At 47.8% G+C, this 57,671-nt stretch carries 45 protein-coding genes, 1 tRNA gene and 1 pseudogene (1 of these 47 running past the window's edge); 21 read left to right on the top strand and 26 right to left on the bottom strand.

The genetic code is table 11. The features are described 5' to 3' along the window. Positions 1-476: the 5' portion of a LysR family transcriptional regulator gene (locus tag P3C17_RS18680; RefSeq protein WP_300930834.1), read on the bottom strand. It extends 412 nt beyond the left edge of the window; the window shows 476 of its 888 coding nt (coding positions 1-476); the start codon lies at positions 474-476; its stop codon lies beyond the left edge, outside the window. Between the two features lie 313 nt (positions 477-789). On the opposite strand from P3C17_RS18680, the gene P3C17_RS18675 reads away from it, so the two are divergent. Together P3C17_RS18675 and P3C17_RS18670 are read left to right on the top strand one after the other, a co-directional pair. After that, positions 790-1,167, top strand: a complete 378-nt coding sequence (locus tag P3C17_RS18675; protein ID WP_300930833.1) for a cyclophilin-like fold protein — start codon at positions 790-792, stop codon at positions 1,165-1,167. 18 nt (positions 1,168-1,185) lie between these two features. Further along, complete coding sequence (locus P3C17_RS18670; protein WP_300930832.1) at positions 1,186-2,304, top strand: alpha/beta hydrolase; 1,119 nt, start codon at positions 1,186-1,188, stop codon at positions 2,302-2,304. A gap of 46 nt (positions 2,305-2,350) precedes the next feature. Here P3C17_RS18670 and P3C17_RS18665 read toward each other — a convergent pair whose 3' ends face one another. From P3C17_RS18665 to uxaC, 3 genes are read right to left on the bottom strand one after another with little or no spacing between them, the layout of a single operon-like run. After that, positions 2,351-3,151 (bottom strand): ThuA domain-containing protein, encoded by an 801-nt coding sequence (locus tag P3C17_RS18665; RefSeq protein WP_300930831.1) that lies wholly within the window; start codon positions 3,149-3,151, stop codon positions 2,351-2,353. After that, the gene (locus tag P3C17_RS18660) at positions 3,148-4,710 is read right to left on the bottom strand and encodes a mannitol dehydrogenase family protein (RefSeq protein ID WP_300930830.1); all 1,563 of its coding nucleotides are present in this window, start codon (positions 4,708-4,710) and stop codon (positions 3,148-3,150) included. The genes P3C17_RS18665 and P3C17_RS18660 overlap by 4 nt, the downstream gene beginning before the upstream one ends. 11 nt (positions 4,711-4,721) lie before the next feature. Then, positions 4,722-6,152 carry a glucuronate isomerase gene (gene uxaC, locus P3C17_RS18655; protein WP_300930829.1) on the bottom strand — a complete coding sequence of 477 codons (1,431 nt, stop codon included), beginning with the start codon at positions 6,150-6,152 and terminating at the stop codon, positions 4,722-4,724. Between the two features lie 262 nt (positions 6,153-6,414). Here uxaC and P3C17_RS18650 point away from each other — a divergent pair, with 262 nt between their 5' ends. Beyond that, the gene (locus tag P3C17_RS18650; protein ID WP_300930828.1) at positions 6,415-7,455 is read left to right on the top strand and encodes a LacI family DNA-binding transcriptional regulator; all 1,041 of its coding nucleotides are present in this window, start codon (positions 6,415-6,417) and stop codon (positions 7,453-7,455) included. A gap of 58 nt (positions 7,456-7,513) precedes the next feature. Here P3C17_RS18650 and iolB read toward each other — a convergent pair whose 3' ends face one another. Together iolB and P3C17_RS18640 are read right to left on the bottom strand one after the other, a co-directional pair. Further along, a complete protein-coding gene (iolB, locus tag P3C17_RS18645) occupies positions 7,514-8,317 on the bottom strand; it encodes a 5-deoxy-glucuronate isomerase (RefSeq protein WP_300930827.1) in 804 nt (267 codons plus the stop codon). A gap of 10 nt (positions 8,318-8,327) precedes the next feature. Beyond that, positions 8,328-9,161 (bottom strand): MurR/RpiR family transcriptional regulator, encoded by an 834-nt coding sequence (locus P3C17_RS18640; RefSeq protein WP_300930826.1) that lies wholly within the window; start codon positions 9,159-9,161, stop codon positions 8,328-8,330. A 132-nt stretch (positions 9,162-9,293) separates the two neighbouring features. Here P3C17_RS18640 and iolC point away from each other — a divergent pair, with 132 nt between their 5' ends. Genes iolC through P3C17_RS18625 form a run of 3 tightly spaced genes read left to right on the top strand, consistent with a single transcriptional unit; the run spans position 9,294 to position 14,621 of the window. Further along, positions 9,294-11,243: a 5-dehydro-2-deoxygluconokinase gene (gene iolC / locus P3C17_RS18635; RefSeq protein WP_300930825.1), complete on the top strand. Its 1,950-nt coding sequence runs from the start codon at positions 9,294-9,296 to the stop codon at positions 11,241-11,243. Next, the gene (gene iolD, locus P3C17_RS18630) at positions 11,240-13,075 is read left to right on the top strand and encodes a 3D-(3,5/4)-trihydroxycyclohexane-1,2-dione acylhydrolase (decyclizing) (protein ID WP_300930824.1); all 1,836 of its coding nucleotides are present in this window, start codon (positions 11,240-11,242) and stop codon (positions 13,073-13,075) included. The genes iolC and iolD overlap by 4 nt, the downstream gene beginning before the upstream one ends. 28 nt (positions 13,076-13,103) lie before the next feature. Continuing rightward, positions 13,104-14,621: a CoA-acylating methylmalonate-semialdehyde dehydrogenase gene (locus P3C17_RS18625; protein ID WP_300930823.1), complete on the top strand. Its 1,518-nt coding sequence runs from the start codon at positions 13,104-13,106 to the stop codon at positions 14,619-14,621. A gap of 92 nt (positions 14,622-14,713) precedes the next feature. Here the strand turns inward: P3C17_RS18625 and P3C17_RS18620 are convergent, their stop codons facing one another. The 6 genes from P3C17_RS18620 to P3C17_RS18595 form a co-directional block, all read right to left on the bottom strand. Further along, positions 14,714-16,021 (bottom strand): jacalin-like lectin, encoded by a 1,308-nt coding sequence (locus P3C17_RS18620; protein ID WP_300930822.1) that lies wholly within the window; start codon positions 16,019-16,021, stop codon positions 14,714-14,716. 248 nt (positions 16,022-16,269) lie between these two features. Further along, positions 16,270-18,273, bottom strand: coding sequence for a glycosyl hydrolase 115 family protein (locus P3C17_RS18615; protein ID WP_300930821.1), 2,004 nt, complete (start codon positions 18,271-18,273; stop codon positions 16,270-16,272). Further along, positions 18,270-19,751: a phosphoesterase gene (locus tag P3C17_RS18610; protein WP_300930820.1), complete on the bottom strand. Its 1,482-nt coding sequence runs from the start codon at positions 19,749-19,751 to the stop codon at positions 18,270-18,272. The genes P3C17_RS18615 and P3C17_RS18610 overlap by 4 nt, the downstream gene beginning before the upstream one ends. Positions 19,752-19,965: 214 nt before the next feature. After that, complete coding sequence (locus P3C17_RS18605) at positions 19,966-21,357, bottom strand: ATP-binding protein (RefSeq protein ID WP_300930819.1); 1,392 nt, start codon at positions 21,355-21,357, stop codon at positions 19,966-19,968. 145 nt (positions 21,358-21,502) lie between these two features. After that, positions 21,503-22,177 carry a response regulator transcription factor gene (locus P3C17_RS18600; RefSeq protein WP_300930818.1) on the bottom strand — a complete coding sequence of 225 codons (675 nt, stop codon included), beginning with the start codon at positions 22,175-22,177 and terminating at the stop codon, positions 21,503-21,505. After that, positions 22,177-22,977 (bottom strand): MipA/OmpV family protein, encoded by an 801-nt coding sequence (locus P3C17_RS18595; RefSeq protein WP_300930817.1) that lies wholly within the window; start codon positions 22,975-22,977, stop codon positions 22,177-22,179. Before P3C17_RS18595 ends, P3C17_RS18600 begins: the two co-directional genes overlap by 1 nt. Positions 22,978-23,268: 291 nt before the next feature. Here P3C17_RS18595 and P3C17_RS18590 point away from each other — a divergent pair, with 291 nt between their 5' ends. The 3 genes from P3C17_RS18590 to P3C17_RS18580 are packed head-to-tail and all read left to right on the top strand — an operon-like array spanning position 23,269 to position 28,596. Next, entirely contained in the window at positions 23,269-24,441 is a 1,173-nt protein-coding gene (locus P3C17_RS18590) for an efflux RND transporter periplasmic adaptor subunit (RefSeq protein WP_300930816.1), read from the top strand. A gap of 9 nt (positions 24,442-24,450) precedes the next feature. Then, positions 24,451-27,552, top strand: a complete 3,102-nt coding sequence (locus P3C17_RS18585; RefSeq protein WP_300930815.1) for an efflux RND transporter permease subunit — start codon at positions 24,451-24,453, stop codon at positions 27,550-27,552. A gap of 54 nt (positions 27,553-27,606) precedes the next feature. After that, entirely contained in the window at positions 27,607-28,596 is a 990-nt protein-coding gene (locus tag P3C17_RS18580) for an aspartyl/asparaginyl beta-hydroxylase domain-containing protein (RefSeq protein ID WP_300930814.1), read from the top strand. Positions 28,597-28,691: 95 nt separating this feature from the next. On the opposite strand, the gene P3C17_RS18575 is transcribed toward P3C17_RS18580, so the two are convergent. Then, positions 28,692-29,420: a nitroreductase family protein gene (locus tag P3C17_RS18575; protein ID WP_300930813.1), complete on the bottom strand. Its 729-nt coding sequence runs from the start codon at positions 29,418-29,420 to the stop codon at positions 28,692-28,694. Between the two features lie 122 nt (positions 29,421-29,542). Here P3C17_RS18575 and P3C17_RS18570 point away from each other — a divergent pair, with 122 nt between their 5' ends. Further along, positions 29,543-30,190, top strand: a complete 648-nt coding sequence (locus tag P3C17_RS18570; RefSeq protein WP_300930812.1) for a TetR/AcrR family transcriptional regulator — start codon at positions 29,543-29,545, stop codon at positions 30,188-30,190. 128 nt (positions 30,191-30,318) lie between these two features. On the opposite strand, the gene P3C17_RS18565 is transcribed toward P3C17_RS18570, so the two are convergent. The 5 genes from P3C17_RS18565 to P3C17_RS18545 form a co-directional block, all read right to left on the bottom strand. Continuing rightward, a complete protein-coding gene (locus P3C17_RS18565; RefSeq protein WP_008899526.1) occupies positions 30,319-30,504 on the bottom strand; it encodes a hypothetical protein in 186 nt (61 codons plus the stop codon). A 290-nt stretch (positions 30,505-30,794) separates the two neighbouring features. Then, positions 30,795-30,871: transfer RNA gene (locus P3C17_RS18560), tRNA-Val, on the bottom strand. A 111-nt stretch (positions 30,872-30,982) separates the two neighbouring features. Next, positions 30,983-31,822: a DUF4434 domain-containing protein gene (locus tag P3C17_RS18555; protein WP_300930811.1), complete on the bottom strand. Its 840-nt coding sequence runs from the start codon at positions 31,820-31,822 to the stop codon at positions 30,983-30,985. A gap of 17 nt (positions 31,823-31,839) precedes the next feature. Next, on the bottom strand, positions 31,840-34,878 hold the full coding sequence (locus tag P3C17_RS18550) for a hypothetical protein (RefSeq protein WP_300930810.1): 3,039 nt from the start codon (positions 34,876-34,878) through the stop codon (positions 31,840-31,842). After that, positions 34,875-37,100: a glycosyl transferase family protein gene (locus tag P3C17_RS18545; protein WP_300930809.1), complete on the bottom strand. Its 2,226-nt coding sequence runs from the start codon at positions 37,098-37,100 to the stop codon at positions 34,875-34,877. Before P3C17_RS18545 ends, P3C17_RS18550 begins: the two co-directional genes overlap by 4 nt. A 260-nt stretch (positions 37,101-37,360) precedes the next feature. Here P3C17_RS18545 and P3C17_RS18540 point away from each other — a divergent pair, with 260 nt between their 5' ends. Further along, the gene (locus P3C17_RS18540; RefSeq protein ID WP_300930808.1) at positions 37,361-37,768 is read left to right on the top strand and encodes a GNAT family N-acetyltransferase; all 408 of its coding nucleotides are present in this window, start codon (positions 37,361-37,363) and stop codon (positions 37,766-37,768) included. Here the strand turns inward: P3C17_RS18540 and P3C17_RS18535 are convergent. Together P3C17_RS18535 and P3C17_RS18530 are read right to left on the bottom strand one after the other, a co-directional pair. Continuing rightward, on the bottom strand, positions 37,765-39,027 hold the full coding sequence (locus tag P3C17_RS18535; RefSeq protein WP_300930807.1) for an ectonucleotide pyrophosphatase/phosphodiesterase: 1,263 nt from the start codon (positions 39,025-39,027) through the stop codon (positions 37,765-37,767). The two genes, P3C17_RS18540 and P3C17_RS18535, sit on opposite strands and share 4 nt — an antisense overlap. Before the next feature lie 131 nt (positions 39,028-39,158). Then, positions 39,159-40,223, bottom strand: a complete 1,065-nt coding sequence (locus tag P3C17_RS18530) for a Fic family protein (protein ID WP_300930806.1) — start codon at positions 40,221-40,223, stop codon at positions 39,159-39,161. 245 nt (positions 40,224-40,468) lie between these two features. Between P3C17_RS18530 and P3C17_RS18525 the strand changes: the two genes are divergently transcribed. Continuing rightward, positions 40,469-43,519, top strand: a complete 3,051-nt coding sequence (locus P3C17_RS18525) for an EAL domain-containing protein (protein ID WP_300930805.1) — start codon at positions 40,469-40,471, stop codon at positions 43,517-43,519. Here the strand turns inward: P3C17_RS18525 and P3C17_RS18520 are convergent. Next, on the bottom strand, positions 43,469-44,788 hold the full coding sequence (locus P3C17_RS18520; protein WP_300930804.1) for a 3-oxoacyl-ACP reductase: 1,320 nt from the start codon (positions 44,786-44,788) through the stop codon (positions 43,469-43,471). The two genes, P3C17_RS18525 and P3C17_RS18520, sit on opposite strands and share 51 nt — an antisense overlap. 146 nt (positions 44,789-44,934) lie before the next feature. Here P3C17_RS18520 and P3C17_RS18515 point away from each other — a divergent pair, with 146 nt between their 5' ends. The 8 genes and pseudogenes from P3C17_RS18515 to P3C17_RS18480 all read left to right on the top strand — a co-directional run. Next, positions 44,935-45,474: a sigma-70 family RNA polymerase sigma factor gene (locus P3C17_RS18515; RefSeq protein ID WP_300930803.1), complete on the top strand. Its 540-nt coding sequence runs from the start codon at positions 44,935-44,937 to the stop codon at positions 45,472-45,474. Continuing rightward, positions 45,471-46,151, top strand: coding sequence for an anti-sigma factor (locus P3C17_RS18510; RefSeq protein ID WP_300930802.1), 681 nt, complete (start codon positions 45,471-45,473; stop codon positions 46,149-46,151). Before P3C17_RS18515 ends, P3C17_RS18510 begins: the two co-directional genes overlap by 4 nt. A 187-nt stretch (positions 46,152-46,338) precedes the next feature. Continuing rightward, positions 46,339-47,934, top strand: a complete 1,596-nt coding sequence (locus tag P3C17_RS18505; RefSeq protein ID WP_300930801.1) for a DUF4331 domain-containing protein — start codon at positions 46,339-46,341, stop codon at positions 47,932-47,934. A gap of 14 nt (positions 47,935-47,948) precedes the next feature. Then, positions 47,949-48,416, top strand: a complete 468-nt coding sequence (locus tag P3C17_RS18500) for an Ig-like domain-containing protein (protein WP_300930800.1) — start codon at positions 47,949-47,951, stop codon at positions 48,414-48,416. A 52-nt stretch (positions 48,417-48,468) separates the two neighbouring features. Next, the gene (locus P3C17_RS18495) at positions 48,469-49,596 is read left to right on the top strand and encodes a hypothetical protein (protein ID WP_300930799.1); all 1,128 of its coding nucleotides are present in this window, start codon (positions 48,469-48,471) and stop codon (positions 49,594-49,596) included. Continuing rightward, on the top strand, positions 49,593-50,075 hold the full coding sequence (locus tag P3C17_RS18490; RefSeq protein ID WP_300930798.1) for a hypothetical protein: 483 nt from the start codon (positions 49,593-49,595) through the stop codon (positions 50,073-50,075). Before P3C17_RS18495 ends, P3C17_RS18490 begins: the two co-directional genes overlap by 4 nt. 50 nt (positions 50,076-50,125) lie before the next feature. Next, positions 50,126-52,123 (top strand): TonB-dependent receptor, encoded by a 1,998-nt coding sequence (locus tag P3C17_RS18485; RefSeq protein ID WP_300930797.1) that lies wholly within the window; start codon positions 50,126-50,128, stop codon positions 52,121-52,123. 142 nt (positions 52,124-52,265) lie between these two features. Next, positions 52,266-52,767, top strand: a pseudogene (locus tag P3C17_RS18480) (transposase); the annotation flags it as partial. Between the two features lie 42 nt (positions 52,768-52,809). Here the strand turns inward: P3C17_RS18480 and P3C17_RS18475 are convergent. The 4 genes from P3C17_RS18475 to P3C17_RS18460 all read right to left on the bottom strand — a co-directional run bounded on the left by P3C17_RS18475 (position 52,810) and on the right by P3C17_RS18460 (position 55,562). Further along, the gene (locus P3C17_RS18475; protein ID WP_300930796.1) at positions 52,810-53,040 is read right to left on the bottom strand and encodes a hypothetical protein; all 231 of its coding nucleotides are present in this window, start codon (positions 53,038-53,040) and stop codon (positions 52,810-52,812) included. Positions 53,041-53,551: 511 nt separating this feature from the next. After that, on the bottom strand, positions 53,552-54,133 hold the full coding sequence (locus P3C17_RS18470; protein ID WP_300930795.1) for a cytochrome b: 582 nt from the start codon (positions 54,131-54,133) through the stop codon (positions 53,552-53,554). Positions 54,134-54,340: 207 nt separating this feature from the next. Continuing rightward, positions 54,341-54,631, bottom strand: coding sequence for a high-potential iron-sulfur protein (locus P3C17_RS18465; RefSeq protein ID WP_300930794.1), 291 nt, complete (start codon positions 54,629-54,631; stop codon positions 54,341-54,343). A gap of 166 nt (positions 54,632-54,797) precedes the next feature. Next, positions 54,798-55,562: a transporter substrate-binding domain-containing protein gene (locus P3C17_RS18460; protein WP_300930793.1), complete on the bottom strand. Its 765-nt coding sequence runs from the start codon at positions 55,560-55,562 to the stop codon at positions 54,798-54,800. A gap of 181 nt (positions 55,563-55,743) precedes the next feature. Between P3C17_RS18460 and mltA the strand changes: the two genes are divergently transcribed. Further along, entirely contained in the window at positions 55,744-56,880 is a 1,137-nt protein-coding gene (gene mltA, locus P3C17_RS18455; RefSeq protein ID WP_300930792.1) for a murein transglycosylase A, read from the top strand. A 46-nt stretch (positions 56,881-56,926) separates the two neighbouring features. Here mltA and P3C17_RS18450 read toward each other — a convergent pair. Further along, positions 56,927-57,671: alpha/beta hydrolase (locus P3C17_RS18450; protein WP_300930791.1), on the bottom strand; the 745-nt coding region annotated here is incomplete at its 5' end.

Raw genomic sequence — 57,671 nt, 5'->3', positions numbered from 1 at the left:
CAGTCTGGCCCTATCCGCACAGCAATCATATCTTTACTGATGGATTCTCCAAGCCGGATCCCGGCGTCAAAGCGCTCTTCAACCAGATTAGTAAAACCGTAATCAACATAAAGCTCCAGTTGGATCTCAGGGTAGTCACGCAAAAAATCAGCCAGCATAGGGCGCAAATGTAGTTGGATTTGATCATCGGTGCAGGTCAGCCGAATCGTGCCTTTGGGTTTATCTCTGAGTTCACTCAAGGCCTCCAGTTCGGCATTGATCTGCTCAAACAAGGGGCTGATAGACGCGGACAAACGCACACCAGCTTCGGTCATCGAGACATTACGTGTTGTTCTGGTCAGCAAACGTACGCCTAAACGTTCTTCCAGGCTGCGAATGGTGTGACTCAAGGCTGAAGGACTTACCCGCAGAATAGCCGCTGCTTTGGTAAAGCTTTGCTGCTGCGCCACGACCAGAAAGGCCTGTAAATCATTCATCTTGTTTTGTGCCATTACTGAATTTTTCTCACAACTACATAAAGATTATGTCTACTAATCAAAATATAAAAGCTCTGTCAATATAAATCTATGTTTTTGCCTGCTGACAACGTGACTGAATGAATACCTGTGTGAGCCATACGCCAGAAGGCATGGCGTACTGCAGCCATAAAAAAACTGGAGGGGCTTTCAGATGACTAAAGCATACCGTGATTACTTTAAAACCCGGTCTTTCGCAGCAGTCTTTATTCTGATTGCCTGCGCTTTTATGCCAGTTGCCGCCCATGCCGATATCAGATCGAAGGAGGCCCCAGTGTCCAAGATACAAAAGGTGTACAAAATTCAAATTGAACTGGATGGCGCAGTGCTCTTTGCCAGTCTGGATGATAACCCTACAGTGCGGGATTTTATCGCCCGCCTGCCGCTGACATTAGAACTTAAAGATTACGCATCGACCGAAAAAGTCGTTTTTTTGCCTGACAAACTGACCACGCAAAACGCCCCACCCGGCAGCACTCCCGTTGTTGGCGATATCAGCTATTACGCACCTTGGGGCAATCTGGCGATTTACTATCAGGATTTTGCTTATTCCCCTGGACTTGTAAGGCTTGGACGGATCAGCAGCGGTATAGAACAGCTGAACTTTAGCGGCGAAAAACACGCCACTATCAGCCTTATTCACCTTAATTAAGCCATAAGGATAGCAACCATGAACAACGATCAATCCCAGATGAAACAAGCCGGACAACCGGACACTGGCCGGCGCAATTTATTAAAAATGACAGGCGTAGGTATCGCTGCCGCTTGTGTTGCGCCACTTTTTACAGCTTCAGCAGCAACTGTATCTTCCGCATCTCAAACAGAACTGAAACTTGGTACAGAGTGGGATAAAACCTTCGCCAGAAGTGACAAAGTGGAGCATAAAAAAGTCAGCTTTAAAAACCGTTATGGTATTACGCTAGCCGCAGATCTTTATGTGCCGAAAAATACCAGCGGCAAGCTGGCAGCTATTGTTGTGGGTGGTCCTTTTGGTGCTATTAAAGAGCAGTCGTCCGGTTTGTATGCGCAAATCATGGCTGAGCGTGGTTTTATCACACTGGCCTTTGATCCATCCTTTACCGGCGAAAGTGGCGGTGAACCTCGCCATGTAGCTTCACCCGATATCAACACCGAAGACTTTAGTGCAGCAGTGGATTTTATAGGCTTATTACCCAATGTCGATCGTGAGCGTATTGGCATTTTAGGCATTTGTGGTTGGGGTGGCATGGCATTAAATGCAGCCGCAGTCGACAAACGCATCAAAGCTGTAGTGGCCAGCACTATGTACGATATGACAAGGGTGATGTCCAAAGGTTATAACGACAGTGTGACCAAAGAACAGCGGACAAAAACCTTAGAGCAATTGAGCCAGCAACGCTGGAAAGATGCTGAACAAGGTAAGCCAGAATTAGGGCCGCTTTTTAATGAACTCAAAGGTGGTGAACCACAATTTATGGTGGACTATGCCGGCTATTATAAATCCCGCGACCGCGGCTTCCACCCACGAGCTATTAATTCGAATAGCTCGTTTACTATCACTAATCCATTGTCCTTTATGAATATGCCATTGCTGTCGTACGTCGATGAAATTTCGCCACGCCCAATACTGTTGATTCATGGTGAAAAAGCGCATTCACGTTACTTTGCCGAGACGGCTTATGCCGCAGCAACTGAGCCAAAAGAGCTGATGATTATCAAAGGTGCTACCCATATTGACCTGTACGATCGGCTTGATGTGATCCCTTTTGACAAAATGACCAGTTTTTTCCACCAACATCTAAACGCCTGACATCAGGCTCTGGAACTGGGGCTGGCATTACGCCCGCCCCTGATGCTTATTTATCCTTCTTCGCAGCTTTCTCCGCCAACATCAGTTTGCGTGGTTTTTTAAAGTAGGTTTGTTTTGGTGCGCCCTCTTCCAGCGGTACTGGTCGTCCCCAGTTGCCCATCATCCAGCCGCTGGTGTGCGGCTGATGTGCCCATTGAATGGCATTGGCCAGAATTTGCGTGATGTGTTCGTTGCGATAAATAGGAAAGGTTTCGTGGCCTGGTGCAAAAAAGAAAATCCGGCCACGTCCACGGCTAAAAGTACAGCCGCTGCGCAGTACTTCACCGCCCTGATACCAGGAGTTAAAAATCAGCTCGTCCGGGTCCGGGATATCAAAAGGTTCGCCGTACATTTCTGACTGCGGCAGCTCAATTTGCGGCGGAATATTGTAGGCAATAGGATGAGCAGGTTTTAAACACCAGACCCTTTCCCGCTCACCACCTTCGGCTTCACGCCAGCTTAAATTACAGCTGGTACCCATCAGGCGTTTAAAGAGTTTGGCGTGATGGCCGCTGTGCAAAACGATCAGGCCCATACCAGCCAGTACCCTCGCCTGCAATTGGTCGATTAGCGCATCATCCAGCTCGTCGTGGTATCGGTGGCCCCACCAAATAGCCACTTCGGTTTCGGCAATACGTTCAGCTGGCCAGCCCTGTTCAGGGTCGTCTAAGGTCGCCAGCGTCAGATCAAAACCAAAAGGTTTCAGCTGGTTGACGATGCAGCCACCTATGGTTTCCGGATACACTTCCTGCACGTCCGCATCTTCTTTTTCGTGGCGGCATTCATTCCAGACTGTCACTTTAATCATTTTGCTCTCCCGACGCGCGCTGATACCAGATCTGAAGCCAACTCTGAGGCAAGGCGCGGCGCCGCTGAATAATCCTGAACTTCCAATAATAAACTTTGCAAGGCGGTAGGCACGCCGTTGGCGAGAATATAACTCAGCCAATAGGTCAGCCTGCTGCGAAACACGTGCGATGCGCTTAACGCAGCCGGAAACACCTGACTCACCGCCAGGTATTGCCCCACCAGCTCGTCTATATGATCCCAGTGCTCCAACCGGATTTGCATCAACAGCTCAGCCAGCGGGTCAGACACTTCCAGCGTATCGCCTTTAGCATCAAAGCCCATGCTAAAACGCAACCAGCCTGCCACAGCAAAGCAGATCGCATCCACGCTCTGGCCCTTATCCAACCTGATTTGCGCTGCAGCTAATAAACGCGGTGGAATTTTTTGTGAGCCATCCATCGCAATTTGCATAGTGCGGTGCATTAAAGCTGGATTGGCAAACCGCTTTAACAAGGCTTCAACATAAGCCGCTAAATCCAGCCCTTCCGGCGCCTGTAATGTAGGCATCAGCTCGTTGCGCATTAAATGGCGCAGATAACGCAAAAACACCGGATCGGCGACCACCTGATGTACATAACTGTAACCTGCTACAGYGCCCAGATAAGTCAAAGCCGAATGGGCGCCATTGAGTAAGCGCAGTTTTGCCTGCTCAAAAGGTGCAACCTCTTTCACCAGCATCACTCCGGCTTTTTCCCATGCCGGTCGTTCTGACGAAAAATGATCTTCAAGTACCCACTGGCTGTAGCTTTCGGTTTTCACCATGGCCTTGTCCAGATAACCAGTGTCAGCAGCCAGAGCCAGAATATCCTGCTCTGTAGTAGCTGGCACTATACGGTCGACCATCGAATCCGGAAACGCGATCTGGCTTTTAATCCACTGTGCAAGTTCAGCGTCTATCTTCGCCGCAAACTGCTGAACCAGCCGCGCCAGAGTTTTGCCGTTTTGAGAAATATTGTCGCAGCTGATCACAGTCACTGGTTTTAGCCTACGGATAAAACGCTGCTGCAATGCCGCCACCAGATAACCAATAGCCGTTTTCGGAGTCGCTAAATGGGTTAAATCGTGCTGAATATCAGCCAAAGTTAAATCGAGATCGCCGGTCGCCGGATTCAGGCAATAGCCTTTTTCCGTGACAGTGAGGGAAAATATCGCCACTTCAGGCGAGGCCATAAGTTCAATCACAGCCTGCGGGTTTTCCGGCGCAACCAATACTTTGGCAACAGACTGAATCAGTTGTTGCTCTGTGCCTGCAGCAGACGTAGTCACCAGCGTATAAAGCCCTTGCTGTGGGTTCAGCTGATTTGCCACTTCACTTGATCGCAACGACACACCAGCAATCATCCAATTGCGCTCTGCTGTCAATTGCATCATTTGCTCTGTATAAAAAGCCTGATGGGCGCGATGAAAAGCACCAATGCCCAAATGCACTATACGTATGGTGCTGTCACGGTCAGGCGCGACCTGCTGCGGGCAAGTGGCAGCTGATAAAAGTGGATAAGTTACTGCAGGTTCAGTCACGCTGTTACCCCTTACAATTGATAAGCTTTTTTCGCCAGGCCGTATGCCAGATCTTTGGCAATCACGGCAGCATCTTCTTCATCCAGCATATGCCGGGCCACTAACTCAGCCAGATAAACAGCATCCATCCGCCTTGCTACGTCATGCCGCGCCGGAATAGATAAAAAGGCACGGGTGTCGTCATTAAAACCAACTGTATTATAAAAACCTGCAGTTTCAGTGGTCTGACGGCGGAATCGGATCATGCCTTCAGGGCTGTCATGGAACCACCAGGCCGGGCCCAGTTTCAGGCAAGGATAATGGCCGGCCAAAGGCGCGAGTTCGCGGCTGTAGGTGGTTTCATCCAGCGTAAATAAAATCAGGCTTAAATCTTTATTGTTGCCAAACTTATCCAGCAAAGGCTTTAGCGCTTTCACATATTCGATACTCAGCGGAATATCAGCGCCTTTGTCACGACCAAATAAGCGGAATAGCTGGTCGTTGTGATTGCGAAATGAACCCGGATGCAGCTGCATCACCAGGCCATCGTCCAGCGACATTTCTGCCATTTTTACCAGCATATGAGCGCGGAATAGTTCGGCATCTGCGGCGCTGACATCGCTCTTACTTACACCAGATTTAACAATACGGTCGAATAAGCTGCGGGCTTGGGCGTCCGTTAAATCCGCCGTCTGCGCCGTAGGGTGGCCGTGGTCAGTCGAGGTTGCGCCCATTGCTTTAAAAAAGGCGCGGCGTTGACGTAAAGCAGCTATGTACTGATCGTAATTACGGCAATCTAAATCTGTGATTTGACTCAGTTTAGTCAGCCTGCTTTGAAACTGTTCGTGTTCAGGGTCTATTACACCATCTGGCCTGAAGGCAGTGATCACTTTGCCCTGCCAGCCTGAAGCTTTGATTTGCTGGTGATACGCCAAATCATCTGTGGCACATTCAGTGGTGGCTATCACTTCAATGTTGTAACGCTCAAATAAGCGGCGTGGTAAAAAATCCGCTGTATGCAGCGCATCGTTAATCACCTGATAATAATGGCTGGCCGTTTGTTTATTCAGCTTCAGATCAATGCCAAAGGTATTCACAAAGGTGTGATTCAGCCACAAGCTGGACGGTGTGCCATGAAATAACGGGAAATGCTCCGCAAAAATTTGCCAGATTTTTTCCGGGTCCTGCTCTACTGGTTCGCCGTCACGACGGCGTAAACCCAATTGCTCCAGACTGATGCCCTGGCTGTACAGCATGCGAAATACATAGTGATCCGGCTTAATTAACAATTCGGTTGGGTTCTCAAAGGGCTGATTTAATGCAAACCAGGCCGGATCTGTATGACCGTGCGGACTAACAATAGGCAAATCCGCTACCTGCTGATACAAACGCCGGGCTATGTCACGTTCAACACCATGGCTTGAAAACAAACGATCCGGATGCAAATGAAGTTTGGCAGGCATAAATCCGCAGGCCCCTGAGCTTGGATAAATAAAAGGAAATCAACAGTACCCCATTCATGGCTTTGAAAACGAAGTACTGCGACTGTTGGCAGAATTTATAATGCAAATTGACACCGGTGTCAATTTGCATTATAGGTATAAATTAACGAATAAAAACAATAAGCCAGAAAACAAATGCAGCACTGTTCAGATATACTGCCGTCCGCTAGTATGATTTTTTGTGAACCTTGTTGATTTTCCTGTTAAGGGGTATCCCAGAATAATGTCTTCAGTCACCATCAACGATGTAGCCCGCTTTGCTGGCGTCTCGAAAAAAACTGTGTCCAGGGTGATCAATAACGAGATCAATGTCTCGGTCGAAACCCGTGACAAAGTGATGGCTGTTATTAATCAGTTGGGCTTTAAACGCAATCCGTTGGGCATGGCGCTGGCGAAAAATCGTTCTTTGTTTATCGCCCTGCTGGCCGACAATCCTAGTCCTGGTTATTTACAGAAACTGCAAAAAGGCATTTTGCAGTGCTGCAGTGAAGAGCATATGGGCTTATTTTTATACGACTGCCGCTATCGCGCTCCTGGCTTAGTCAATGAAATTGAAGAGTTTATTGATAACACCCTGGCTGATGGCCTGATTTTAGTGCCACCTTTGAGCGACAAGCAGGAACTGCTGGATATGCTGGACCGTAAAAAGGTCTGTTATATGCGCATAGGTCCAAAAAATCAGGGCTGTGGCGACAGTGTAGGTTTTAACGGCGTAAAAGCCGCCTGTGAAATGACCAATTACCTGCTGCGCCTGCGCCATAAAGACATAGCTTTTGTCTTGGGCCATCCGGATCAGGAATCGAGTCRTCGTGTTGAAACTGGTTTTCGCAAAGCTTTTGCCGATCAGGGTTTGCCAGTCAATGAAGCGCTGATAGTACAAGGTTATTACACTTATCAATCCGGTATAGATGCAGCAGCCACCTTACTCAGTAAAAATCCACGCCCTACCGCTATTCTGGCGGCCAACGATGAGATGGCCGCTGGTGTGTTGTATGAAGCGCACAGCAGAGGCATTAAGGTGCCGGATGAGTTGTCGATTTGTGGCATTGATGATATTTCACTGACCACTAAAGTCTGGCCAAATCTGACCACTATGCGCCAGCCTATAGCGACCATTGGCTACCGCGCTGCCTTGATGCTGATTAATAAGCTCAAAGGCAAACCTATGCCAGAAGCGGTGACTCCCGAAGATCAAAGCAATATTTACGATTGCGAATTAATAGTGCGCGACTCCACCTGTGCACCATCTAACCTGCGTACTTGACGCTGTAACAGACAGGCGGGGATAAACTCCGCCCCTCTATTTCTGGCGCTTTGCGTCATCATTTTTTAATAATCCATTCGTGTTGTGGGTCGTTATGAAATACCCACTGCCGCTTAGGTCCTGCCATCACATTTAAGTAATACAGCTGATAACCATGAGGCGCACCTACAGGGTGATAGCCTTCAGGCACCAGCACTACGTTGTTATGCTCCACACAAATAGTTTCATCAATACGTCTGTCGTCTGTATACACCCGCTGGAAAGCAAAACCCTGCTGTGGGTTTAGCTTATGGTAATAAGTTTCTTCCAGCGCACTTTCGCTGGGTAAAGCGTCTGTATCGTGTTTATGCGGTGGATAACTGGACCAATGGCCTGCTGGCGTAATCACTTCTGTGATCAGCAAACGTTCTGCCGGTAAATTACCAAACAGAATATTGCAAATTTGCCGCTCATTAGTGCCCTGCCCTCTGGTTTCGCTGACACAGTCTGATGGCTTAATTAATCGGGCTTGCAACTCACCTTGAGCTGGCGCTTTACATAAGGCCACTTCCAGATTGGTTAAAGCCGTAATTTCCAGCCAGTCACCAGGCGGTAAATACAACGCATAAGGCGCTTTTTGTTCAAATACTGAAGTACGTTCACCAATATTTTTAAAACTTAAGGTTGAGCAAACTAAATCTGCCTGGCCGGATAAAATAACAGCGCAAAGCTCCTGCTGCCCTGTCTGATAGCAGTGTGACTCACCTGCAGAGAGCACCACCACTTCAAAACCTACATACTGCCAGTTGGCATTTTCCGGCGTTATATGCTGAATACGGCCTAAGCTGTCGGCAAGCTGAGGTTTACGGTRTAAATAGGACATCTGTCTCTCCCTATATTGCTGTGACAGCTTCAGTATCGTGAATAAGCGCCAGCACCAGCGCCTGAATTAAATTCATACTGGTATTTAATGAGCGAAATGAATGCACTTCAGCTTCACGCACCAACAAAGTGACATCAGCTTCTGCAGCTAAAGGGCTTAATCTGCTGTCGGTGATCACTATCACTTTGGCCCCTGCGGCATTGGCTCTGTTAATAGCTAACTGGGTTTCCGGGGCGTAAGGTGCAAAACTAATAGCCAGAATCACATCTTCTGATGTGATTAAATTCAATGCCGCCTGTTGCATATAACCCACACCATCCAATAACTGCACAGCAAGACCGGTATTGCTCAGCAGATAACTGGCATAACTTGCCACTGGATAAGCACGGCGTGCGCCCTGCAAATGAATAATGCGCGCCTGAGCCAACAGCTCACAGGCTTGGGTTAGTAAAGCCGGATCCAGCTCTTCAGTCAGCTGCTGCATGGCTCTTTCATTGGCCGCGTTGATTTGTTGCAAATACATCAACCCAGCCTGAGCACCGGGCACTGAATCATCCTGTTTTACTGCAGCTATACGGCTTTGGTAATCAGGACCAGTTTGCACCAGCCGGTCTTTAAACAGCTGCTGCATCTGAGAAAAACCACTAAAGCCAAAGGCATTGGCAAAACGCACCAAAGCAGAAGCATGCACACCTGCCCCTGCAGCAATAGTGGCCGTAGTGCCAAAAGCTACTGTATCCGGATGATCCAGCAAATAGCGGGCAACCTGCTGCAGCCTGTTGCTCAGTGTGACAAAACGCTGCTCAATCAGTTGTTCCAGTTGCTGTTGTGTGCTGCATATCATGCGCTTTCAATTCCTTTAAGCTTTAGCTCTCAATGAGTGTATCCGAATAAAACAAATATTCCAACTATTGTATAAATAGAAAATACATTCTATCCTGCACTGGTCAATTCGTGATCACATTGGAGCGCAGTAATGCACACCACCAGCAAAACTTTAGATCTGATTTGTTTAGGCCGGGCTTCGGTCGATTTATACGGCCAGCAGATTGGCGACCGGCTGCAGGATGTTGGCTCTTTTGCCAAATCTTTAGGCGGCTCGTCCTGTAATATCGCCTTTGGTGCAGCCCGATTGGGCCTGAAAGCCTCAATGCTGACCCGGGTGGGTGATGAGCAGTTTGGTCAGTTTATTCGTGAGGAGCTGCAAAAAGCCGGTTGTGATACCAGCCATGTAGTGACAGATCCTAAACGCCTGACGGCTCTGGCCATTTTATCTATTAAAACCAAGGATCAGTTTCCTCTGCTGTTTTACCGCACTGACTGCGCCGATATGGCGATTGATTGCAGCGACTTTGACGAAGCTTATATCGCCTCCAGCAAAGCTTTACTGATCACAGGCACTCACTTCTCTACCGCTCATGTCGATAAAGTGGCCCGTCACGCCATCAGCTTTGCCCGCAAAAATCAAACCAAAGTGATTTTGGATATCGACTACAGACCCGTACTCTGGGGTTTAACGGCTTTAGGCGAAGGCGACAATCGTTTTGTCTCTAACCAAAGCGTCACCGCCCATTTGCAATCCATTGTGCCTTTATGTGATTTGATTGTTGGCACTGAAGAAGAAATTCATATAGCAGGCGGCAGCACGGACACTATTGAATGCCTGCGTACATTGCGAAAGCTCACCGATGCAGTAATAGTGCTGAAACGCGGCGCAGATGGCTGCAGCATTTTTGAAGCCCAAATTCCGGATGATCTGAATTCGGCCTTTTTCAGTCAGGGTGTCAGAGTTGAAGTGCTGAATGTCTTAGGCGCAGGTGATGCCTTTATGTCCGGCTTTTTACGTGGCTGGCTCAAGGATGAAAGCTACGAGCGCTGCTGCGCTTATGCCAATGCCAGCGGTGCTTTGGTGGTATCCCGCCACGGCTGCGCTCCTGCGGTGCCGACACCAGAAGAGCTGGATTATTATCTGGCCAATCAGCACAAGATCCCAAGACCGGATTTAGACCCGGAACTGAATTACCTGCACAGAGTGACGACACGCAGCCCACAAAGCTGGAACGAGCTTTGTATTCTGGCTTTTGACCACCGTAAACAATGCGTGGATATGGCCAATGCTGTGGGCGCGCCTTTAAGCCGGATCTCCACACTYAAACAACTGATACTGGCCGCCTGTCAGCAGGAAGTGGCAACAGCCAACTGGCAAGTGCAGGCAGGTGTGTTGATTGATGATACTTATGGTCAGGATGCGTTGAACGACGTTACAGGCACTGGCTGGTGGATAGGTCGCCCTGTCGAAGTACCAGCCTCACGACCGCTGGAACTGGAAGGCGGTCGTTCTATTGGTTCCCGTCTTATCAGTTGGCCAAAGCAGCATATCGTCAAATGTCTGGTATTTATGCACCCGGATGATGACGCAGAGCTGTGGCAACAACAGGCCCGACAGCTGGAAGAGCTCTATCGCGCCTGTTGCGTGTCAGGCCATGAACTGCTGATTGAAGTGATACCGCCAGCAGGTTCTGTGCAGGACGATCAGACCATGGTGCGGGCACTGCAGCTGATTTATCAGCGCGGGATCAAACCCGACTGGTGGAAACTGCCGCCGCAAAGCAAAACTTCATGGGCTGCAATTTCAGAGCTGGTGAACCGCGAAGCGCCTCATTGCCGTGGTGTGATCCTGCTGGGCTTAGATGCTCCGGCAGCAGAGCTGATGCAGGCTTTTACCGACAGTGCCGCTTTCCCGCTGTGTAAAGGTTTTGCGATAGGCCGCACTATTTTTGCCAAACCCAGCCAGGCCTGGCTGGCTGGTGAAATTACCGATGCCCTGCTGCAGCAGCAAATTCGCGATAACTACCGTGCTTTGGTCAACGCATGGCTGAACCGTAAAACACCAACTAAACAACAGCAGCAAGAGGTGCAGGCATGAACAGCACAGTACGTTTAACCGCAGCACAAGCTCTGGTTAAGTTTTTAAGCTGTCAGTACATCGAAGAAGATGGTGAAGCCACTCCCCTTTTTGCTGGTGTATTCGCCATTTTTGGTCATGGCAATGTGGCGGCTTTAGGTGAAGCTTTGTATCAGGTGAAAGACAGTCTGCCAACTTACCGCGCCCACAATGAACAAGCTATGGCGCATGCGGCTATCGCCTTTGCCAAAGCCAATAACCGCCGCCGTATAATGGCCTGCACCACATCCATAGGGCCAGGTTCAACCAATATGGTGACAGCTGCAGCACTGGCGCATGTCAATCGCTTACCTTTATTGCTGCTGCCAGGCGATCAGTTTGCCAACCGCAAACCCGACCCCGTATTGCAGCAGGTCGAAAATTTCCAGAATCCGATGACAGCTGCCACGGACTGTTTTATACCGGTCAGCCGTTATTTTGATCGCATTACCAGACCAGAGCAACTGATCCATTCCTTGCCTGTAGCTATGGAAACCTTACTTGATCCGATCAACTGCGGCCCTGTGACTTTAGCTTTGCCCCAGGATGTGCAGGCCGAAGCTTTTGATTACCCTGCTTATTTGTTTGAACAACGTATTCACCGTATTCGTCGTCAGGGCCCGGATGAACAGGAACTGGCCGATGCGCTGGAATTAATACTGGCAGCCCGTAAGCCGCTGATCATCGCAGGTGGTGGTGTGCATTACAGCGGCGCTTGTCAGCAACTGGCCGATTTTGCCGTAGCGCATCGTATTCCTGTGGCAGAAACTCAGGCGGGTAAAGGGGTTTTGCCCTGGCAACATTCCTGCGCTGTAGGTGGTATTGGCGTCACGGGCACGGCAGCCGCCAACCAACTGGCAGCTGAAGCCGATTTGATTATCTCCGTTGGCAGTCGATTGCAGGATTTCACTACTCAGTCCCGCACCGCTTTTGCCGGTAAAACTCTGTTGCAAATTAACGTCGCCCCTTTTGATGCGTTAAAACACAGAGCTAAACCGCTGATCGGCGATGCAGCACTGCTGCTGAAGCTGTTGCATGACGCTATGCCCTGCTGGAAAAGTGAAGACGGCTGGCTGAAAAAGGCGCAGCAACTGAATCAGCAGTGGCAACAATTTTACGACGCAGTGACTGCAGATCCTGGTGCAGGAGTTTTGCCCAGTGACGCTCAGGTATTAGGTGCTGTGAAACGCCAGTCAGAAAAAACCGATGTGGTGGTCTGCGCCGCTGGTGGTTTACCGGGTGAGCTGCATAAATTATGGCGCGCTGAAGGCCCTGGTACTTATCACGTGGAATATGGGTTTTCCTGTATGGGCTACGAAATAGCAGGTGCTTTGGGTGTCAAAATCGCCAGTCCGGCCCGCGAAGTTTTTGTGGTAGTCGGTGATGGTTCCTACCTGATGATGAACTCTGAACTCGCTACGTCTGTGATGCTCGGCCGCAAAATTATTGTGGTGCTGCTGGATAACAGTGGTTATGGCTGCATCAACAGGCTGCAAAAAGGTACAGGCAATGCCGCCTTTAACAATTTACTGCAAGACTGCGAAGGTCAGGCGCCTGCTATTGATTTTGCCGGTCATGCCCGCGCTTTAGGTGCATTGAGTGAAACTGTCGGCAACATCAGCGAACTGGAGCAAGCCATTGGCAGAGCCCGCGCTGCCAGCAAAAGTTATCTGATTGAAATCAAAACCGACCCACAAATCAGCACAGACAACGGCAGCTGGTGGGATGTGGCTATTCCTCAGGTGTCCAGCCAAAGCGGCGTACTGCAGGCCTTGTCTGACTATCAGCAGCAACAACAGAATCAACCTTATTAATAGCAAAGCACTGAGCAGGAATTTTTGTATGCAAACTTTAGGTAACCATATTTTAGGTAACTACATTAACGGCCAGCATATCGCCAGCCACAGCGGCCGCAGCCAAAGCGTATTTAATCCGGCTACAGGCGAAGCCCAAGCACAGGTCAGTCTGGCAACAGCAGACGAAACCCGTGACGCTATTGCCGCAGCTGCGACTGCCTTTCAAAGCTGGAGTCAGGTGACTCCACTAAACCGCTCCCGTGTGATGTTTAAATTTAAAGCCTTACTGGAACAGCATAGAGATGAGCTGGCGCTTTTGATCACCAAAGAGCATGGCAAAGTATTTTCCGATGCTCAGGGTGAGCTGACTCGCGGTATTGAAGTGGTCGAATTTGCCTGTGGTATTCCGCATTTACTCAAAGGCGAACATTCAATGAACGTTGGCCGTGGTGTCGACAGCTACAGCCTGATGCAGCCTTTGGGTGTATGTGCCGGTATTTCGCCATTTAACTTCCCTGCCATGGTGCCTTTGTGGATGTTTCCTATTGCGCTCGCCTGCGGCAATAGCTTTGTGATGAAACCGTCAGAAAAAGACCCGACAGTACCATTAAAACTAGCGGAGCTATTAACCGAAGCAGGTTTACCAGCAGGTGTGTTTAATGTGGTCAACGGCGATAAAGAAGCAGTGGACGTGCTGCTGACCGACTCCCGCGTGCAGGCTGTTAGTTTTGTCGGTTCCACACCAATAGCAGAATATGTTTATGCCACAGGCAGCGCGCATGGCAAAAGAGTACAGGCTTTGGGCGGTGCGAAAAACCATATGCTGGTAATGCCAGATGCCGATCTTGAACAAGTAACCAGCGCTTTAATGGGCGCAGCTTATGGTTCAGCCGGTGAACGTTGTATGGCAATTTCTGTCGCACTTTGTGTTGGTGACGAAGTGGCCGATGCGTTAATAGCGCAGCTGCAACAGGAAATCAGCACATTAAAAGTAGGACCTGGCACAGGTGTCAGCCCAGAACCTCATATGGGCCCTTTGATCAGCCGTCAGCATGCCGACAAAGTGTTAAGTTACATTAATGCCGGTGTGGCTGAAGGCGCAACTCTGGTGGCCGATGGCCGTAACTTTGTCGTCAGTCAGCATCAACAGGGTTATTTTGTTGGCCCTACGCTGTTTGATAAGGTTTCCCCTGATATGAGCATTTACCGTGAAGAAATTTTCGGCCCAGTGCTGGCGGTAGTTCGTGTGCCTTCTTTTGTTGAAGGTCTGGCGCTGATTAACCAACACGAATTTGGTAACGGCACTGCTATTTTCACTGGCAGCGGTGAAGCAGCCCGTGAATTTACTGCCCAGGTGCAAGTCGGTATGGTGGGTGTCAACGTGCCTATTCCTGTGCCTATGGCGTTTCACAGCTTTGGAGGCTGGAAACGCAGCGTGTTTGGGCCATTGAATATGCATGGCCCGGACGGTGTACGTTTTTACACCCGAATGAAAACCATCACAGCCCGCTGGCCTAATGGTCAGGCCCAGGGTAATCAGTTTTCTATGCCGACTATGAAGTAAGACTCAGGTTTTCAACAAAAAGCCCGCTTTGTGCTTATCAAGAGCATCAAGCGGGCTTTTTCTTTAATCACAATTTTAATAACGATCTGGAATTATAAAGCTACAGGGCTATAAATGACGCCGAGCTTGTCGAGTTCAGTTTCAGCACGGCCATGAAAACCACTGATTTGCCAGCCAGCCGGTGCCTGATAGCTGGTGCAATTCGAAGTTTGACTGCCGCCAGTTACACTGCGACCCGCACTGGTTTGCAGGCTGGTGTAAAAAATCCGCATAGCGCCATTACGATTGCCCTGACACAAAGTTACCGACTTCAGGTATTCACCGCTATTCAGGGTTAAGCTGTTTAATGTGCCGCCGTTGCCACCATTGCTAAAGCTTTGGCCATTAGTCAGCTGCAGCCCGATCTGATCCACTCTGCTGCCACTGCGCAAGCTGATTTGACTGACTTTTGGTGTAGCAGGTAACTGGCTGACCGCATTAAAGGACACACCACCATCGCCACCAAACTGATCGCTCATCTTCCTGTTGGCTGGCGTGCTGTAACTCCAGTTTGCAGACAGGGGCGGGTGATCAGACAACTTCAATCCTTCCGGGGTTTCATCATCCTGACGCACCTGATAATCCAGCAGTTGCAGGTTCAGATAACCATTGTCGCGGTACAGTATTTTATCGACAATTTCACAGTTGGCCGCGCTGATTTTTGGCTCACAGACCAAAGCTTCAGCACCCAAAGCCGGAATATCGCCAGAGCGATACAATTCCACCCAGGTATCGGTAAAACCTAAACTCAATAACTCACGGATATTGTCGCCTGTGCGGGTATAACGGGTATTGGTATCCCCCATTACTATCACCGCATTGCCGACTGACTGGGTGCTAATGTATTGTTTTAACTGCAGAATATTWTTACGACGGGCGCTTAAGTCGGCGCTTTCAACCTGAGCCTGAGTATGTAGATTGTAAATATCTACATAAACCCCTTCAGCCAGCCGCACCTGCATCAGCGTAAAACCTTTGGGCGTCAGGCAATCAACGCCGTTGCAGTGGTTCCATTTCACTCGTTTGATGCTGCTGAAAGGCAAATGGCTCATGCTGTTTAAACCGCTGCCAAAACCCATACCTCCTGTAGTGGAGGATCGATAGGTATGAGTGTTGCAGGTGTCGTACAAAGCGGCGTGGTAGTTAAAATCTTCCTGCACGTTCACAATATCAAAGTCGTTTACATAACAGCTGATCTGCTCAGTGGCGGCTTGCCTGTCGCTTTCGGCGCTGGAAAATAACTCCAGTAAACCGGCCACATTATAACTTAAGGTATCAAAGCTGCCGGACTGCTKCGCTGTAACAGGCGCAGCAACACAACAACTGATGCCAAGACCAATCAGTACTGATTTCAAATGCATATCCTTCTCCGTATTTTTATGGGTTATGGTGCACAGAAAACTGGTCCTCGGCGGCAGCCGCTTTGTGCAGCACGACGCAGGACATCGACTCAGAGTTCTCATTTTAAAGAGCAGCTACCCGTCATTTCCTGACAGCTGTTTTTAAAATATTTTTAAAGATCCGCTGAGCCTTGTTCCCTTTGTGTCACTAACACCCCTTGGAAACCCTTTGGACAGAAGGATCTAAATTACAGTCTCGCCTGAACTACTTACCTTGCCTGTGCTATAGCCTCCAAATCAGCCATTACAGGAAAACCATTGTTAGGCCTTCTGTTATCAGGCTGATACCAGTTGGCCCAACGAGGGTTCTGATCCCCCGTTAAACGGCGCTGGTGCAGCAACTGCAACTGAGTTTTTGCCTGTTGCAGCAAGGCTGCGCCCTGCTCGCCCGCCCAGTCAGAACCGGCATAAAGTTTCATCTGCGCCATCTGCAACAGCAGTTGGTTGTAGTTCAGTAAATCCAGATAAAGTTGCAGAGGTAACATCACAAAATCATGATAAAAGACCGGATTTTTTGCAGCATTTAGCCCGGTATTCGCCTGCTGCAAACCGCTCTCTAAAGCGGCGATACGGGGGACTGTGGCATTGAACCAGGGCTGGATCCGTTCTGCTGTCACGCTAAATTCGTGTTTACCAGGTTGTCGCACCGGAGTGTCGGCTAAAAAGCCTTGCAGAACCTTCACCTGCCATAAAATTTCGACATAACCTACCTCTTCGGCATGAGCCTGATGCAACTGCTGCATAGCCCCCACAGCGGCTGGCGTAGCCGTAGCACCAAAGTAGCGGTTGAACCAGTCTGTGGTAAAAGTTTCGCTGTTAAAGACCCTGCCAAGCCGTGCCGACTCTGCATAAGCGGCCAGATTCAGTAAAAAAGGCCGGAAGGTCTGGCCATTCACCATCATGTACTGATCGGCTTTATGCTGCTGGTACATAAAGTCCATCACCTGCTCAATCCGCTTCGGGTAAGGGTCGGCCACATCATGGTTCAACCAGAAGCCGGCATGCACATAAGTGCCCATGGCATGGCCTTTGTCGGACTTAGGTAAATAATCGAACTCACCCCAGCCGTTATCAGACCAGGCCACAATAAAGTCTTTTGGCGGGTTAAAACCGGCATTAAACAGCTCCATGCCATCGTGGTAACAGGTGCATACCTTAATGGCGCCGGGCTTTTGCTGATCCAGCAACTGGCCTAATGCGGCATAAACCTGATTAAATACTTGTGTTTTATCTTCGTTGCATGCGCTTTGATACGGCCAGTCCCAGACCTGATGCCGTGGCCGCAAGCTAAATATATCGGCGCGGCCTATAGGGGTTTCTTTTAAGTAATACAACCACAGGTCTTTCCAGCTCTGCTGATGCTCTGACCAACAGTTGGACTCTTTTTCAGGCAATGAGCCTAATTGGCGCCCCATCATCATATCCACCTGCAGCAACATGCCTTTGTCGTGGATGTAGTCAATCATCCGATCCAGATAAGCTTTGTCGAGCTGGTACTCCGGATAACGGCTTTGGTACTCAGGTCGCTGATAAAACTCAACACGCCCCAACATATCAAACAGCTCAATAGCGTTGTAACGCATCCACACCAGACTATCGACTAAGGCAGTAAAGCTTTCCCAGTCGTATTGCAGCTTAGTGCCACGAAAGTTCGCCAACTCATCGACATCATTTTCAAAATACACCAGCAATGGCACCACCGGAGCGTCAATCCGCTGCGTCTGTAATTGCAACAGTTGTTGCATCGACACAGCTTCAGCCTGGCTGCCCGTCCAGTAACGCAGAGGATCGGTATTCAGATACTGCTGACTAAAATCGTAGACACTGTATTGAGTGCCCTGCACATCAGCTCCGGCCAACAGGATCAACGCTTTGGCGTCTTTTTGCTGATGCATCAGACCTGAACGGGGTGTGCTTATCTCTGCCAGCAAAGTCTGACTTTCTGCATTCAGCAACTGATGCCCTTTTAACTGCCCTGCGACACCTATCAGAATAGTCAGGTTGGCCTCTGCATTAGCCAGCGGACCTTTGGTAATAGTGGCACCAGGCAGCATCGCCAGCTCAGCCTGCAAGTCATTGGCTGCAAGTTCTATCGCTTTGTGGGAACCGGCCGGATAGATCAGATGGATATGATGCGCTCTGGTTTTTGTTGTGCATGAGCTCAGCAGCATCGCCGCTGTTAGTACAACCAGCAATAAGCCGCGCCCAATCATAAGGACACCTTAATAAACACCGGATTGCTGTAAAACCATAAATCGGACCATGGGTTTTCGCCTTTGGCATCAGGCTCTGGTTCCAACTCGTTTTTATTATTGGTGCCACGTAGGCGCAGATATTGGCTGGTGCTGACTTTGCCGAGCGGTAACTCAAAGGTGCTGTAGCCTTCTTTGCTACTCCAATCTTTTGCATAAAAACGTTTAGCGACTTTGGAATCTGGTGCTTCGTCGCTATTTCGCTCTGAGGCGGGGCCTGTGATAAAACCCTGAATCACATCCACTCGTTCAACTTCCGGGTTAAAACCGCCGCCGTTGTTGCTGTTAGGGTCGCGAAAACGTACCCGTAGCACCAGCTCATCGTCAGGTTTTACAGTCAAGGTCTGACCCGCTGTGGCGGTTTTAGCTGAGTTTTTCACTGCCACTTCGACAAACAACTCATTTATTAAATCGCCTGTAGTGACAAAAACCTGCCCTGCTTTGAGTGCTGCAAAAATACTATCGTAGTTTTTATCGGCGTAGACATAAGTTTTGGCGTATTGGCCTGGCCAGAAATCGGCCCAGCCGTCGGTGTAATGGCCATGACTGTCTGATACGCCTGTCACCCACCAGTGTCGACCTTCGCTGAGTAAACTATCCCACACCCCACCTAAACGGGCTGTCATCTGGTCATAACCGCCCATAGTTGGGTAATGCGGGTATTCGCCACGAATGGCGTTTGGGTCTGTGCTGCCATCCGGATTTAAAGTCGCAGCTTGATGACCTTCAGCCCCTGTCATACCGATGACCACATCTGGTGCTGTATCTTGCCAGTCGCGTAATTGTGCTGGGGTCACTTTATTGTACTGCCGAAAACCTGTGGCTAAACGCGCCGGATGATTCACCAAAAGCAAAGGTTTATCCGGTAATTCATTCATAGCTTTAAGTGCTTGCAGCATAAAGCCATCTTCAGCTTTTTCCGGCCCTGGTGGCACACCCTGACGGCCGTTGTAGCGGCTTTCTATCTGGTACAGCTGCTCTGCTTCTGTCGGGCTGTGCGGCATAATAAAACTGGCATGACGGCCCCCAGGGCTATTGCCCGGCACATCAAACTCCATACCGTAAAATTGCAGAATTTGCGGTAAAGCTTTACGTGAGGCTACAAGTTCAGGATAAGCCTGCTCCAACGCCAGTTTGGCGCGATTTGGCCCACCGTGGTCTGTGATCACCATCCAGCTTAAGCCGTAATGTGCTGCCATTTGGGCATTTAGCGGAATAGAGTATTTAGCATCGCCACCTAAAATCGGCGCTGGCGGAAACACAGAGTTATCCCATTTCACGCTGTAATGGGTGTGCACATGGTGATCACCTGCCAACCAGCTTTTAGCTTGTGTTGTATTCTGCTCTGTAGTCGGCTCAGTTGGTACTTGCTGGCAGGAAATCAGCAACACGGCGCTGGTTGCTATCAGCAGAGAATGCAGCCCTAACTTTGATTTCATAAATTTTCTCGTTATTTTCCAGTTCTGCCTGATACAACAGCAAGCACCCAAAAGTGCATAAAATAGCAGCAAAAACAGTCATGACGGAAAGATATACCAAGCATTGACACCGGTGTCAATTATTAATCCATCTGTAGAAGTTTAAACAGGATAAGTAGAAGAACAGGGTTAAAAACCCTGCTCAAAATTGGTTAGATGATTGATTTATAATGAATTATTTCACTAACTTCGAGTTAAAATACTGAGATTCATTTGATAAGGTAAATTGAAGTCCAGGTTCGGCCCTCTGCGCAGATAAGATCCAATGGTGTGTCACTGCAATTTCCTGACAGATAGCTAAACCCAAACCTGCACCACTATCCAGCCGATGTGCTCCGCGCCAGAAACGATTAAAAAGCTGCGGTAATTCATCCTCTGTCACGCCCGGCCCAAAATCTCTGAGCGTGAAGCTGTCAGGGGATAAAGTAAGCACCACTTCTGTGCCTGCTGGCGCATGCTGAATCGCATTTTCGATTAAGTTTTTCAATAAGGTAAACAAGGCGCCTTTATCCGCTTGCCACTCTGCCCCGTCGCTTTGATCATTTAACAGTAGCTTTACGGCAGCTGCGTCGGCCATACGCTGCAGGTAAGACAAAGCCTCAGCTGCAATCTGAGATAGCTGCACAGTACAGAATTTATAGTTTTGCTCTTCGCTGACTTCGGTTAACAACAACAACTGTTGTACCTGACGTGACATGTACTTTACATCACTTAATAACCAGTCACGTTCTTCATTTTCCGGCATTAATTCAAGCTGGGCACGGATCAACGCCAGTGGTGTTTTGAGTTCATGTGCAGCTGTAGCCAGAAACTCCTGCTGCAAACGGTACCCCCGCTCCAGTCTGTCCAAAGCTACATTAAAACTTCGGACCAAAGGTGCTATTTCCGTCGGCACATGGTCTTCCTGCAAACGTTCCTGTAGAGAGCGTGGCGATATTAAAGCTGCTGCTTGCGATACTTTATGCAAAGGCCGCAGAGTATAACCCAGGGCAAAATGCACACAGGCACCAAAGATAACAAACAGCACGATAGACAATAAAATCAGTCCATTCTCAATAAAACGTAAGGCAAAAGTATGGTGAGCGAAAAACATAAATCGTCTGCTGACAGCAACCTGAAAAAACCAGGTTTTGCCATTGTGTACTCTGACCCCATTAGCGGCATCCATCATGACGCCGTTTTGTTGAAACTCAAATGGGCCGGCTTTTAACGGCAGCTGATCCGCTGCAGACCAAAACTCCGGAGCAGCCCTGGATGCAAGCGCAACCTGCCCGTTTTTATCCAGAACTCTAAAGGCTATTTCGTTATACAAGCTCTCAAATAACCATAGGTATTCTTCGTCTGCCACCCGAACTGGTATACCTTCTGCATTAAACTGCAGATTTTCCGCCAGTTCGGCGGAAAAATCGTTGATATCGTTTTCGGACAAAATATTGCTCTGAAATCCAAGAGCTGCCAACACCACTAAAGCAATCAGACTGACACTGAGGATCATGCCCGCCACATAAGCCAGCTGCATTTTGACACTGATGCTATTGCGGTGCAGCCGTCTGACCAAACGCATCATATCCAACCTCTGACACCGCAGTTGCTTAAGCATTCTGGTCTCACCACACGCATCATATTCAGCCTCTTACACCGCAGTTGCTTATGTATTCTGGTCTCACCAAACGCATCATATCCAACCTCTGACACTGAAACCATTAACGTATTTACGGCTCAACAAGCGCATAGCCTACTCCTCTGACATTGACGATCTGCTGGCGCGAGCCTATGGCAAGTAACTTCTTACGAATACGGTGCAAAACCACATCCAGGGCATTGGGAGTTACTGCGTCAGTTAAGCCCCAGGCCGCGGCTTCGAGTAAATTATGCCGGACAGTTTCCCCCTGCTTTCGCATCAAAACCACTAACACCTGCATCTCTGCCTGAGCCAGCAACTGGCTTTTGTCTGCACAACAAATCAGGTTAGAAGCAGTTTGTAGCAGTAAGTCACCGCAAACCGGATCCAGCGATTGGAATTCGACAGGCCGTCGCAACAAAGCTTTGACCCGCGCCACCATCTCTTCCATAGCAAAAGGTTTGGCCAGGTAATCATCAGCACCAGCTTCTAAACCATTAACTCTGTCGTGCAGTGCATTGCGCGCGGTCAGCACTAAACAGGGTATGTTATTACCCGCTGTTCTGAGCCGTTGCAGCAAACTTAAACCATCACCATCAGGCACGCCCCTGTCCAGCACCATGGCCTGATAAGGCACTTGTTGCAAAGCATGCCAGGCATGATCAATACGCTCGAACGTATCCACCACTATGCCGGCAGGCGCTAAGCCCTTGCTGATCAGCAGGGCTAAGCGTTTATGATCTTCAAGCAGAAGAATGCGATTCATCAGAAGCGGTAGATATAAGCCAAAGACACCTGGCTTTCTGTTGAGCTATCGACCAGCGGGCTGTCTTTGATTTCATCCGCCAGACTGGTGACGGCAAAATCCAAAAATATCATGTGTTTTTGATTAAACATATAACCACCACGTAATCCAATTTCGGTATTTAAACCTGCTTCGCCCTGATAAAACACCCGGCCGCTTGTCACTTCATCGGCACGAACGCCGTAGTAATAGTCCACATAACTTTCATCCACCCAGCTAAACACAGCACGGGGCGTTAGCATATAGTTGTCACCAAAGTGCCAGGTTCTTTCGAAACCAAGGTTGACCATAGTACCGTCACTGTCTCCGGCGACTTCAGTCAGAAATTCAAGACTGACGGTCGCTATGTTATTTTGCCATTCGGCCACAGCACCAGCCCAGAAACCGCCATCGCGATCTTCCATACCATTGAGAATAGGGGCATCGTCCGCTTCGTAGTTGGTAAAATCATATTTACCAATGATACCGAAATTAAATGCATTGGAATCATTCAGCGTAATGCCAGGCAGTTTGTACTTCAGATTTGGGCCGAGGATCTCAATATACTCATTCTCGTAGGAAAGAAAAGGAATGACCATCGTATCCCGATCACTGTCTGTATAGGCCTTTTGGCTGGACATTACACCTAATCCAAGTCCCCATGACGATCCCTGTTCATCCTGTGGCTCTGCGGCAACAAGAGGGAAAGCGAGTAAAGCAATGGCAGCAGTAACGCCGCGCGCAGAAGGTTTTACATCAACATTAAACAACTGTGGGCGCATAAAGGTTTCCTTATGGATGATTAAGAACAGCGCCATTTTCATCTTTGTGACTTACACGATACTTACGACACCTGTTTAATTTTATTTTTTTGCTTTTCTCTCGTCGTAAGTTTCCTGAAAGCTATTCCATCCGATAGTACAACCCTTGCTACTCTACGGATGAGACCTACAAGTGTTTTATTATCAATTAGTTACTCCTATAAACCCCGATCCAGTCAGCTATGGCTATTGGCTATGCAATCCGGGGGAGCTTTTATTTTCCCCAAGCCGCTCTGTAAAAGGAGCAAAAAAATGACAAGGAAAAAACCAAAGCTGCTGCTTATTTCAAGCCTTGCTGTGCTTGGTACTGCCTTTGCTTTGATCCTGGCTATGCCAGACCCACAGCATAGCCAGCAGCAAGCCAACCTTGCCGCAAAACCGGTGCTGACAGTCACAGCTACCAGAGCCCGTATTGAAATGCTGCCTGTCAGGATATCGGCGCACGGCAATATTGTCGCTTGGCAGGAAGCTAGTATTGGTGCTGAAGCTGATGGTCTTCGGCTGACTGAAGTGCGGGCCAATGTAGGGGATAGCGTTGAAAAAGGTCAGCTGCTGGCTAGTTTTGCTTCGGCCACAGTGCAAGCCGAACTGGATTTAAGCCGGGCTGAGCGCTCTGAAGCTGAAGCTTTGTATGCGGAAGCCAAAGCCGACCTGAAACGCACTACAGAACTACAAAACAGCGGCGCTTTATCCAGCCAGCAAATTCAGCGCTACATCACGGCCGCTCAGTCGGCTTTGGCACGTTTAGAAGCAGCCAAAGCCAGAGAGACGACCCAGGAATTACGTTTGGCTCAAACCAAAGTACTGGCACCGGATCACGGCATTATTTCAGCCCGCACAGCCACTGTCGGCGCTGTCTTGCCCGCAGGGCAGGAATTATTCCGCCTGATCAGAGGGGGTCGTCTTGAATGGCGAGCCGAAGTGTCATCAGAGGATCTGGCAAAGCTTCAACCCGGTCAAACGGCCCACCTGACGTTAGCGGATGGCAGCCGTATTGAAGGTATGTTGCGCATGCTGTCGCCTCTGGTCGATACCCAAAGCCGCAATGCCTTGGTCTATGTCGACCTTGCTGCAAACGCTGCCAACAGCAGCGCCCGCTCAGGCATGTTTGCCCGGGGTCAATTTGAATTGGCAGCCACTGAAGTCATCACTTTGCCTCAAAGTGCTGTGCAACTGCGTGATGGTTTTAGCTACGTGCTACGTATAGGTRAAGATTCAAAAGTCATTCAAACCAAAGTTAAAACAGGCCGCCGCAACGCAGATCGGATAGAAATCGCCCAGGGGTTGGAGCTATCAGACCAGGTCGTTGCGACAGGAAGTGCCTTTCTGGGGGATGGTGATCTGATCAAAGTCGTTGATCCTCAGCCCTCCTTTGCACATTCGCTTACTGGTGATGCCGGTGGCGAGCCTGGCCCAATGATGTAGGAGCTCAACATGAACTTTAATCTTTCAAGCTGGGCTATACGTAATCCCACTCCAGCCATACTGCTGTTTATTTTATTAACCTTTGCGGGTGTTTTAGGCTTTCAGTCGATGAAAGTTCAGGACTTACCTGATCTTGAAATGCCAACAGTCACGGTCACCGCCTCTTTACCAGGCGCATCGCCTTCACAGCTTGAAACCGATGTATCCCGAAAAATTGAAAATGCTCTGGCCACAGTGCAAGGGGTTCGCCATATCTACAGTCACCTGATTGAAGGTGAAGTGACTATTACTATTGAATTCAGGTTAGAACGAGCTATTCAGGAAGCTCTGGATGATGTGCGTGATGCCGTTTCCAGGGTTAGGGCCGACTTGCCCTCTGATTTGCGCGATCCGGTGATTAAAAAAGTAGAACTGTCCGGCTCCCCTATTCTGACCTATAGCATTGCGTCAGCGCAGATGGATGACGAAGCTTTGTCCTGGTTTGTCGACAATGACATAAGTAAAACCTTGCTGGCCGTGCGGGGTGTAGGCTCAGTCAGCAGAGTGGGCGGAGTAAGTCGTGAAGTACGGGTGGATTTAGACCCAACCCGGCTACTGGCTTTTAATACCACAGCTGCCGATATTTCCCGCCAGTTACGCCAAACCCAACAAGAAGCATCAGGTGGTCGCACCGACTTTGGTGGTATGGAACAGTCGGTACGAACTATTGCCACTGTAGGTTCAGCCAAAGAAATTGCCACTTTAGATATCAGCTTAAGCGATGGCCGCCGCATTCGGCTTGATCAGATAGCGGATATTGCTGACACCGTATCAGAGCAACGTTCTGCCGCTTTTTTAAATGGCCAACCCGTGCTTGGTTTTGAAATTGTAAGAGCCTTAGGTTTTGGCGAACTTGAAGTGGCTGCTGGTGTTCGTGCCGCTTTGCAGCAGTTAAAACAGCAAAAACCAGACCTTCAGGTGACTGAGGTGTTTAATCTAACCGACCCTGTGGCAGAAAATTACGACGGCTCGATGCAACTGCTGTACGAAGGTGCCTTGTTGGCTGTGATTGTGGTTTTTCTGTTTCTGCGCGACTGGCGGGCCACTTTTATTTCCGCTACAGCCCTGCCCTTATCTGTGATCCCAACCTTTGCAGTGATGCACTTAATGGGCTTTAGCCTGAACATGGTGACCTTGCTGTCGTTGTCTTTGGTCATTGGTGTACTGGTAGATGACGCCATAGTTGAAATTGAGAATATAGAACGGCATTTGTTGATGGGGAAACGGCCTTTTCAGGCGGCTATGGAAGCCGCTGATGAAATAGGTTTAGCAGTGGTTGCCACTACTTTTACGCTGATTGCGGTTTTTCTGCCAACCGCTTTTATGAGTGGCGTTATAGGTAAGTTTTTTGTGCAATTTGGCTGGACAGCCGCAGTTGCAGTGCTGTTTTCTTTGCTGGTTGCCCGCCTGCTGACGCCTATGATGGCCGCCTATCTGTTAAAAGCGCCCACACATCAGAGCAAACCAGAACCGGCCTGGATCAGCTACTACCTGAAGTTAATGCACTGGTGCTTAGCCCACAGACGTATAACCGCAACAGCTGCTCTTGGTTTTTTTATCGGTGGATTGTATCTGGCAACTTTGCTGCCCGGTGATTTTATGCCAGCAGAAGACAATCAGCAGACACAAATTACTCTGACTTTACAACCCGGAACCAAGCTGCAGGAAACCATAGCCCTGGCTGAACAAGCCCGTACCCTAGTCGCAAAAAACAAAGAGGTAAAACAGGTCTACACGGCTATAGGCGCTGGCAGCTCTGGTGCAGATGATGAAGGCGGCAGTTCAGCATCAGGTGTTGCTACTGCTGTACTGACTTTAACTCTGACACACCGCAGCGAACGCTCAGGGCTGCATAAACAGCAGATTGAACAGCAATTGCGGGACATGCTTTCAGTACTGCCTGGTGCCCGCATTAAAGTAGGTATGGGTGCAGGCGAAACCTATTCACTGGTGCTTGCCAGTGAAGACAGCCGGGTGTTGGAGCAGCATGCGCTGCTGGTTGAACGTGACCTTCGCTCTATTGCCGGCATTGGTGCTGTGATTTCAAGCGCAAGCTTAGTCAGGCCAGAGCTGATTGTCAGACCTGACTTTGCCAAAGCCGCTGATTTAGGAGTCACCTCTGCTGCTATCGCCGACACATTACGCATTGCGACAGCGGGTGATTTTGATCAGGATTTAGCCAAGCTGAATCTGAGCAAACGCCAAATTCCTATTGTCGTGCGGCTGAATGATGAAGCACGTGCAGATTTTGATAACCTCAAACGTTTACCTGTGCCTGGCGCACGTGGCCCTGTAGCTCTTGAAAATGTGGCGACTTTGGAGATAAGCAGTGGCCCTTCGCAAATATCCCGCTTCAACCGTATGCGTAATATCAGTTTTGAAGTCGAGCTGAATAACCTGCCTTTGGGTGATGTAGAACAAGCCATACTGGCCCTTCCCAGCCTGCAGAATATGCCGGATGGCGTATCACAAAATGTGTTAGGCGATGCCGAAATGATGGGCGAATTAGCTACAGGTTTTGCCATAGCCATGCTGACAGGTGTGCTTTGTATTTATATGGTGCTGGTGCTGCTATTAAAAGATGTGTTTCAGCCCATGACCATTTTGAGTGCTTTGGTATTGTCTGTGCCTGGTGCCTTTCTGGCGCTTTTTATCACAGGCTCCACTTTGTCTTTGCCCGCAATGATTGGTCTTATCATGCTGATGGGTATAGCCACCAAAAACTCTATTCTGTTGATTGACTACATCATTATCGCCCGCAGTGAATATCAGCTCGACCAAAGAGCAGCCATAGTGGATGCCTGTCGCAAAAGGGTTCGCCCTATAGTGATGACCACAGTCGCCATGGGGGCCGGCATGATGCCAATAGCTCTGGGTATGGGCGGCGACCCGAGCTTTCGCTCCCCTATGGCCATAGTGGTGATAGGTGGTCTTATTACTTCAACTTTTTTAAGTGTACTGGTGATCCCTGTGTTGTACAKCTATGTGGATGATGGCGTGGTATGGCTGAAATCCATGGTCTCGCGTAACCAAGTTGGTCCGATTACTGTATCGCGTGACCTGACGCCATGAAGACAGCAACCCTATAGTTAACGCTTATTTATCCATGATATTCAGGAACTTACAATGAATCTTAGCCTTTTTATTATTGCCGCCTTAGTGCTGTACTCCATTTTGTCTGTTGCTTATGTGTATCGCTGGCGCGGACAAGCCCGCTATCAATCCCTCTCGCAGTATCTGCGAAAAAGCTGGCCTGTCTTTGCCCCGCTGAATTGTCTGCTGTATATGACGACTCGAGCCGAAGCCCGCAGGCCGGTATTGGATGCGACTTATCTGCAAAATATCTCTGTGCTGAGAGACAACTGGCACATCATCAGAGACGAAGCTTTAGCGTTGCAGGCCAGTGGTATTTTTGAGCAGATAAAAACACCAGGTTCAGCGGGTTATTACGATGTGGGTTTCCGTACTTTTTATAAAAGAGGCTGGAGCAAATTTTATCTGATGTGGTACGGCACCACTCACAATTCGGCGCAGCGCTTGTGCCCCAAAACTTTGGCTTTGCTAAAACAAGTGCCCGGAGTGCAAGGCGCTATGTTTTCTATTCTTCCGCCAGGCTCAGAGCTAAGCCTGCATGCTGATCCTATGGCCAGTTCATTGCGATACCATTTAGGTTTGGACACGCCAAACTCCGAACACTGCTACATCAGTGTGGATGGCGAATGTTGTAGCTGGCAAAACGGTCAGGATTTTGTCTTTGATGAAACCTACCCTCACCATGCCAAAAACAACACTCAGGCATCGAGATTAATATTGATGTGTGATGTAGAAAGACCGATGAACCTTTTAGGCCGGTTCTTTAACTTGTTATACCGTTTTATTATCAAAGGCACTGTAGTGCCCAATACGACTGAAGATAAAACAGGTATGTTCAGTGCACTATTTGCATCCATGGCTCCTTTGCGTCAAAGCACACTCAAACTGCGAACTGAACGTCGTCGCCTGTACAAGGCTCTGAAAATCACCCTCAATACCAGCTTGCTGGCGATGCTTTTTGCCATTTTATTTGCATTTTTTAGTTTGTTTGAGTCGTTTTTGTCAGCGCGTTTGTGGTTGTAGAACGTGGGTTAAACCTCTGATTCTTCATATAAAAAAGAGCTGAAAACTCAGTGTTTAGCAGCTCTTTTTTGTTTCAATTAAAAGCGCAGAAAGGATTAGTGTTGGATCACCAGATCGGCCTCTGCACGACGCCATTGCGCTTCCACTCTGGCCTCTGCAGAACGATAACCCAGCGCTATCACCAGTGGTATAACAGTTCCCTGTGGTAACTCTAAAAGTTTTGCAATCTTTGCCGCTGAGAAGCCTTCCATTGGACAGGAATCGATGCCTTTAGCTGCGGCCGCCAGCATCAAGGTTTGGGCTGCAAATACTGCATTACGTGCAGCCCAGTGTTTGCTGCCCAAATGGCCTAACGGCAGCAATGACAACACAGGGCTAAAGAATGCAGCAACAGAGACCAGCGGTGTCCATATAAAGAATGAGCCAAATTTTAAAATACGCTCAAACATAGTCAGCTGTTTATGGTAATAGACTTTAGATTTCTGCCCGAATGCGTCAGAACCATCAATATAAGCACGTTGCTCAGACGCAGTTTTCAAAGCAAAAGCCGGATTGGCGGCAACCACAATCAAGGTAGAGGCAGTTTTTGCTGCTTTTTGTCCATTGCAGGCCAAAGCAACTTGCTGTTTCATCTCAAGGTTACGCACCCAATGCAGTTGATAAGGCTGTAAATTCCCGCTGGATGGTGCCAATACTGCTTCTGTCAGTACAGCTGAGACGTCTTCATCCGCCACCTGTAACTCATTAAAATCACGAATGGCCCGACGCTGGCGATTCATCAACTGAAAGAGCGCCCAGTTCAGCGGATCTTTGGGGTTATTCATTGCAATGATTCCTAAAAAAGTGGTTTCAGGCGATGCAACACTTTGAGTATCGCCTTGTGAGTAGAACCTCAATATAGTAAGCTTTTGCTTTAATTTTTAATACTTGGGTTAGGGGATGCTGCATGAAGCGACAGAGTGCTACGCCAACATCAAGGAAAATGCCGTCTCAGGAACGTTCGCGTTTTACCGTAGATGCCATTATTCAAGCTTCTACTTACATTTTGATGGAGGCCGGATGGAAAGGATTTACGACAAATGCCATTGCTGAGCGGGCTGGTGTTAACATCAGCTCTTTGTATCAGTTTTTTCCGAACAAGGAAGCTATAGTTGCAGAGCTGCAAAAACGCCATGCGGCAGAAATAAATAGTGAGTTGTACAAAGTGCTGGATCGTATTCCGCAACAAGATTCACTGAAACAAGTACTGACCTTACTGGTCGATATGATCATCAGAAAACATAAAGTGGCCCCTGCTGTGCACAAAGCAGTCTCTGAAGAAATCCCGCAGACATTAAAAAACAACTGTGCAGAACAGGACAATCAACTTCGTTTGTTGTTTTTAGATGCGTTAAAGCCTTTTATGAAAAACGTGCCAAACCCGGAACTTGCTATTCATATTCTGGCAGTGACAGCACATGCCATTATCCACAATATTACTGTGGAAAGGCCTGACCTTTTAGAAACACAGGAGATAGTGAATGAGCTGGTGGCTTTATACGAACATTATCTTGGGCGAGCAGCTACGCCTGACAGCGCAGCTCAAGTGCTCTGATTGATGGTTTTTCTTTGACTGTTTTTTTGACTTTATCGATGCGAAAACAGCTGAACATGAGACACAAAGTTTGAACCAGGGCCTTATTACACCGAACAGCAGTTTTCGACTGAATAACTGAATAAAAGCTAGATCAACGCGACCTCGATGTCGTCCTGGTCAAAACCAAAAACACTACCATCAAAGTCTACCGACAAACGGCAGCTGTTTCCCGGTGAAGATATCCGGACTATATGCCCAACCTGACCATAACATTCGCTGGTTGAGTCAATAACTATTACATCAAGACCCACAGTCCACAGTGGTTTTGTCATCAGTTTCTCCAGAATTGACGCCTGATTAATACAACAGGTATTAATCATTAGGGGCGCAGTGTACGCGAATTAGCCTTTTAAAGCGAGATAAGCTTGCAACTGCTTTAACGGCATGCTAGAGACAGAGTTCCTAACAGGATCAAAATCCTAAGCGCAGAAGCGGCGCTGAACTGGATTTCGGGGAAAATAACAACCTAACCAAATTGGACTTTCAAATTGAAAAAACATCAGAAGTATGCTGATAAAAACAAAAACGCCACCTAAAAAGGCAGCGTTTGTGTTTTAGAATTTGGTGCGTCCTAGTGGACTCGAACCACCGACCCCCACCATGTCAAGGTGGTGCTCTAACCAACTGAGCTAAGGACGCATTGCTGTGTTGCAACGAAGTCGTCACAACGGGCGCTATGTTATGCAGCCACTGCTTTGCTTGCAAGCACTTTTTTTAAAAGCGCTGTTGTTTGCTGTTATTTTAAACGCTTCAATGCGTTATGACGCTTTCTTGCGGGTCTGTTAAAGGAAGTTTGCCTGCAGCTGCAGACATATAACGCAATTCAAAATAAATCACAGGATGACAACTATCAGCTTGTGTCTGCTTTTCCGCTTCTGTTAAAGCGCGGGCCTGGAACACTTCTCCCGGTTTGGAGCTTTGCCGGAATTGCTCCCTTATCAGCGGTATAGTACAAGGCAGTTGTTGTAACAACTCCTGCCGCTTCTGTTCTGAAACCAGAGCTGCACCAGCGCCGTCCTGCACCCAAAGCTGTAATCTGTCGCTTTGCAACTGACGAGCTGATTCCAGCCAGTTTTTAACAGGAACTTCGCCATTAAAATACAAACTGATAGCCACAGGCTTATCTAATACTTCACTTAAGCCTTTGAGTTCGCGGCTTAACCATGTCAGGTAAGAGGCCGATACAAAATCTGTATCGTTCAGCTCCATCGATAAATACCAGCCTTTAAGCTGAAGTAGTGGCTGTTGTTTTAACACACTCAGCCAGTGGCGCCGCACTTGTAAGGACAACAGCATTTGCTGTTTAAAATAGGCCTGCTTCTGTGCCTCAGCACTGTCTATTTTTTTAAAATAAGCAGGGTCAGCATACAAACCAAGCCACAGCGGGATCTTTAATTGCTGCACCGCGGAAAATAACGCAGCAGAAGGTCCTAGTGGATCAAAGAATTTGACCTCGCCATGTTGCCCCCACTGCAATGCGAATTCTGTCATGCCCTGTTGTTGCGCTGCACTTAATATTTCACGCCACTGCTCTGTACTGACATTTTGGTCACGTAATAAGGGCTGATAAAAGACAATCCCAGCCGACACTTTTGCAGGGACACAAATCAATATTGATAAGACAGCTGCAAAGATAACGCGTGCTGATCCTTGCTTAAATCGCCCGTCATTTGATACTGCCATTCAAGGTTGATCTCCAATTTATGCCGGTACGCGTCATAGTGTGTTTCACCCAAACCAATTCGTGACTGCAGACCCAATCCGGTGGTCCACTGCCAGCCTTCAGCATTCAGATTGGTATCCAGGGCCTTTTGTTTTCGATAGTCCAGTTGGCTTAACAGATAAGCACGTGTGACCTGAAACAGGCTATCGTCGCAGCGAACCACCTTGCCTTGTTCAAACTTAGACTGCAACAGAATTTGACCATCTACAGGCCAATAGACAGCGTCGACAAATAACTTACGCTCGCGCCAGTGATCCTGCTCTGGTTGCCATTCAGATTGCCATTTACCCTGGTTCAGAAAATCGCCGGTTAAACGCACCAGAGCACGCCAGTCGCCCTTACCTAAAGGGTATTGCTGCAATGCCGCGCTTAACCATAAGTTGGTATGCTGCAGAGGCTTATAGGCCGCACCAAACTCCTGACCAAAGTTGCGATAATACTGCTCACTGCTGCCATTGGCCGATACTTGCAGGTACAAACTCTGGTCACGCTTTAAGGTATCGGTAAAGTGTTCCAGCCGCACAGAGGCTTCGTTACGCACGGGGTCCAGATCAGGAGCCTGCTGTGCCGCACTACCTGGCACTGTCAGACTGGCACCATGACGTAACGCAGTACTGGCTGTCAGCTGCCAGTTTTTAGCTATGGTCTGATGGTAGCGTTTTAAGCGATACAATTCTGTCTTACTCAGCGCATTTTGTTTTTCAGCTTGATGCTGGCGGTCAATGGACTGCTTTAACCAATACAAAGTGTCTTCGGCATCCTGCTCTTCAGCGGATAAATAAGCCACTTGCCCGGCAATAGCGACATCATTGGCATACTGAGGTTGTTTTGCCGCATAACGCAGATGTACCAAAGCTTCTTTGTTGCGTTTCATGCTCACCAACAAATAGCCATAGCCTGCATGCAACTCAGCTTGCTCAGGAGCTTTGGCAAGAGCGGCGCGCCAGGCTTGTTCGGCCGCCGGAAAGTTGTGCATCGCCTGATAAATCCAGGCTTTTTGCAAATGCAATCTGACCCATTGATCTTTGTCAGTCCGGACTATTTTGTTCAGATAGACCAAAGCGGCTTCATTCTGCTGCTGTTTACGTTTTAACGCCGCGGCTTCCAGATACCAGCTGGCCTGATCCGCAGAAGACAATAACAAGTACCGCTCGCCTTTTTCCAGTTCATCAAGATCAAGCGCCAGCTGTGCAGTATTTTGCTTATCTTCATCAGATAACACACTGAGATCTAAAGAGGTAAAAGACAAAAATGCTGCCGCTGGGTCATTTAGTTTTTGCTGCAGATAGGCGATATTCAAAATATCTGTGTCTTGCCCCTGCAACTGATGGGCTTTTTGCCAGTGCAATAAAGCAAACTCTGCATTTTGCTCTTCCTGGCATAATGCCAGGCTACGCCAGCCCGATGCAGTATTAGCTTTACCCGATAAAATAGTCAGGGTTTTATCGCAACGCCCGGTTAGACGCCACAATTCAGCGCGTTCAGCAGCCAAGACAGTCCAACTGTCAGTTTTTGCTAAAACGCCAGAATCAATAGAGTTTTGTTGTTTTAACAGTTCCAATACCCGCTCTGGCAACAGCCTTTTTTGTTGAGTTTGAGCATCAAAAGGTAAAGCTTTTGCCAACAGTTGCAGCGCCTTGTCTGACTCTCCCGCCAAAATGTACTGGTAACTCAACTCATCCAGTGTAGGCGCACTGGCTTTATACTGATGCAGCTTCTGCATGGACTGCATTTTCTCGGGCCCTGCAGGCAAAGCCTGAGCGCTGGCCAATACCAACTCGTACTGAGCTGATTGTTTTGGGTCTTCCAACAACTGTTGCAGTACTTGTTGATACTGCCCGGCAGAGAGCCGTTTTTGCGCGACCAGACGGCGTTGCTGCGCCTGTAAATGCTCAGCAGCCAGATACTGCTGGCTGATTTCATCGGCACTCAACCATTTTTCAGCATACACCAGCCAACTATCAGGGCTATCAACAGATGGGCATTGCAAAAACAACGCTTTTGCCTGATGTTCTTCGCCGGCCTGCATATACAAATCAATACGTTGCCAACAATTAAGTTGCAGCTGCTCCGCTAATTCAAAAGCCATTTGCCAGTTTTTCTGCACTACAGCCCACTGCAACTTTTGCTGTTTCTCTTCCGGATTTAACTGATGAAGAGTTTCTATAAAGTTAAAACTCGTCAATGCAGCAGTCCAGTCCTGCAAGGCTATTTGTTGCTGCAACAATTGACGGTAATACATCAGCGCCGCTTCAGATTTTGGCTCTGACTCAATCAGTAAAAACGCCTGATCGGCCTGTCCTTTTTGCACTAATGCCATCACCAGCCTGGTTTTGTCTTCTTCAGATAACTGGGTGACGTCTAAAGACGATAAATCACGAATGACCTGATCAGTCAGACGTAAGGATTCAGCCAACACAGCATGTAATTTCAGTATCTGTGCAGGAAGCGGTCTTTTTGTTGCCAGCCATTGATAGGCTTGTTCATCTTGTTTTAACGCGATAAGCCGGGCACTCACAAGCTTGGCGATCGTCAGCTGGTCCTCCGCATTCAAACCAGGCCAGAGTGCATCCAACTCAGGCAAGTCAGGTGAAGACTGTTTCTGCAATTTCAATTCAAGCAACAGCGGATACAGACCATGTTGCTCTGCCTGAGGGATGTGCTGCAACGTAACACCAGCTGCAGCCGGGTCTTGAGCCTCAATCTGATAACGAAACAACAATGCCAATAACTCTGTCTGTGCAGGGACCAGAGCCAGCGCTTTATGGAGTTCAGCAATAGCCCCTGTTACATCGTCTTTTTGCTGTAAACGATACGCTTTCTCTATGTAAGGGTAAGTGCGGAACTTCTGATAATCCGTCATTGCTTCAGCAGAAACAGACGCAGTGAAAACCAATAGAAATACAATCAAAATCCGAATCAAACTGCAGCCTCCTGCCGTTGATTTATCAATTCAGCTGCCAATTCCTGTACCAATTGCTGTATGGTTTTGCGCCTTTGCTGCTGCAGCATGACCACTTGTGCCAGATTTTCTGCAGTGACAATGCCCTCTTTGAGCAAATAGTCGCCTAAACGCAAACCACACTGGTGGTCAAAACTAATCAATACCTGATTGACCACAGCGGGCTCCAACAAGACTGCCTGTACTAAAGCGTCACCAAAAGACAACTGACTGGCCAGATAGCTTTGAGTCAGGATCAACAGATCAGATCCAGTGATCACACCTTGCGCTAAGCACTGCTGCAGATACAGATCCGGGTTCAGATTCTCTTCCTGTCTGTACCAATGCCGCACCCCTAAACTGACAACACCATAAGCACAAATACACAACTGCACTTTAAAACCGGTCTGACGTTCAATTTGGGATAAAGCCACAGGAGACAACTGGCTCTCCCGCACCAGAGTTAAGACGCCATTCTGAAGTTTGATTGGTAACACCATGTATTTTAGTGCCAGACGTTCAGGCAAGCTGCGGATTAGCTCTGCATCTAAAGCAAAAGGGTCGGTTTCAACATAAGGCAATTCCAGTTGCTCGGCCACAGCCTTACCCAGTTGAGTGGGCGTCAGCATGCCTAATCTTAATAAGGACTGCCCCAACCTCTCACCTATTTGTTGCTGCTCTAAACCAAAGTCCAGCTCTTGTTGCGACAAGGTCCCTTGTGCCACTAATATTGAACCTATGGAGCGATTAGCGCGGCTCTGACTGATACTGGGATATTCATGAGAGGTCTTATCCCAGGCGACACGACGCGGATCACCATGTTGTAACACCTGCTTCCAGGCGCGCACATTGGCAAAAAAGTTAATCACATTGCCCCACAGCTGACGAGGAACAGACAACAACGCCTGCCCTATGCCGTAATAGCGGCGCACAAACACCATACGTTGAAATAAACGATTGATAAAAAAAATAAAGTTCAGGCCGAGCAAGGTTTGAACCAAAGGGTCATCAACAAAAATAGATAAAAAGTGATAGCCATCAGCCACCAGTTGATCGTACAACCAGAACAGGCATAACTGTGCAAAAATTAAGGTGGAGATAAAGCTGACAAAATAGGTAATCACGCCTTTACGATCGCGCCACAAGAAATAATTTAACCGCCAGTCATCAACCCAGCGGTGGGTTTTAAAGCCCTGAAATACAATGCCGATGATCCAGCGACTTTTTTGCCTGACAGCGGTATGAAAAGTTTCAGGAAAATACTCTCGCACACAGACTACGTTACCCTCACTTTTACTGCGACTACGGCTCGTTTCAGCGTGGCGGGCCAACGCATTATCTGTCACAGGGAAGCGAACAAAAATTTCTTCCATCCCCCAGTGTTTCAACCGGAAACCTATGTCGTAGTCTTCTGTTAAAGACTGCACGTCAAAAGGTAAGCCGTCCCCTTCTTGTGATAGTTTAATAATAGCGCGACGACTGAAACAGGTACCTACACCAGCGCTCGGCACCTGACCTACCATAGCTTCGCGTACTACCACATCTTTACCATGGCTTTCAGAAAACTCATCCAGATAATGACCTGAGGTAAACGCAAAAGGACCTTTAGCAAAAGGGTATACAGGCAGTTGGATCAAATCTTTTTTCGGCAACAGATAATTAAACAGCCGCAATTCCATAGCCGACACCACATCTTCAGCATCATGTAAAACAAAACCTGCGAATTTCACCTGGGTGCGGCGCTCAAAGTCCAGGATAGAGGTAATAATATTGTTCAGACAATCCGCTTTGCTGGTTGGCCCTGGGCGTGCACATACCACCTTGTGCACGTGAGGAAAACGGGCGCATGCCGCATCAACATCAGCCTGTGTGGCAGGGTCATTAGGGTAAGTACCGACAAAAATCTGATAATTTTCGTAGTCCAGCTCAGCAGCTGCAAATTCAGCCATCTTGCCTACCACCCCAACCTCTTGCCAGGCCGGCACCATAATAGCTATGGGATGCTCTTTTAGGTGAAACAGTTCCTGCTCGTCAAACTTCTTGGTTTTTCGATAAAAACGAAAATATCGCCCCCAATGCCGCGTCCAGTAATACAGGTCGATAAAGACATCATCCAGCGCAAATACCAGAAGCATCAGCATCAGCACCACAACAATATAACGCAGCAAATAAAGATAATTTGCGAGCAGATCGACCAGCGGCATTTCCACACCATGACAACGCTATTGCTAGCGAGCTAAAACCTCGGAATGGTAGGTATCATACCTCAAAGTATCATTTTTACTATATTTATATGGTTGAAAATAAATAATTCATGTATTTATCATATTTAGCACGCCGTAAAATGCTGCTTTTATCAAATCAGATTGGGTTATCTTTAGTTAGTCGCTATGACAGAAAGCTGGTTTTAAGCTCTCCAACGAAAATGTTATAGTGCTTTTTTCTGGATTTTTGAGATAAAACTGTGATCTTTACCCCTGTTCATACCCACGAATTTGCCGATCTGGTAAAACAAAAAATTGCTGAATTTAATGCGCAGCATTGGGATGCTTCAAAGCGACAGCAGCTGGGATTAAAACTGGAAAATGAAAAGGGTGAGCTTGTTGCCGCTTTAGCAGGCCGTACTTTTGGCCATTGGTTTTATCTGGAGTCCTTGTGGCTGGACGAAAAAGTTCGGGGAAAAGGCGTAGGATCAAAGCTGTTAATTGAAGCTGAAACCCTTGCCAAAGCAAGGGGCTGCAGTTTTGTTATTCTCGACACTCTGGATTTTCAGGCCAAACCTTTTTACGAGCGACATGGCTATCAGCTGGAATGGACGCAGCAGAACTACCCTTTCACCGGCTGCAAACACTTTATGACCAAAAGGCTTTAATTTTTCTTTTGCTCAGCCTGATACACAGAATGAACCCAGTCAGGATTGCCATCATTAGGTGCAGGCTGAATACCTAAAATACGGCACATCAGGTTATACAATTCGATATTAGAAAAAGCAGGAATTTGACTGCCTGCGGCAAAAGCCGGGCCATGCCCGACAAAAATAGCCTGCATAGCCGGGCTATTATTGTCATAACCATGGCTGCCGGTCACAGCGTTACGACCTGGTTTTTCCAGCCATTCTTTTTGTTTATGTTTTTGCATTAAACGCCAACCAGTGTCAGGTACAACTAACAATGGAGCTATACGTTTGCTGTTCTGATAAAACCAACGCTCTGGTAAATCCGACTTTTTATAGACCCTGGCCTGGGGTGGCAGTGACGTTTTTAGCTGCTGGTAAATAGCTTCTAATTCGTCTTTTTTCGGAAAAATGGAGACTATCTCTGGTGTCCATAACACCAACGCCGCTTTTTTCTGGTCAAACAGCTGATCCATCACAATCACCTGATCCTGTGGCACTTTGGCCATACCATGATCTGATACCAGCATCAGGTTTATGCTGTGTTGCAACCCTCTTTGTTCAAGCCCCTTCACCAATACACCCAGCGCCTGATCGACATCCATAATAGCGTCAGCCACCTGTTTTGACTCGGGGCCATAAGCATGCCCTGCGTCATCCACCGAGCTAAAATACAACGTCAGAAACTTGGGACGCTGCTCCACAGGTAAATCCAGCCAAGCCAACACAGAGTTCACTCTGTCGATATTACTGACAGAGCCATCATAGGCTTGCCACAAGCCTGGCCTGACCCCTTTAATCGCAGCTTCCGTACCAGGGAAAAAATAAGTGCCGGTTTTAACCCCCTGCTTCTCTGCAGTCACCCAAATTGGCTCACCCAACCACCAGCGGCCATTGGTGACTTCCTCTGGTTTGCTCATACGAAACACAGCATCAAAATCAGCATCGTAAATATTATTTTCGACAATACCGTGATTCGCCGGGTGCAAGCCTGTGGCTATGCTGTAATGATTAGGAAAGGTTTTTGTCGGGAAGACCGGCTGCATACTAAGGGCTCTGACACCACCTTGCGCCAGTTGATGTAAAACAGGCGCTTTATAACCGTCCCAATACTGCTGGCCAAAACCATCGATGGAGATCAGTAACAAGCTATTGGCTTGAGATTGCGACTTTGCTTCTGCGCTATGAAGATCCAGAGAGACCACTAAACACAATAAAAACAGAAAAAAACTACGCACAAAGCACCCGCTTATATCGAAAAAATAGCAGTGTACTGAGCACCGCAGGCAGTCATATGACAAAACGACCAAAAGTAAAAAAAATGCTATCAACGGCGAAAAAGCCAGGCCTGGACATGATAAAAAGCAGTTCAGGCCACTACTTGCCAGCGACCGCCTTTGGCTGGCCCTGTGCGAAGTAACTTGCCTTCAGCTTTTAATTTTGCCAATTGCTTTTCTATAGCTCTGGAGCTTAACCCCAGTTCATCTGCTATGGTTTTAGCACTTAATCTGTTGTCTTTTTTCAGTTTCTTTAAAATCTGATCTTCGGTTTTATACCAGGGTCCTGGCGTTTTTGTTTTCACTTTTTGTGTTTGCAGTTGTACAAATTGTGACAAATCGACCAAAGGCTGATCCGGCAAATTTGCCGTCTGATGCATACTACTTGTTAATTCCAGCTGTTGTAATTCGGTGTTCAGTGTTTCATCAATACTACGCAAGATAAACAAAATAAAAGCTGTTGCATCGTACTTAGGCACGGACTGACGCAAGGCTTTTTGGTAGTCACGTGATTTATCTTTAAGCACAGCAGTAAAGGGCAAATAAGCAAAACAAGGCTGCCATTGAGTTAAAACTAAATGTTGCCATAAGCGACAAAGGCGGCCATTGCCATCGGAGAAAGGATGTATAAACGCCAGTTGGTAATGCATTAAACAGGCGATCAGTAACGGATGTGCTTGTTCATGCTGCAGTTTACCCAACAGCTCATCCACCAAAGCGGACACTTTGGCCGGTGCAGGTGGCATATGCACCAGTTTGTGGCCCTCATACACACCAGCGCCCTGCTTTCTGTAGTGTCCGGCATCAGTGGACACTGAACTCATAAAAGCTGCATGAGCCTTGCGTAAATCAGCACTTTGATAAGGATTAAACTGCTCCAGCCTTTGATACAAAGCCAGAGCATTTTGCGCTTGCTGGATATCCTGCACCAAGGCTACTACACGTTTACCAGCAGCAAGCTCCTGCAATTGCAGCAATGAAAGGGAATTGTGGTCTAAAGCCAGACTAGCCTGCAAAGCTTTGTTCTGTAATTCCAGACGTTGTTGCAATGACAACGAAGTCAGAAACACCGACCACTGGGCCAGTTGCTGTTCAATGTGCTGAATTAACTCCAGGATTTCCGGATTCGGCTGATAAAAGGTTTGGTATCTATCCATCACACAACCACCTGCATCTATTCAATGTATTGAACTTATTGACCAGCTAAGACTAATAGAGGTTCACTGAAAAAACAAAGCCTTAGCAATATTTGAGCAATTTTTCTAAATTTTCAGAAATAAAACTGCAAAAACTGAACATAACAGCTTGCTTTCGTTATCCGGCTCAATAACTATTGAATCAGACGATATAAGTAGCTTTAACCCATCTGACAGTGGTTAAACAGGATTAAGCAGGAGTTTTTGTGCAAGTAAAGCGTTACTCTACTTCTGAGCTTACGCTGCGATTTTGGGCAGCCATTGCGTTGTTATTGACCTTCAGCGTAATTTTTGTTGCTTATGTCTACGCAGAAAAACGTATTGATGCAGCCAATGATCAACGGGTGTATTCGTTGAAAATCATTGGCGAGTTGCGTCAATCTTCCGATGACTTAACCCGTATGGTGCGAAGTTACATCGCAACGGAAGAACATCGCTACAAAAACCACTTCAATGAAATTATTGCGATACGCAATGGCCAATCTGCCCGGCCGGTTAATTACCATCAGGTGTACTGGGATTTAGTAGGCGAAGAAAACCAAAGACCCCGCCCCGCAGGCTCTCGTGTAGCATTAATGGATTTAATGAAAGCCACAGGTTTTACCGATGCAGAAATGTCTGCACTACAGGAAGCCAAAATTCAGTCCGATCTGTTAGCTGTGACAGAGCAAAAAGCCATGCAGCTATTGGAAAGGCCAGAGCTTGATCCCGCACAAAAAGAAAAAAACAAACAACAGGCACTGCTGAGCGTTTTTGATCTGAACTACCACAATGCCAAAATTGCCATTATGCAACCCATAGCCACTGTGTATAGTCTGGTAGACCAGCGCACCGCAGATGAAGTGGAAGATGCGATGTTTTATGCTCTGGTCATGCGTATTCTGTTTATTTTGTCCGGTTTGCTGCTGTTTTATTCACTTTGGGATATTAAAAGAGTACACAACAGTATTTTGGGCGCTTCTGTCAGCCATTTGTACGACCAAATCAAAGCCATGGGTCGGGGTGAAGTGCTGCACGATGCAGAACTGCGTAAAGCTAAACCAGGCAGTATCATGAGCTGGCTGGGCGCAACCCAGCTTAGGTTGAATAGTTCTATTCGGGAACGTCAGACCCTGATCCAGACGCTGCAGCAAAAAGAGCAATACCAACGCACTCTGATTGACAGTATTCCTTTTGTGGTTTGGTTAAAAGACATTCACGGCCGCTATCTGGAAGTCAACCAGAAGTTTGCTGAGCAGTTTCAACACCGTAATACCAGCCAGTTGGTGGGTAAAACAGATGCTGAGTTATTTGATGCTCAACGTGCCTTAAATCATGTAGTCCATGATAAACAAGTGCTGACATCAGGTCAGCCACAGGTGATCCGGTCACAACATAAAACTGAAACAGATCAGTACTGGTATGAAACCTACAAAGCCCCAGTGTTGGTTGATGATGAATATGTGGGGACTGTGGGTTTATCCCGGGATATTACGTTGGAGCACACAGCAGATAACAAATTACGCCTGTCAGCCAGCGTGTTCACCCATGCCCGTGAGGGCATTATGATCACTGATCCTCTCGGTGTGATGATTGATGTGAATCAGGCATTTACCGAGATCACAGGCTACAGTGCCAAACAAGCCATAGGCTGTACCCCACGTTTATTGCAGTCTGAGCATCAGGATGAACTTGCTTTTAGCTCTATGTGGCAAAGCTTGCAGCAACAGGGCTTCTGGTCTGGTGAGTTATGGAGTCGTAAAGCTTCAGGCGAAGATTTTTTCCAAAGCCTGACCTTAAGTGCAGTGCTGGATGATAAAGGCCAGCTACAACATTATGTCGGGCTGTTTTCTGACATTACCAACCAGTATCAGCAGCAACAACACCTTGAAAAAATTGCGCTCTATGACTCAATGACCGGCTTACCAAACCGCAGTGCTTTAACCCAGCAGTTACAACTGCTACTGAAAAAATCCACTGAAGAGCAGATGCTTGCTGTTGCTTATCTTGATCTAGATGGTTTTAAAGAAATTAACGACCGCCATGGTCACGAAACCGGCGACCAGTTTTTAATTGCTTTATCCGAACGACTGCAATCTCAGCTTGAAGAAACTGAGTTACTGGCCCGTATCGGCGGTGATGAATTTGTGGTGTTGTTGCCCGCATTAAAGGACAAAAAGGCTGGCCTTGCCAAAATTCAGCAACTGCTGGATGTTGTGGCTAAACCGCTGAAAATAGACGAATGGATGTTGTCAGTGTCTGCCAGTATAGGCCTGACCTTTTACCCTCAGACGGATGCCACTGAAGCAGAACAGCTGATACGTCAGGCGGATCATGCGATGTATCAGGCTAAGCAGGATGGTAAAAACCGCTGCCATCTGTTCGATACCGACTACGCCCGCAGTTTACGTGGCCACCAGGAAACCATAGTAGAAATCCGCCAAGGCCTGGCGCTTAAACAGTTCAGGTTGTTTTATCAGCCCAAAGTCAATATGCATACAGGTGAAGTGATAGGTGCTGAAGCCCTGATCCGTTGGATGCATCCACAAAAAGGTATGGTCGCTCCTGCCTTGTTTTTACCTGCAATAGAACAACACAGCCTGGGGGTCGAGCTGGGGTATTGGGTGATTGAAGAAGCTTTACGTCAATTGGCCGAATGGCAACGTCAGGGCATGACCATTCCTGTCAGTGTCAATATCTCTGCCTATCATTTACAGCAGCTGGACTTTGTAAATCGCCTGCAGTTGTTACTGCATTTTTATTCAGACGTGCCTGCATATTTGTTGCAACTGGAAATACTGGAAACCAGTGCACTGAATGACTTAACCCATGTACAGGCCGTGATGCAGGCTTGTATTCGCAGCGGCGTTAGTTTTGCGCTGGATGATTTTGGCACTGGGTACTCGTCATTAACCTATTTAAAACGTTTGCCTGCGACAGTGCTGAAAATAGACCAGAGTTTTGTTCGCGATATGTTAGTCGACCCGGACGATTTAGCTATTCTTAAAGGCATTATTGTATTGGCCAATGAATTTAAAAGAGAAATTGTCGCTGAAGGGGTGGAAACCACAGAGCATGGCGAAATGCTGCTGCAATTAGGTTGTACTCATGCTCAGGGCTACGGCATAGCCCGTCCTATGCCAGCCGAGCAATTTATGCCATGGAAAAAAGCCTGGCTGCCGCCTGATATCTGGGCTGCAGCACTGGTGGGATCAGGTATTCATCCTTCAGGCTCCGATAAAACATTGACCACACACTCTCAGCACAGAGCCGTTTAAACCAGCGGCATCTGGTCGTGCAAAAAAGGCCACAGCCAAAGCCACATCCTGAGGTAAGCCCGCCTGACTCAAAGAGTTTAACCGTCGTCCCACTTCACGTGGGATGGCCGGCATGGCTGCTGTCATTTGCGTTTCAATAAAACCTGGGGCTATGGCGTTAAAGGTAATGCCTCTGTGGTCCTGCATCGCCATATACTGACAATACCCCACCAAAGCGGCTTTTGAGCTGGCATAATTGGTCTGGCCTTTTTGCCCTGCCAAACCATTCATCGACGACAACAACACGACCCTCCCTTCCGACCGGAGCAGTTGTTGTTCCAGCAGCAATGAATTAATACGTTGCACTGCACGCAGATTCACCTCCAGAGTTTGAGTCCACTGAGCTTCTGCCATTCTGTGAAATAGTTTATCGCGGGTAATACCAGCATTGTGTACCAGAATATCAAGTGTCAAACCTTGTTGTGTTAACCAGTCACTCAGTAGCTCCGCACTGTTGAGCTGACTGATATCCAGCGCCAGACTTTTGCCTTGCAACTGCTGCATCAAGGCACTAAGTGTTGCTTCGGCTTGCGGAATATCCAGCCCAATGACGGTAGCGCCCTGCTCTGTCAGCGTTGTGGCTATGGCAGCACCAATACCACGGGCCGCACCTGTCACCAAAGCAACTTTCCCCTGAAGTGGTTTTTGCCATGGGCTTAGTTCAGCTATTTTTGCTGGAAGCACAGGCAACACCTGACCTGTGACATAAGCTGATGCTTTGGAGAGAAAAAACTCTGCCGCAGGTAACAGACTCTGCTGTACGCCCTGGTGCAAAGATAATAAATTGGCTGTACTGCCAAAACGCCCCAGCTCTTTGGCTATGGAGCGGGTAAAGCCTGATAAAGCAGCTGCTGCGGCTGCAGCATCTGCGTTGCTGGTATCAGCTAAAGCCCGCGCCAGGATCAGGACTCGGCCGTTTTTCGCCAAAGCAGGTAAAACACTGTGTAACTCTTGCCAGACTAAATCCAGCTCTACGGTGCTTTGCAGCTCTGTACCATCAAAAATAATGGCCTGAAATAGCCCGCCAGAAGCTTCATCAAAGCGAATATCTGGCAGATGGCTTAAATGCTGACGCAGCAACAGACTGTGCTGAGATGTCTTTCCGCACAACAGCACTGAACCGCTAAAACACGAGCTTTCACCTTGTGGTCGCTGCAAAGGCGTCGCTTGTGGTACACCACACCAGCGGCCTAGTGCAGAATCTGCTAAAGCTGTAACCCAGGATGTCATAAAGGCGCCTTGTTATTTTTGTTACTGTTTATTTTTGGTGGTGGTTATCTTAGCGGCAACAAAAAAGTTTCACCAGAGTGCATCCAAAGCTCTATGCCCTTCGTAGCTGATATAGATGTCAAAGTAACGGAGTGGAAAAATAACAGATGGGACCACAAGAACAGTTGATCCAATGGCTACAGGCCACGGCGCAGGGCGATAAAAATGCTTTTGCCCAACTCTATAAAGCAACATCAGGAAAGCTTTTTGCCGTGAGCCTGCAATTGCTCAGACGCCGGGACTGGGCAGAGGATGTATTGCAGGATGCCTTTGTCCGCATCTGGCACAATGCGGCAGATTATCATACCGACAAAGGCACAGTGATGACCTGGATGATCAGTATCACCCGTTACCGGGCTTTGGACCTCATAAAAACCCGACAATTTAAAGCCGAACATATAGAGCTGGATCCGGACTGGAGCCCGGACGATAACGAGGGGGAGCCTGTCAGCCTGGCCAGGGAAAAGGTCAAGCTGGATGACTGTATGTCTGCATTGGAGGCTGAGCACCGTCAGTCTATTTATCTGGCTTTTGTAAACGGCCTGACACATCACGAAATCACCAGCCATACCGGCGCACCTTTAGGTTCGGTTAAAAGCTGGATCCGCCGGGGCTTAGCCCGCTTAAAGAGGTGTCTTGAAGCATGAATTATTTACAGCAAGAACGGCTGGACGCCTTAAGTGTTAACTATGTGTTAGGGGGCATGAGGGGAAAAGCCAGACAAAGATTTCAGCGGCTGTTGATGCAACAGCAACAAGCTCGTGAGTCGGTATGGCGCTGGGAACAACATCTGAATCCACTGGCAGAGTCTTTGCCTGCGGTTGAACCTGATGAGAGTCTATGGCAGAAACTGCAACAACGCCTCGGCTGGCAAAACGCAGAGGTAGTGCAGCTCAAACCCAAAAGCAGTTGGTTGCATCCGGCGAACTGGGTGGCCGTGGCCGCAGCAGCTTGTCTGGCTCTGGTGTTATTACTGCCCCCTCCGGCTACAGCACCTGTGGAGCTGGCGGTGATCCAAACCAAAGAGGCGAAAGCCTTGTGGTTAGTTTCTAAACAAGGTGACACAGTGGTGCTGCAAGCAACAGCTGCTGTGCCTGCCGATCCGGCGCATGATTATGAACTCTGGATGTTACCGACGTCTGGCCAACCCCCTATTTCACTGGGGTTATTGCCACAAAGCGGCAAAGTTAGTTATCCATGGCCAAAAGCTGCTGCAGGTTTAATGGTGGCTGTACTTGCTGTGAGTTTAGAACCTAAAGGCGGTTCGCCTACAGGACAGCCGACCGGAGCTGTGCTGCATACCAGCGAATTGATGACTCTCTAACTTAAGTGATGAATTGTGCTATTGAATCAAAACGGAGCCATCAGGTTCCGTTTTTTTATGCCTGTTTGCCCTGTATTTTTCAGCCGCTACAAGGTTCTGAAAAGAATAATTTATTTATTTTCTTTTTGCTGCATCCAAAAAAAACACTTTGTCGTTACTCTCTGTGCAACATCAACAGAGGAACACAATGATGAAACTACAAAAGACCATAAGCACCATCAGTCTCGCCGTCGCTATCGCCTTATCAGGTATGGCTCAGGCATCCAGCCACAGGGAAGCTCCAAATATTACCCGTCTGCCGACACTCGATTCGACCGACTTTTATCTGTTTAACAGTTACGAGGCAGGTCGTTCGGGTTATGTCACTGTGCTGGCAAACTACATTCCGCTGCAAGACCCACAAGGTGGGCCAAATTACTTTGCGCTCGACCCTGCAGCTGTTTATAGCATCCACATCGATAACACTGGGGATGCGGTAGAAGATATGACGTTTCAGTTTCGTTTTAGCCAGCAACTGATCAATGACAATATGGGAGTCAAGCTGCCGATTGGTCCGGCAGACAACCAAAAAATGGTGGCGGTCCCTTTGAAAAACGTCGGTGCTATCAGCGCAGGTAACTCGGCAGCATTAAACTTTATCGAAACCTATCAATTGAGTCTGGTTTCAGGACCGCAGCAAAGCGGCACTAAAACCTTATTAAGCTCAGGTTCTGCTGACGGTAGTTTTACCAAACCTTACGATTACATTGGCGAAAAAACCTTTGGCAACAGCACTGCTTACCAAAGTTATGCAAACCAATATATGTACGAGACCAGCTTGCCTGGCTGTGATGCCAAAGCCCGTGTTTTTGTCGGACAGCGCAAAGATCCTTTTGTCGTAAACCTCGGTGAAACTTTCGATTTAGTGAACTATGTTCCGGTTGAAGGCGACAGTGCCCCTGGTGCAGGTGATGCTGCTGGCTTTCCTGGTGGTATCACGCAAAACTCCGCCAATGATGATTTACGCGGTAAAAACGTCACCACACTGGCATTGGAACTACCAACCTCTTGCATCACAGGAACTGGTAACGGTGTAATTGGCGCCTGGACCACAGCCAGTCTGCCGCAAGCGAGGATCTTAAACCCCAATCCGGCGTTTGATAATACAGAAGTCAATGGCGGCGCTTTAGTGCAGGTTTCGCGTTTAAGTAACCCGCTGGTGAATGAGCTGGTCATAGGTGTGGCGGATAAAGATAAATTTTCAGCCAGTCACCCGAAAGATGATGGTCAGTTTGCCGACTATGTCACCCATCCAAGCTTACCCGCCCTGCTGAATGTGCTGTTTAAAGACGCTGTTAATACAACGCTGGGCACCAACATCGAGGATTTAGCACCCACCAATTTCCCACGTACCGACTTAGTCACGGCATTTTTAACAGGTGTGCCTGGTGTCAATCAGTTAAGCACAGTCACTCCTTCAGAAATGCTGCGATTAAATACGGCCATAGCGGCTACGCCAGCAGCTAATCAATCTGCTTTTGGTGTTGCAGGCAACGATTTAGCCGGTTTCCCTAATGGTCGTCGCCCTGGTGATGATGTAGTTGATATTGCGCTACGGGTCATGATGGGCGCCTTGTGTCATGACATTCCAGTCAATGGCACACTAACTAATCTGGGACTCTGTGAACCTGCAGATGCGGCTGTAGGTAATGTACCTTTTACAGATGGTGCCCMGCTGGATGCCAGCATGATAGACAGCAGTTTTCCCTATTTACGTGCACCACTGGCTGGTTCACCTAACTAAGAAGGAACTGGATAATGCGTAAATTAATATGGCTTTTCCCTTTAGTGTTGTTATCCGCCTGTGGGTCTGACGACAAAACAAATTCGGCACCTGTCTTTGCCGAAGCCAGTTTTGTTACAGAAACAGAGACACAAGTGATGGATCGACTGATGGCTACCGATCCTGACGGAGATATGCTGAGCTATAGCATCGACTCTCAGCCAGCTAATGGCAGTCTGACACTGAACAGCAATGGTGATTTTGTTTACCAACCCAAGGCTGAATATACAGGCAGCGACAGTTTTGTCGCCCGGGTAACAGATGGAGAACTCACCGCGAGAGCCACAATCAGCTTTGAAGTCAACAGAGCCACGGTCTCCTTCCTGCAATACAGCAAAGCCGCTTTTGCTCAACAGGAAACTGACATGGCCTTATCGACCAACGGGCGGGATTTTACTCAGGACACTGAAGATACAGCGGATTACGCTGAAGTGTTTCAGTAACAAGGGACTGAAGTAAGTCAGCCCCGGTCTGACCGGGGCTGTTATGGAGCAAATGATGTTACAAAAAACAGCATGCATTACCGTGCTTTCTTTTTTATTGGCAGGCACAGCAGCCTCCTTGCCCGCTATAACTTTTGCGGCTTCTCCTGAAGCCGGATTGATATTGCAGAGCAAAAGTCGCGTTGTGTTGCCCTCTTGGGTGAAACAGCTAGAACAGCAGGCCTCACAATCTCAGTCAGCTGCGGATAAAGTGACACTGGCACAGGCCTACCTACAACTGGCTCGTCAGCCGGGCTGGAGCCGTTATTTTGATAAAGCACAGCAGCTATTAAAAAAAGCTCACAGCCCCTATTCTGCCGCCTATTGGTTGGTTTTGGCCGATACTGCGCAGCAGCAACATCAGTTTGAAGATGCGCTGAATTATCTGGCAAAAGCCCAGCAACTGCAGCCTGACGATATCAATGCTTTGTTAATGAAAAACCGGATTTATCTGGTACAAAACAATACTGCCGCGGCGCTGGCTGAATGCAAAAAGTTGCTGGGGCAACAAGAGCTGTTTTTATTGTCCTTGTGCAGCTTGGAAGTTGCAGGACGTCAAGGCAAAACTCAGGACAGTTACAAGGCTTTGCAACTCCTAGCAAGGCAACAGCAAACTATCCCACTGGCGCAACAACAGTGGCTGATTGCCGTGCTTGCTGAGCAAGCGGAAGCCTTACGCCAACCCAAGCAAGCCAGAGTCTGGTTAGAGCAGCTGTTATTCGCAGCACAATCTGAGCTTGCACCTTTGCCACTCTGGGTGAAATGGGCCGATTTGACGCTGAAGCAGGATGCCGCTTTGGTGTATCAGAAATTACAGCATTTGCATCAACAACAACAGCTCGAAGACGCGCTTCTGCTACGTCTGGCTTTAGCGGAACAACAAATGGCCGAAGGGCAAGAGTATCAACTCCTGATGCAACAAAGGGTTTCACTGCGGGAACATCGTCAGGACACTCTGCACAGCGCTGACCTGGCTCATTATTATCTGCGACTCACCCCTGATCCAGAGAAAGCCTTGTACTACGCCAGACTAAATGTCCAGCAAGCACAAGAGCCGGATGATCAGCTTTTATTCAATCTGGCGCTTGCACAGTCGCAACAAGACAATCCCCCCTCAGTCCAAACAGGAGAACAACCATGAAATGGCTTGCAGTGATAAGCTTATGTTTGAGTTGCTGTGTCTCTGCACACAGTTTAAGTACTGCTTTTATGCAACTACAAAATACAGATGCGGGATTATCCGCCACACTGGAACTGAGTATTGTCGACTTACAACAGGCATTGAACTGGCCTGCAGATCAGGATGTACGCTGGAGTGATATCCAAAAAAACAAGACACAGATCATCAGCTATCTGCAGCAACATCTGCATGTAAAGAGTAAGCAGAATAACAGCTGCGTGCTGGAAACAGAGGCCAATGCATGGACAGCTGTAGAAAAAAACCAAACCTATTATTTAAGTTTGCCCTTATTCAGTACTTGTGATGCGCACCAAAGTTCGTTGCATTACCAGCTGTTTAGTGAACTGCACGATCATAAACTGCTGGTGAGCTGGCAAGACAAACAATGGGTTGTCTCGCAGCAAAGCCCTCAACTGAACTTAATCAAAGTGACTCTCTGATGGACAGAACTAAACAAATTTTATACTGCTGTTCCGTACTATTTTCAGTCATGGTAACAGCAGAAGAACAAGTCGCTGGCGCTGTACCCGAGCCTGAACTGATTTTAGTACGAAGCCACCATCATCAGCATGGCGCAACAATCAACGCCTCAGAAGGCCATGTGCATGGTGTAGATATTGAACAACGGGCACTGCTAAGACCCGGCGATATGCTGGAGTTTGTGCCAGGCATGGTCGTAACTCAACACAGTGGCAGCGGTAAAGCCAATCAATATTTTTTACGTGGTTTCAATTTGGATCACGGCACCGATTTTGCCACCTCTGTCGATGGTATGCCCGTGAATATGCGTAGTCATGGACACGGACAGGGCTATTCTGACCTTAATTTTCTGATCCCCGAACTGGTTGAGCATATCCGCTACAGGAAAGGAAATTATCAGGCTAAGGATGGTGATTTTGCTAACGCTGGAGCCGCTGATTTTGAGTTAAAAAAACAAAGCCCGGAACAGCTGCAACTGACCTTAGGTGAGTATCAATACCAGAGGTTGTTACTCAAAGGAAGTACTGCCCTGGACTCAGCCGACTGGCTTAATGCCATTGAATTACAAGGGTATGCAGGCCCATGGCAAGGAGTGGACGAACAAGTTGAAAAAGTAAATTTTGTAAGCCGTTATAGTGCACAGCAGCAAGACTCGACGCAGCAGTTGACTCTGATGCTGTATGACAACAGTTGGAATGCAGCCGACCAGGTCCCGCAGCGTGCCATAGACCAGAACCTGATTAGCCGACTAGGTGTCATAGATCCAGACTCCGGCGGTAACAGCAACAGACAAAGCCTTTCCGGTCACTGGCAACAACAGGACTGGAAAGCCAGCGGCTACTGGATCCGCAGCCAACTGCAACTTTGGTCAAACTTTAGTTATTTTCTTAATGACCCACAGAACGGCGATCAATTTGAACAAAACGATGAAAGACAGCTATTTGGTGGTGAAGTCAGTAAAGAAATGCAGTTAAAACTTGGTGCTCTGGAGTGGAGCCATCAATTAGGTCTACAAAGCCGTTACGATGATATTAAGCAACTGGGATTATCCTTATCGCAAAACAGGATCCAACGTGAAGCCGTTCGAATGGATCAAGTACAGCAGCACTCCTGGTCCCTGTTCCATCAACAACAACTGCAATTAAGCGCCAACTGGCAAGCATTACTCGGACTAAGGTATGACTGGATGTCTGCCAGAGTTGAAAGTTTGTTAACTCAGGAAAATAGTGGTCGCGCCTCAGACGGTATCAGCTCGGTCAAGCTTGGACWGCGCTACCAGCCTGATGAAGCTCAACAGTGGGATTTGTCATTGGGCCAGGGTATGCATTCTAATGATGCCAGGGGAGCCACCATAAAAACAGATCCGGTCAGCGGTGAAGCTGCCGATGCAGTACCTTTGTGGGTGCGTTCTGAAGGCGCGGAGTTGGGCTGGCGTTACCTGCAATCCAACAACTGGCAAGTTTCTGTTGCGTTGTGGACCTTAAAGCTGGACTCCGAACTGGTTTATATTGGCGATGCAGGCGGGACAGAACCGAACCGCGCCTCACACCGCACTGGTGCAGAATTGGCTTGGTATTATTGGATAAATTCAGACTGGACTCTGGATTTAGAGCTAGCCAGCAGTCACAGCAGATACCGCAACAGCACCGCAGACGAAGGACGTTTTATCGAAGGGTCCCTGCCCGCTGTGGCTAGCATAGCCATTAACTACCACAACGATTCAGGCTTACATGCAAATTTACGCCTGCGCCATTTCGGCAACAGAACTCTGGATAGCGAAAATAAAGAAAGAGCCCCTAGCAGCACAGTGTTTAATGCCGACTTGTCTTATCAATGGCATCAATGGGACTTTGGTGTCGAACTCTTGAATCTGACCAACAGGAAAGTAGCAGACATGGTGTATTTTTACCAATCCCGTTTACAGAATGAAACTCTGCCTGCAGACGACAGGCATTTTCACCCTTTAGAGCCACGTATGTTGCGATTTTCTGTAGCTTATCGTTTTTAGTTAATCTGAGTTCATGATAAAAAATTTGAACTAAAGGCCATCTTTATTGTGATCGGATCTTTCGATCACAATAAAGATGGCCCACACAAGTTAGTGGAAGCATTTTACTATATCTATGATTTTCCTAACTTTTTACATCTGAATGAGGGAGCAGTCAACGGATGAAAGACGTAAGCGCCAAGGCTCTGGCCGTATGGTGATGAGCAAAGTGATGACTATCATTATCTTTTTCCAGATGTTTCAGCACCGTGATTTCAAAAACTTCTACACTGACTACCTGGCGCTTTTTTACAAATCAGCCTTTCCAAACCTGCTCAGCTATCCTCGCTTTGTCGAAATGATGCCTACTTACTGCATTGGTGCCTCTTTGCAGCTACTTTGCCAGCCTGAAAAGGGACTATGGGCTGGTTTTATGGATTTAAACCGCATTTAATTGTTAATCATCAAGGATGATAGTAGCTGCGAAAATCCCCCACCAATGTGCATGACACAAAACCAGTGCCAAACATGGTGTATACCACATGGACAAACCTTATACCGATACAGTCTACATCAGCAAAACACTATCCAATGATCTGTTGGGAAAAGGCATCACACTGGTCACGAACGAGCGTAAAAACATGAAAGCAAAGGCACTATTATTGTGAGATAGAGGGGGCTCTCAAGGCGCCTTATCATAGAAACCATCAACGACCAGTTGAAAATATTTCATCAATGGAGCACTTACGCCCCAGATAATATGGGCCAGCTTGTTGGCCATGGCGACCACGGCCTTTTTTCTGCTGAATGCCAAACTCCAACAAAAATCCATGCGCCTGATTACTAACAGCGGTACGATCCTCACCCAACTGCTCATGTAATTTGAGTAAACAGCCAAAAGCCTGATGCTCCTCAATGCGAACATGCGCAATGTGCATCGTCGGCCGCTTCGCAAATGGCTCCGGCGTCGTTAAAGTCATTTTTATTTGACTTTACGAGAGGCTTCAGGAAATTCGCCGGTATCATGTCAGCACAATAACCAAGGCTTCTGGCTTTACGACACCAAGGGTGTGCGCCTCCACAGGCATCAAAAAAACACAGTGCAAGGCGGCAAATTTGCAGGTATTCTGCAAACTTACTGACGAGCATTTTGCGCTTTTCTACTACTTTTCCGTGCTGATCTTACCCAATCACATGACAACTGAGCTTGCCAAGATCCACGCCTAATGTTTTGATAGACATGCTCATTCGCCTCTTTTGGTTTGGTCACCTCATCCGAAATCAGCATAGGAGGCAAGTCATCACATTAGACCTGACCTGWAACATCAGCAGAATCTTTGGACAGAAAAAACTTTGCAGCAACCCAGGATGTCATTGCCATTCTCTGTAAGGCTAAAAATGTCAGTTATCTTAAAGGCATACACGCATGGAAGCCAGCTAAAACCTGCATCACCGAGGTGGTAGCATTTTTAACAGCGTTCGGTCTTTTAATTTGATGTGATGGTACAAAGCGGCCGCAGCATGCCCCAGGATCAGCAGCCATACCAGATAAGCTCCGCCCTCTTTATGGATGAAATCCATAGGCACTTCAAATTGCTCAAAGCTCAGCCCTGCCCAGTCCTGGATCAGCAGCTGAAAAAGCCAGGTATCTGCAAACTTCGGAATTTCAAACCAAAAGAAAAACTCCGTAGCAACACCAGTCCCCAGATAGCCAGTCAAAGGCATAATGATGAGCACAGCATAAAGGGCTAAATGGCCGAAATGAGCCGCCTTGTGCATCAAAGCAGAACCTGGCTCCGGTGTGGGCTGTACATTGCTCCAACGCCAGCAGATCCGAAGTACAACCAATACAGCTATGGTAACTCCAAAAGATAAATGCAGCTGCAATGCAGTCCAGTTTATCGCTGTGTCTTTTTCTGTAAACCACTGCCTGTAATACACTGCTGTATAAGCAAAAAGAAAGAGTAAAGCCGTCGCCCAATGCAGTGCTCTTGCGATATAGCCGTAGTGAGTCGGGGTGTTCTTCATCATGCGTATGCTGCCTTGGTCAATGTGAAACTAAGTTCGATGTTAAGACGGCATAGTGCGGAAAAAAAACAAAATTAACAGAAGAAAAGTATGCAAATTATCGAACACTGAGTGGGATTGGTTCTGTATTAGCACCTCTGAACAGTGCAAAGAGTATACAAGCCAGCGCTATGGTGCTGGCTTGTATTTACTTTATAGCCTGAAATCGACTTAACTTTTTTTCGCCCAGGCAGCACACCAGCCTTCGGCATGAACCAGCTTACCAGGGAAAATATTACAACCTCGTAACGCTTCGCCATCTTTGCCTTGTATCTGCATACAATTGGCACAGTTGGCGCCATCAACAGTGGATTTTGCGACATATTTCATCGCTACAGCCATTGGATCGTCAGGCTTCACCACTTCTTGTGCCACAGCATGTAAAGCTGTACCGCCTAAAGTGATACCGACTAAGGTCGAAGCCGATAGTTTTAAAAAATTACGTCTGTCTAAATTTCCCATCTTTTACTCCGTTTCGTTTTTGGTTGTATCAAGGTGTTCTGCCCCTTGATAGATAACGCTACGGAGTATGTGGCAAAGAAGACTGCGTTGATTTGATCTAAAGCAGTGTCTGGTCGGAATAATCTGGCAAGTTCAGCAGACAGCAGTGAGAGCTACGGTCACAACCTCAGGATTTAGTCACATAAAATTTCAGCCACTGCGCTATGGAGCCTTGCTGTTGTTGCTCACGCAGATACTGATTAAAAGCCGCCAGTTGCGGTTTCCAGCGTGGATGAAAAGCCACAGTTAAACCTACAGGGCTAAAACCAGTGGCAGAACGGTACAGTTGCTTGTCAGGAAAGTGATGATGCAACAACCAGTTAGCGACATGCTCATTCATAAACGCATAATCACAACGGCCATTGAGCAACATATTCAGTTGAGTCAGTTCACTGGACGAATCCACTCTGGCCGTCTCATTGGTCTGAAAAAATGGTGTTAAGGCATCATAGATATAATACTGGCGGGTGCAGATGGCTTTACCTTTCACCCAATCCGCTAACTGCCCTTGCGCGGCCAGTGGCTGGCGGGCGAATAAATAGTCCTTATGCTCTAATAATGGTTCGGAAAACAGCAGTTGATCAGGATGTTGAGTCCATTCTTTTGCCAGCAAAATGGCATCCACTTCTCCCTGATAGAGCCTGTGTTCAGCACGGGTTCTGTTATCGGCCACATACTGAACACGAATATTTTGTTGTTGAAAAAAATCCTGTAATACTTCTGGCACCAGTCCTACTACTTTTTGAGTTTTTTCGTCCTGATACATATAAGGCGGTACTTGCGGGTAATACAACACAAATTTCAGATCGGTAGTTTTGGGGGCAGCCTGCACTGTGGTCATAGCACCAAGCGTTGTTAGCAGTATCAAAACACTTACTTTCCATAGTTTCATTGTTTTACCTGTCAAACCAAAGCAGAACATCGCTGTGTGTAAAACAGATAATACAAGCATTAGTGTTTTTATCAAATGGTTGTTTTTACCCTGCCCGGCCTAAAATTTTCTGATCAGCTGTTGTCAGTAAAGCTTTGGTGACTTAGAGTGCCGCCACAGTCTTTTTTGAATCTTATCTCTTATGAAACATCATCTTTTGTGGCTTGGCATCGCCAGCCTGGTTTTATCGGCCTGCAGCCAAACCTCTTCCGGCATTCATCAGTCCAATCAGTTTGCCAATAATGGACTGGATAAAAAAGCCAAAGCATTGAATGGCACTTACAGGTTACAACCAGAAGCCGCCCTAAAAACTCAATGGCTAACCCCGGAATTGTTGGTAGGCCTTGAAGAACAGCTAAAGTACTTAAACAAAAAGTCAGTGCCACAGCAGCATAACTTGCCGGGTTTAGCGGTCAATAAAACTCAGTTGCAACAAACAATACGTGATTTACAAGCCTGGGCAGAACAACCCTCAGCGCAAGGCAGTAAGTCCTTTGCCTTGTATCAGTTGGCCGGTGAAGATGGCAAAGGTAATGTGCAATTTACTGGTTATTATGTGCCGGTATTTAAAGTTCGATCCACACCGGATGCAGAATACAAATACCCTATTTATCGCAAACCTGCTGGCTTAAGCCAATATCCCAGCCGTGAACAAATCGACTTTGAACAGGTTTTGGCCGGGCAAGGGCTGGAGCTGTTTTACAGCAATAGTCTGGTCGACAATTTTTTTATGCAGGTACAAGGCTCTGGCGTGGTTGAAGATGAATACGGCCAACAGCATTTATTAAGTTATGGCGGCGGCAATGGTCACTCGTATCGCAGTTTAGGCAAAGTGCTGATTGAAATGGGTGAATATACGGCGGACACTATTTCTGCCACGGCCATTAAAGAATGGCTGGCCACACATCCGGACAGACAACGTGAGCTGATGAGCCGTAACCCAAGCTACACCTTTTTCTCGCCTGGCTTAGATAAACCTGTAGGGGCTGCCAATGTGCCTTTAACTCCACTGCATTCCATAGCCGTTGATCCGGCCTTTATTCCTTTAGGTTCCATAGTACTGGCGCAAGTGCCGTTGCTGGACGAAAAAGGTGAATTAACAGGCCATGAGTTCAGATTGATGCTGGCGCAAGATAAAGGCGCTGCTATTAAAACGCCTGGTCGTATTGATGTGTATCAGGGGATTGGAGAAGAAGCTCAGCAGCGCAGCGATAGCTTACGTCACTACGGCAAAATCTGGCTGGTGTTGCCAAAACAAGGACCAGAGCCACAGCTCTGATCCTTGAGTGTAAACATATAGTTTATTTATGGTATTAGCTCAGGTCTTAGTTCAGGTGCTTTTTCAGCGCCTGACCTGCCTGGTCCAGAGCTGCTTGTGTACCTGGCACATCAGACAACACATTCAGTAAACCAAAGTCGTGGATCATGCCGTTGTAGCGCACTGAAGTGACTGTCACACCAGCAGCATCCAGTTTGTTGGCATAAGCTTCACCTTCGTCACGCAGTACATCCAAAGCTGCGGTTTGAACCAGAGCTGGTGGTAAACCTGTTAACTGCTCTGTGGTTGCACGCAGTGGGGAGGCATAAATCTCGTTACGCTCTGCAGGGTTGGTGGTGTAGTTATCCCAGAACCACTGCATCATGTTTTTGGTCAGGAAGTAGCCGTCTGCAAACTGGTTGTACGAGCTATTCTCAAAGTTCGCATCAGTCACAGGCCATAACAGCAACTGGAATTTCAGTTTTGGAGTCCCAGCTTCTTTGGCTTTTAACGCGACGACTGCCGCCATATTGCCACCGACACTGTTACCCGCTACTGCTAAACGTGAACTGTCGATATTCAGCTCTTTACCATGCTCAGCCACCCATTTGGTTGCGGCATACGCCTGATTAATAGCTGTTGGGTATTTGGCTTCTGGTGATGGTGTGTAATCCACATAGACTGCAGCTGCACCAGAGCGGCTGACTAAATCACGGATTAAACGCTCGTGGGTTGGGAAATCACCTAATACCCAGCCACCACCGTGGAAGAACATAAAGGCTGGTAATACCCCTTTGCTGCCTGCAGGGCGA

It is taken from the genome of Rheinheimera sp. 1928-s (assembly GCF_029269265.1).
Lineage (GTDB): Bacteria > Pseudomonadota > Gammaproteobacteria > Enterobacterales > Alteromonadaceae > Pararheinheimera.
Note: the sequence above shows the minus strand (reverse complement) of the source record. Positions and strands in the feature narration are given on the sequence as shown.

Coding starts and splice junctions, on each gene's coding strand:
- P3C17_RS18465 (WP_300930794.1), bottom strand. CDS start 54,631: ATGGGAAATTTAGACAGACGTAATTTTTTAAAACTATCGGCTTCGACC.
- P3C17_RS18640 (WP_300930826.1), bottom strand. CDS start 9,161: ATGATATGCAGCACACAACAGCAACTGGAACAACTGATTGAGCAGCGT.
- P3C17_RS18565 (WP_008899526.1), bottom strand. CDS start 30,504: ATGACAAAACCACTGTGGACTGTGGGTCTTGATGTAATAGTTATTGAC.
- P3C17_RS18530 (WP_300930806.1), bottom strand. CDS start 40,223: ATGGATAGATACCAAACCTTTTATCAGCCGAATCCGGAAATCCTGGAG.
- P3C17_RS18500 (WP_300930800.1), top strand. CDS start 47,949: ATGCGTAAATTAATATGGCTTTTCCCTTTAGTGTTGTTATCCGCCTGT.
- P3C17_RS18625 (WP_300930823.1), top strand. CDS start 13,104: ATGCAAACTTTAGGTAACCATATTTTAGGTAACTACATTAACGGCCAG.
- P3C17_RS18670 (WP_300930832.1), top strand. CDS start 1,186: ATGAACAACGATCAATCCCAGATGAAACAAGCCGGACAACCGGACACT.
- iolD (WP_300930824.1), top strand. CDS start 11,240: ATGAACAGCACAGTACGTTTAACCGCAGCACAAGCTCTGGTTAAGTTT.
- P3C17_RS18475 (WP_300930796.1), bottom strand. CDS start 53,040: ATGCACATTGCGCATGTTCGCATTGAGGAGCATCAGGCTTTTGGCTGT.
- P3C17_RS18605 (WP_300930819.1), bottom strand. CDS start 21,357: ATGATGCGTTTGGTCAGACGGCTGCACCGCAATAGCATCAGTGTCAAA.
- P3C17_RS18515 (WP_300930803.1), top strand. CDS start 44,935: ATGGGACCACAAGAACAGTTGATCCAATGGCTACAGGCCACGGCGCAG.
- uxaC (WP_300930829.1), bottom strand. CDS start 6,152: ATGCCTGCCAAACTTCATTTGCATCCGGATCGTTTGTTTTCAAGCCAT.
- mltA (WP_300930792.1), top strand. CDS start 55,744: ATGAAACATCATCTTTTGTGGCTTGGCATCGCCAGCCTGGTTTTATCG.
- P3C17_RS18570 (WP_300930812.1), top strand. CDS start 29,543: ATGAAGCGACAGAGTGCTACGCCAACATCAAGGAAAATGCCGTCTCAG.
- P3C17_RS18580 (WP_300930814.1), top strand. CDS start 27,607: ATGAATCTTAGCCTTTTTATTATTGCCGCCTTAGTGCTGTACTCCATT.
- P3C17_RS18595 (WP_300930817.1), bottom strand. CDS start 22,977: ATGCGCCCACAGTTGTTTAATGTTGATGTAAAACCTTCTGCGCGCGGC.
- P3C17_RS18510 (WP_300930802.1), top strand. CDS start 45,471: ATGAATTATTTACAGCAAGAACGGCTGGACGCCTTAAGTGTTAACTAT.
- P3C17_RS18665 (WP_300930831.1), bottom strand. CDS start 3,151: ATGATTAAAGTGACAGTCTGGAATGAATGCCGCCACGAAAAAGAAGAT.
- P3C17_RS18610 (WP_300930820.1), bottom strand. CDS start 19,751: ATGAAATCAAAGTTAGGGCTGCATTCTCTGCTGATAGCAACCAGCGCC.
- P3C17_RS18495 (WP_300930799.1), top strand. CDS start 48,469: ATGATGTTACAAAAAACAGCATGCATTACCGTGCTTTCTTTTTTATTG.
- P3C17_RS18600 (WP_300930818.1), bottom strand. CDS start 22,177: ATGAATCGCATTCTTCTGCTTGAAGATCATAAACGCTTAGCCCTGCTG.
- P3C17_RS18615 (WP_300930821.1), bottom strand. CDS start 18,273: ATGATTGGGCGCGGCTTATTGCTGGTTGTACTAACAGCGGCGATGCTG.
- P3C17_RS18520 (WP_300930804.1), bottom strand. CDS start 44,788: ATGACATCCTGGGTTACAGCTTTAGCAGATTCTGCACTAGGCCGCTGG.
- P3C17_RS18470 (WP_300930795.1), bottom strand. CDS start 54,133: ATGATGAAGAACACCCCGACTCACTACGGCTATATCGCAAGAGCACTG.
- P3C17_RS18460 (WP_300930793.1), bottom strand. CDS start 55,562: ATGAAACTATGGAAAGTAAGTGTTTTGATACTGCTAACAACGCTTGGT.
- P3C17_RS18545 (WP_300930809.1), bottom strand. CDS start 37,100: ATGCCGCTGGTCGATCTGCTCGCAAATTATCTTTATTTGCTGCGTTAT.
- P3C17_RS18575 (WP_300930813.1), bottom strand. CDS start 29,420: ATGAATAACCCCAAAGATCCGCTGAACTGGGCGCTCTTTCAGTTGATG.
- P3C17_RS18490 (WP_300930798.1), top strand. CDS start 49,593: ATGAAATGGCTTGCAGTGATAAGCTTATGTTTGAGTTGCTGTGTCTCT.